The sequence below is a fragment of the Pseudomonas sp. EL_65y_Pfl2_R95 genome (genome assembly GCF_963971045.1).
In the GTDB taxonomy this organism is placed as follows: Bacteria; Pseudomonadota; Gammaproteobacteria; order Pseudomonadales; family Pseudomonadaceae; genus Aquipseudomonas.
The window spans coordinates 1200143-1256224 of the sequence record NZ_CAXAOV010000001.1 but is presented as its reverse complement, the minus strand read 5'-3'; the positions used below and the strand labels follow the sequence as shown (position 1 = coordinate 1256224).

The window sequence follows — 56082 nt, the reverse complement described above, 5'->3', positions numbered from 1 at the left end:
TGTGTTTTTGTCTAGCGCTAGGCTAATAGGTGCGCAACCGGTGCAAGGTGTAGCGAGAACTGTTCCGTCGACATTTCCAGGTGCTGAATTTTTGATGTTTAAAATAAATACAGCACTTTCTATATACAGCGGGTCATTAGTTGATTCTTCATTAGCCGCATGAGCTGGCAAAGCAGTAGTTGCTATTAGAAGAGCAATCAGCGCGATTAGCTTATTCATTCTGGGTCTTGCCCTTATTTAAGGTTGAAGAAAACAAAACCCTGAGTCTGGTCAGAGTAAGCACTGTCGGCGATTGTTGAGCGTGCTTTCATTTCATACTGTTGGCAGGTATACGAGTCGAATGAGTAACCTTCGCCAAAAGACGCGCAGTCGAGCTTACCCATGCTGCGTAGCTGATTAGCCTGTGTCAGGCCTGGAGCAGTGGTTAATGGAGCTAAAGTTTTGAACACTTTTAGACTCGGGAAACGCTGCCTTAACGTCGCGTCAGGTTCAGCTGCAGCGTTGGCTTGTGTTTCGTCAATTGCTGTTTGTAATTGCGTACGGTTGGCTTGGATACCGAAACTTGCCATCTGCGAGCGTATTTCCGTTTGCGCCAACTGAAAAGCGGTATTGCGAAACTGATTGCTGCTGGCCATGCGTTCTTCGTTGGTAGCAAAGCGCGCGGCCGTTATCCCTGCAATTGTCAGCACCACTAGAAAGATTAGGGCCACTAATAGGGTGGCTCCTTGCTGCTGTTCTAGAGACGGGTGATTAATTTTCATAGCGATATCTCTAGATGTTCTTCAGCTGGATAGTGGTGGTGAAGATTTGCCGGGCTAAACCGTCATCAGGGGCGATGGGAGGAGCATCCAGCAAGTAGAAGTTACGTACAGGTGGTCGTGGGTTAATGGTGTCAATGGATGTTGCCAACAGTGCGATACGCACTGACAGCACTTTGCCCCAGCTGGTTACTCGGTCCGCCGAGACAAATTGATTGACGCTGGTTGAGTCGCCAGCGGCATCGACTCCGTACAACACTTGCATATTTTCAACCCCATCGATCAGCCTTGAAGTCGGGCTGATGGGCTGGTTAGTAGTACGGTTGAAAGATCGACACGCTAGGGCAGGTGATGGATTGTTACCATCAGCCGCGGCAATAAAGTAAGTGTTAATAATGATTTGGTTGTCAGGGATTATCACCCCTGCGCAGTCACGTTTTGCCCCGTCGATTGATGGTGGTTCAAAGGTAAAGCTCACAGTGTCTGGGGCATTAGCCCCGCCGTTTGCTGAGCAGGCTGCACCGCTGTTCAACGCGCAATTGCGAGGTTCTATCGGGAAAGGTTTACCCAAGGGCGCACCTGGCGATACATAACCGGCAATCCGTGCACTCTGCGAGATAAACTCCAAGCCAAAGCGTCCGTTTTCTTGGAGTTTGGACATGGCGTCATTAACGGCGAGTGTTTGCCGGCTCGACAGGAATACTTGAATGACGCCCAGCAGCAGAATAATGCCCAGTGCCATGCCGATCATCAGCTCAACCAAGCTGAGGCCGGATTGCTTAGTTTTGGCAGTACGCTTTAGAGGAATTCTCATCTTTCTACCTGCACGGTGCCTGACATGTTTTCTGGAGTTGCACCGCTGGTATTTGTGGATCTGCTTTGCCAATTAGCGGTAATGGTAAAGACGTTGCCTGTCGCGGCTATGTCCAGTGGGGTGAGTCCCGCCGCAGCAGGCCCCAAGAAGTCTCGGCTGGTATAACGCCCGTCGGCAGCAGTGGCATTGGCTGCATAGGCTGTGGTTGCGCCGTATGTGCATTGCGCTTCCCAGCGATCGAATGTGGCCATTTGCGCCGCCGAGCAATTAGCGGCATTTACTTTGGCGCCCGATACAGGGTCAAAATAGTCACTGCAGCGTTGGGGCGGCAATGCTGCACAGTTGACGGCCGCGGTGTAAGCACTGACGGCAGCATCAGGGTTGGCACGCATGCGCTCAGCCAATTCCTGTACAACCCAAGTGGCTTGAGTACGAAAGCCACTGTCGCTCGAGCTCTGTAAGGCGCTGAGTTGCAGGGCGGCAAAACCCAGCAGGCCAACGGTGAATACCAAAAGCGTTACCAATGCTTCAATCAGCGATGTGCCGCTCTGAAAGCGTCTCATATCAGCAGTCATCATCACGTTCTACCTTTTTGTAAGAGGCCTTGCCGATTGCGCCTATATAGATGCAGCGTGCTTTAGTGCCTGTGGCTTCGAGTTTTGGGGAAGTGATTTTGAATGCCTGTGCGCTAACCCCAGAAAGCAGGGTGCCGTCACGGCGAAAGGTCAAACGGTTAGTTGACTGAAGATAGGGCGCCGTGATCTGTACATTGCTGTTAGCTGATTGAAAGTTACGAATCACCGTGGCACTGGTGCAGTTCACGATGTCGGCCGGGCCTACACACCAGCCGCTGCCCCACCCTGCCGCGCTATTGGTTGCAGGAATGACCACAACATTAGCGTTAAGCTTGGTAGCCTCGTTGCGGGCAAAGGCTAAAGAGTTAAGTAACTCACTGGATTGGCTGCTGACGCCTTGGGAAACAATGAATGTACTCATGTTCGGCGCCGCAATAGCGGCTACGACCGCAAGCACGGCAATCGTGACCAGAAGTTCTATGAGAGTGAAACCGCGTTGGCGTTGCATGTAAATCCCCTTTGCCGAGCGTGCAACTTAATCAGTCGCAATCATAGCTACAATCAGCAGCTTACTGACTGGCTGTTGCAAAGGGATGAGTGGTTTAGCACATAATTATTTTGTCGATTTAGACACCTTTTTGCTTTTGACTTTGCCGAGTCGGCTGACCACTACATGACGCATTTCCTCACTCTTGCGTACCCCAATACGAAAAGTCCCATTGCTGATTGATGTCAGGCCTCGACCGTTAAAATGCAGTGATTTTCCTGCACCCACTCCGCGCCAGTTAACGTCAATCTGTTCGGGAATGCTCAGCACTTTCATCAGGGTATCCTCAGGGTCTAGTTTTCGGTTGCCATCAAGGTCTTCAAATACACTGATTTCTTGGGTCCACACCTTAGTGCAATCGTTTGACTCATTGAGCGGGCACAGGGTTGTCCTTTTCCCGTTGGCGAGCGCTTGATAACGGGTGAACCGTATATAGTGGATCAGTTCAGAAGTGAATGAAGACAGTGCAGATGATCGCTTCATGCTTTGCAGGTTGGGCAGGCTCAGGCTCAACACAATGGTGACGATGGTCAGAATTATGAGCAGTTCAATTAAACTCAATCCATGTTGATTGTTATCGTGCATAGTGCAATTTCCCTGCGTTGGAATCTTGCCGTAGATTGTTCTGGGAGTTAAACGTGGTTGCTGTAATTGTCGGTGGTGGTGTCATGGGGCTTTTGTCGGCGCTGAATTTGGCAAAACACTCTGATGTGGTTTTGCTTGAGTCTGCGGCGGTGGGTACCGAGGCTTCCTGGGCGGGCGGCGGTATCGTTTCGCCGCTATACCCCTGGCGCTATAGCGATGCAGTGACGGCTCTAGCTCAGTGGTCGCAGGACTTCTATCCGAGGCTTGGCGAGCAGTTGCTAGCGGCAACTGGAATTGATCCTGAAGTGCATTCCACCGGATTGTATTGGCTGGATCTTGATGACGAAGATGCCGCTTTAGCCTGGGCAAGCTCACTCCAAAAAAACCTTAAGCCTGTAGATATCACTGCCGTTCACGCCGCAGTACCGGCTTTAGGGATGGGCTACCAGCGGGCGATTCATATGGCGGATGTCGCTAATGTGCGTAACCCCCGTTTGGTAAAGGCGTTGCGCGCCGCCTTGTTGCAACTGCCAAATGTCACCCTCAAAGAACACAGCCCGGTTACCGGTTTTATCCACAAGGATAAGCGTGTGATTGGCGTGCAAACGGCGGCTGGGGCGATCATGGGGGATCATGTCGTGCTCGCGGCTGGAGCTTGGAGTGGCGAGTTGTTAAAGCCGCTGGGTATCGAGTTGCCGGTGGAGCCGGTGAAAGGCCAGATGATTTTGTACAAGTGCGCTGAGGATTTTTTGCCGAGTATGGTGTTGGCAAAAGGGCGCTATGCGATCCCGCGCCGCGACGGCCATATTTTGATCGGCAGTACGCTGGAGCATGAAGGTTTTGATAAAACGCCAACCGATATAGCCTTGGCCAGCCTAACGGCCTCTGCGGAAGAACTTTTGCCTGCACTGGCCGATGCTGAAGTGGTCGGCCACTGGGCCGGTCTGCGTCCAAGCTCGCCCGAAGGTATTCCATTTATTGGTCCGGTACCCGGTTTTGATGGCCTTTGGCTTAACTGCGGGCATTACCGCAATGGCTTGGTCTTGGCGCCTGCGTCCTGCCAATTGCTGGCTGATTTGGTTCAATGTGACGTGCCTATAATCGACCCTGCGCCATACGCGCCAGAGGGGCGAATTTAACTGGCACTGCAAGGCGAGGCTTGTTGGCCGCGAATTAACGGCAAGGCTCTTGTAGGGCGTCTCAGCGCGAAGCTTGTCCACCACGATCGGCGTTAAACACCCCCCCCAATATTTGAGATCGCAATGGTGGATGGAAAGAGCGTCATCCACCCAACAAGTCAGGTGTTAGCGGCTCGACTGTTACCCTGTCGTTGCAACGGATGATGCCGCTTTGCAGCACTCGGGCGGTTATGCCGCCGTGACCGCGCATTGCTTGGAATGTGCCTTCACCCAGGCGTTCTTCTAAACGTGCGCATGGCTGGCACCAGCCGGTGGTTTCGAACAGCGCTTGGCCGATTCTGAAGCGCCGTCCTTTGAGGCTGAACAGGTTAATCCCGCTAATTGCGATATTGCGCCGCAATTCCTCGGGGCGAATTGGCTGTTCAGCTTCGCGGCTCAATAATGCGCTAACAACGGCCAGATGCTCCCATTGGATAAAGGTCACTTGCCGGGCATTGCGTGGTCCCGGGCGGCTGTGATCACCGGTCAGGCCCTCGTCCCGTCGCGCTTCCACCGCATCAAGCTCGATCATCGGCGCTCGAGACGCGGGGCGCACGCCAATCCAGCGCACTTGGCCCTGTTGGGGCACTGCTGCGAGAAGTGCTTTGAGCGGGCTGATTGGCGGGGTTGTCAGAGTCATATTTCGGTTTCCAGTGTGGGCAAGCTTTCGTCTGCGGAGATCACCATCTACGCCTAGGCATGTGACGCTCCTGTGGGTGGTCGACGCATTTTTCGGCCACCATTTTCGCAGACAGATTCGATTATTAATTGACCCTCGGTGGCCAAGCTTCGCGTTGACGCACCCTACAAGGGCCGCCGTCGAGGCCGCAAATATTCGACTTGTACGCATGGACCACATATGGAGTAACCGGGCGGGTGGATATTACGGTTACAGGCTCATGCCGGCATCAAAAATGACGCTGCGACCCAAAATGTTGCGTAAGAAATCCGGTGCATCGGCATGGGCAAAAATCACACGGGCGAAGGTGGGCGCAATCACTGAAAGCGAGCGCCAGCCTTGGCGCAAGAACTCCGTCGGTGGCGGGAAGTGACTGTTGAAGTCCAGCACCGAGCGTTTCAGATTGATATAGGCCAGTAAATCCAGCTCAGCCAAGTCGATATTACGCTCGCCGTAGTTGTGCGCTTTTTTGCTTAGGGTTGGCGCCAAGTGGGCGAGCATATCCTTGGCGGGGATGCGTTTGGGTTTGGCTTCGCGCCGTACGAGCTGGCTTAGGGAGAACGCCCGGCGACGGCGTTCGAGCTCCGCGCGCCATTCATCATTGAGCCGCCGACCTTCGTCAAGCACGAAGAACACCTCAAAATTGGCATCACGAAACAGCACGTCGGGTGGTTCGTTGCCGGGTGCGCTGAACTCTTCAATTCGGTGGCGCAGGTTAAAGGCTTGTAACAGGCGTTGGCAGACCCAGCGCTCACGTTCCCATTTACGCGCATTCGATAAAAAATCATTGGCTTGCTCCGCGTGGTCGGTGAGCAAACGTAAGAAGTCTGAGTCATCCATTGGCTTAGCTTAGCGCCAGGGCTGGGGAAATGGATATGCTTGGGCGACGATCAGCTTGAACTGTCGGACCGTTGCGCAGGGTGTAAACTGCCGGCTATCTGTCTGTTGTTGAGGTCTGGCGAGATGATTGGTGCAGAGCTACTCACAACTGGTAGCGCGCTGGTGGGCTGGTTGTTGTATGCGCCGGTGGTACTCTGGGCGATTGCCCGTGCGCCATGGGTAGCACTAATTAGCGATCTGCGCCGCCAGCATCTGGTGTTTGCCACAGCTTTGGCGCTGTTTGTGTTGTGGCTGGTGCGCCGTGATTTCGAATCAGGCTTGTCGTATCACTTTATTGGCATGACTGCGGTAACCCTGCTGCTCGACTGGCCGCTAGCGGTGTTGGTTGGCTTGCTGGCGCAGATAGGCTTGATGCTGCTGGGGCTGCAGGATTTACCGGCGCTTGGGGTGAACGGCATGCTACTGGTTGTGCTGCCGGTGGTGGTAACTGAACTCTGTGCGTTGCGGGTTGAGCGTGAGCAGCCTGACAATTTGTTCGTGTATATCTTCTTTTGCGGCTTCTTTCCGGCGGCATTGGCCACTCTGCTAGTGATCCTGTGCGCATTCGGCGTGCTGTGGCTTGACGGCGTGTTTGCGATGCCACCCTGGATAGAAGATTACGTTGGCTATCTATGGCTGGTGATATTCCCCGAGGCGTTTATCAACGGCTTGGTGGTGAGCGCGCTTGTGGTGTTCTACCCGGATTGGCTGGAAACCTTCAATCGCAGTCGCTACCTATCGGCGCCTTGGAAAAACGACAAAGACCCACCCGATTCGGGTGGCGTCCCGTAGGGTGGATGACGCTCTTTTCATCCACCATTTCCAAAGGAAAACTCGATCACCGTTTGACCCATGGTGGACAAGCTTCGCGTTGTCACACCCTACGAGGCCACCATTTTGTCGGCGGTTCGATATCAATGCGTGCGGGGAGGGATTTCTTCGGAGAACAGATCATCTTCCAGCTCGTTGCCGGGAATTGCATGTTCCTCTGATGCCCAGGCACCGAGATCAATCAGCTTGCAGCGCTCCGAGCAAAAAGGCCGGCTAGGGCTTTGCGGGCCCCATTCAACAGGCGCGGCGCAGGTTGGGCAGGCGACGAGAGTTGGTGTGGTCATGATTGGCCTCCACGTAAGGTCAGGTAAAAAGTATGCAGGCGCTCTACTTCACTGCGCAGCCATATAAGGTCGCGGTCATTCAGCAAGACGTCATCGGCAATCTTAAGCCGCTGCTGGCGCGTAGCTTGCGCGCCGAGAATCGCCTGCACTTGTGCGAGTGAGGTGTTGTCGCGCATCAGCGTGCGTTCGATCTGCAGCGTTTCCGGTGCATCGACCACCAAAACGCGCTGGGTTAACGCATGTTGGCCCGTCTCCACCAATAAAGGTGTGACCAAAATGGCGTAAGGCGAAGTGGCTTGCGCCAGGTACTGGCTGATCTCTTGATTGATTAGCGGGTGTAGCAACATCTCAAGCCAACGACGCTGCTCGGCATTCTCAAAGATCAGTTTGCGCAGTGCAGAGCGATCAAGTTGCCCGTCTTCCTGCAAGATGCCATCGCCAAAGTGTTCAGCGATCCGGGCTAGGGCAGGGCGGCCGGGTTCAACCACCCAACGCGACGCTTGGTCGGCATCGACCAAGTGCACGCCAAGGTCGATAAAGCACTGGGCTACCGCGCTTTTACCGCTGCCGATGCCGCCGGTAAGGCCCAAAATCCAAGGTTTCATGGGTGTGCAGGGGCTCTAATCAATCAAATAGGTCTGTGATTGTAGAGCAGCCGACTCATAACTTGCGACCCCTTGGAGGCCGCAAGAGATTTTGAGGCGCTTATTTAAGGCCAGCAAATTGCAGGTAGGTCCCGGTGATTTGATCACCCCAGATCAGCGCAATCCAGCCGGCGATAGCCAAGTAAGGGCCAAAGGGTATCGGCGTGCTGGTTTCGGCATTACGCAAGCGCAGCATAATCACGCCGAGCACGGCGCCAACCAAAGATGAAAGCAATATAGTCAGCGGTAGAATCTGCCAGCCTCCCCATGCGCCAAGCATTGCCAGCAGCTTAAAGTCGCCATAGCCCATACCTTCCTTGCCGGTGACCAGCTTGAACAGCCAAAACACCGTCCACAGACTTAAATAGCCAGCCACCGCTCCCCAGAGCGCATCATCCAGGCTGGTAAACAGGCCAAAGTGATTGGCGATCAAGCCCAGCCACAGGAGCGGCAGAACCAGTACATCGGGCAGCAACTGGTGATCGGCATCAATCAGGCTCATCGCCAGCAGGCCCCAGGTCAGCAGGAGCATCAATCCCGCTTGCAGGGTAAAACCGAAGTGCCAGGCAATAAAAAATGACAGCGCCCCGCAAGCCAGTTCAACTAAGGGGTAGCGCTTGCTGATTGCGCTTTTACAGCTGGAGCATTTGCCGCGTAAAGCCAAATAACTGACGACCGGGATATTCTCCCAAGGGCGAATCTCGTGCTTGCATGAGGGGCAAGTGGAGTTGGGGAAGAACAGGTTAAAGCTTTGCTGGCTGTCATCCTCTGGCAGTTCCAATGCTTCACGGGCCTGAGCTTGCCAGTCGCGCTGCATCATGATGGGCAGGCGATACACCAGCACATTTAAGAAGCTGCCAACCAGCAAGCCGATAACCAACGCGCATAAAGAAAAGGCCAGCGCTGAGCTGGCCAGAAAGTCGAGTGTTTGCATGAGTTAGACGACGTTGCCCAGCTGGAAAATTGGCAGGTACATGGCGATTACCAGGCCACCGACCAATACGCCCAGTACAGACATAATAATTGGTTCCATCAGGCTGGTAAGGCTGTCGACCATATTGTCGACTTCATCTTCGTAAAAGGTTGCTACCTTATCGAGCATCTCATCCAGTGAGCCAGACTCTTCACCAATTGCTGTCATTTGGATAGCCATTGTCGGAAATACATTTGTCGTGCGCATGGAGAAGTTAAGTTGCATGCCTGTGGAAACGTCAGCTTTGATTTTGTTAGTGGCTGTTTTGAAGACAATATTACCTGTTGCGCCTGCTACCGAGTCAAGAGCATCAACCAAGGGCACGCCCGCTGCAAATGTAGTCGATAAAGTTCGGGCGAACCTAGCGACAGCAGATTTATAGAGAATATCGCCCACAATTGGTAGTTTCAAAAATAGACGATCTAACCCATCACGAAATTTTTGAGATCTTTTATGGACCTCTTTAAATGCAAAGGCTATGGCGAATAAACCAACAAGAAATAATAACCACCACTTCTGCAGCACTTGTGAAAGGTTAATAACCATTTGCGTAAACGCTGGAAGCTCTGCACCAAAATTTGCAAATACAGATTCAAATTGCGGCACTACCTTGATTAGCAAGATGGCTGAGACAATTAGCGCAACTACTACAACGGCAATTGGATAGTTCATAGCCTTTTTGATTTTTGCTTTAAGTGCTTCTGTCTTTTCTTTATACGTTGCTACTCGATCAAGCAAATTCTCTAATGCGCCTGCTTGTTCGCCAGAATCAACAAGGTTGCAGTAGAGCTCATCGAAATATTGAGGCCTAGTTCTAAGTGCTGATGCAAAGCTATTACCCGCGGCTACCTGCTGTTTGATATCATCGACCAACTTGCGCATATTGGGGTTGTCAAACCCTTCACTTATAATATCGAACGACTGTAGTAACGGTACGCCCGCTTTCATCATGGTAGCCATCTGCCGAGTAAACAGGGCAATGTCCATGGGTTTTATTTTTTTGCCTCTGCCAAAAATTGAGGCAGATTTTTTGCGCACTTTGGTTGGGTTAATGCCTTGTTTGCGCAGTTGAGCTTTTACAAGTGCAGGGTTCTGGCCGTTAATTTCACCTTTTACCGTCGCGCCCCTTTTGTCCTTTCCTTCCCAGGCGAATACGCTGGTTTTTAATGCTTTTGCCGCCATGGTTAATCCTTGGTTACGCGGTTGACTTCCTCAAGGCTGGTGACGCCTTGCATCGCCTTCACCAGAGCTGAGGTGCGTAGATCATTAAAGCCGTCTTTGCGCATCTGCGCGGAAATGTCGATGGAGTTGCCTTCCTCCATGATAATCCGTTGCAGGTTAGGCGTGTTTTTAACCACTTCATATATTCCGACACGGCCTTTGTAACCGCCTTTGCAATTTTCACACCCCACAGGGCCAAAAATCTTGAAACTGCCAATTTTTGCCTCGGGGAAACCTTCTTCCAAAAGCGTCTCGCGTGGCACCTCCACTTCTTTCTTACAAATACCGCACAATTTGCGCGCCAAACGCTGGGCAATGATCAGATTGACCGAGGTGGCGATGTTAAATGAAGGTACGCCCATATTACGCAGGCGGGTCAAAGTTTCTGCAGCGCTATTGGTGTGCAGGGTGGACATCACCATATGTCCTGTTTGCGCGGCTTTAACCGCGATTGAGGCGGTATCAAGGTCTCGAATCTCCCCGACCATGATGATATCCGGGTCTTGACGCAGAAACGCACGTAGCGCCTGGGTAAAGTCCATACCCTGTTTTGGATTGACGTTGACCTGGTTAATGCCTTCTAAGTTGATTTCAACCGGGTCTTCCGCCGTGGAGATATTCACATCAGCGGTATTGAGGATATTCAGGCCGGTGTACAGGGATACGGTTTTGCCCGAGCCAGTCGGGCCGGTGACCAAGATCATTCCTTGCGGCTGTTTAAGGGCCGTCATATACAGGTCTTTTTGGTCTTCTTCGTAGCCGAGGGCATCAATGCCCATCTGCGCACTGGTGGGGTCGAGAATCCGCATAACGATTTTCTCGCCCCACAAGGTGGGCAGGGTGTTAACCCGAAAATCGATGGACTTGGTCTTGGAGATGCGCATTTTAATGCGGCCATCCTGCGGTTTGCGGCGCTCGGAAATATCCAGCGAGGCCATCACCTTTAAACGTGCGGAAATCCTTGGCGCGAGCTGAATGGGTGGACGCGCCACTTCATGCAAGATGCCGTCTGTGCGCAAACGCACGCGGTAAGTTTTCTCGTAGGGCTCAAAGTGCAAGTCAGACGAGCCGCCTTTGATGGCATCGAGTAGCATCTTATTAACGAAGCGGACCACGGGTGCGTCATCTGCATCCTGGCCGCCATCCCCTCCGCGAGGTTCATCTTCTACCGCCTCAACATCAAGACCATCCAAGTCGACATCGGCAAGGTCTTCCATGCCGCTGGTGCCAGAGTCAAAGAACTTATCAATGGCATCGCCGAGTTTATCGTCCTCAACCAAAATAGCTTCGGTATTAAGACCGGTGCTGAACTGGATATCGGTTACAGCTTGGTGGTTGGTGGGGTCGGAGACGCCAATAAACAGTTTATTGCCGCGCTTCCATAGCGGAATGATACGGTGTTGGCGCACCAGCTTTTCGCTGACGAGGTCCCGCGGCTGACTTTCTTTGTCAATGGAGCCAAGGTCAACAAATGACACGCCGAACTGATCAGAAGCCAGCTCTGCCAACGCCCGGCTTTTCACCAGTTTGTTTTGCACAAGGTAGGTGACCAGCGACATTTTATTACGCGTGGCTTGTTGCTGCGCTTGCTGGGCTGCTTTCTCATCGAGCAGTGCGGCGATGACCATTTGCTTGGCTAGGCCGGTGAGAGAGACGACGTCGTTCATTGCGACCTCCAAAAACTATGCCTGCGTTATAGCCTAGTTGAAGGGCAGAACCAAACTGACATTCTGAGGCTGACAAATTGCGTCACATGCTGTCGTTAATTCGGCCTAGATTGTTCGGGCGTTTGGTGTCCTCAGCATGATCGGCGCAGTTTTGAGAGTTGGCACGGTGACTGCATTGGTTTGGTTAGGTCGTTGGGCCTATTCATTTCTAGGAGAGTTACATGAAAGCTCAAAAAGGTTTTACTCTAATCGAACTGATGATCGTGGTTGCGATCATCGGTATCTTGGCTGCTGTAGCATTGCCTGCTTATCAAGACTACACCGTGCGCGCTCGTGTGACTGAAGGTCTGAATCTTGGCGGTGCGGCTAAAATTAACGTTGCTGACGTTTTGGCTTCGGGTAATCCACGTGCTGACGCCGATGGATATGCTCAAGGCTACAACGCACCAACAGCGACAAACAATACAACAAGTGTAGTTATCACTGAAGCTACAGGTATTGTTACAATCACTACCACAGCTAACGCTGGCAATGGTACGTTGACTCTTACTCCGAACGCTCCAATTGGTACTGCACTACCAGCTGGTACTGCTGCGTTTACTCCACCTGCTGACGCTGTTGCATGGCGCTGCATGGCGGCCGGTGCGGACGCTGCTGGTTATGCTGGTGCGGCTGCAGGCACTTTGCCCGCTCGTTTTGCACCAGCAGAATGTAAGTAATAGTCATAACGATTTAAAAGGAGCACTTCGGTGCTCTTTTTTTTAAAAGAATTTTTTATGTATTTATCAAAGCGATACAAGCCAGCAATAATTTTTAGCCTTAAGCATTTGTGCTGCAGTGTCAGCATTGCTCTGCTTTCTGCTTATTTGGTCTTCTATATTTGGTACCCGGCGCCTTACGATGTGCTTGCTGGTGGGCGTGAGCTTTTTTTGTTGGTGATTAGTGTTGATATTGTCGCTGGACCTTTATTGAGTTTGGTTGTTTATAATCCTGTGAAATCTAAAAAAGAGTTGTTTTGTGATATAGGTATCGTTGTTTTTTTACAGGTTCTAGCTTTGGCTTATGGTTTGTACTCAATGTCTCAAGCTCGGCCGGTATTCTTAGCTTATGAGGGGGATCGATTTCAGGTAGTGAGTGTTGCTGACATCGACTTGGATGCGATTGCAATGGCGCCAGCGGAGCTGAAGTCGCTGAGTTTTTCGGGCCCTAAATTAATAGGAGTTAAGCTGTTAGGGTCAACTGATAAAGGTTATGTGGAAAGTATTCAGTTGGCGATGGCTGGTCAGCCGCCATCATTCCGCCCTGAGCGCTGGGCAGAATATCAATCCCAATCGAGCAATGTGGTGAGGCATGCAAGGGCTCTTTCTGAGTTGATTAGCCATTATCCAGAAAGCCAAGCGCATATTGACGAGATGGTTAAAAAGTCAGGAGTTGCGCTTGATCAGTTAGGTTTTTATCCAGTGTTATCCTACAAGGCTGTGGGGTGGGTGATTGTAGTCGACCTAAAGTGGGGTAGGCCTGTTTTCTTCTTGGACTTAGATGGCTGGTTTTAATATTCGCAATGCCTCACAACCCCAACCGCATCGACAAATCCACTGCTTTAACATCCTTAGTCAACGCCCCAATAGACACATAGTCCACGCCGGTTTCGGCGATGGCTCTTAGTGTGGATTCGTTGACGCCGCCTGAGGCTTCGAGTTTGGCTTTGCCTTGGGTGAGGGCGACGGCTTGGCGCATGTCATCCAGCGACAGTTCGTCGAGCATGATGATGTCGGCCCCGGCGTCTAGTGCTTGTTGCAGTTCTTCCAAGCTTTCCACTTCGACTTCTACCGGTTTGCCCGGTGCGATCTTGTGCGCGGTTTTTACCGCTGCATCGATACTGCCGCAGGCGGCGATATGGTTTTCCTTAATAAGGAAGGCGTCGAACAGGCCGATGCGGTGGTTATGGCAGCCGCCGCAAGTTACCGCATACTTTTGCGCAAGGCGCAGGCCTGGCAGGGTTTTGCGGGTGTCGAGGATTTTGATCTGAGTGCCTTGCACCATGTCGGCGTAATGTTGGCTGCGCGTGGCTACCGCAGACAGGGTTTGCAAGAAATTCAGGGCGCTACGCTCGCCAGTCAACAGGGCGCGGGCGGGGCCTTCTAAATGGAAGAGCGCTTGGTTGGGCTCTACACGGTCACCGTCAGCCACTTGCCAGTGCACCGCGACGCGATCATCAATCTGACGGAACACCGCATCAACCCAGGCTGTGCCACAAATCACCGCGGCATCGCGACTGATGACCGTGGCGTGGGCCAAGCGTTCTGCGGGAATCAGTTGAGCGGTAATGTCACCGCTGCCCATGTCTTCGGCTAGTGCCCGGCGAACGTTGGCCTCAATTTCGGCAGTCAGGTCGGCGAGGATTAGGTTAGGCATGGTGCGCTCCATTTTCTGTGAGCGGCGATTATAAAGGCAGAAAACGCCACTGCGCAGCTATAAACAGATCGCTGATTGGGCTCGCTCGACTGCTGGCGCAATGCCTTAGAGTGAATTATTTGCAGGGACTTCAGTCTTAGAACCTAACCGTCGAACGTTTTATACCGCTCGTCAGTTGGGTAGGCCATGTGTGACCTGAGTCATGCCTGATGCTGTTGAAGGCTTGGTAAGTTGTGCTACATGGCTATAATACGACCATACATTAGATTATTGACGCCATTGAATTGACGTTCATTGGCATCAATCGATTGCATGCAGAGATAGCAGCCATGGAGGGCAATCTGCAGGAGACGGGCAAACATGACAACTGACGCTAAGGTGGTTCACCTTAATCCTCTGGCTGCGGAACAGGCTAACGCTGCTTCCGCGGCGAGGCTGCCTGCTGCCCTGGTTCAGTTGCGCGATAAAGCTGCTCAGCAGCTGAAGCAAGCCCTGCAAGCCCTGTTTGATAATGCCGACGACACGCTTTTCGAAATGGCCGACCGGGCCAGCAGCAATGGCGAGCAAAATGCGTTCTTCGAAGCCATGCGCGACTTGCGCCTGAAGCGAAAGAACGTCGAACGCGAGTTCCTTCAAGCTATTTTCGAGTCCTTTTCTACCCTCAATCAATATTCCATCGGCAAGCCGCCCGCCCTTGATAGCGTGTCGTTCGACAGCTTATCGCTGGTGCAGAATGATGAGCTTGAGGAGACCGTGGCTGTTGATGCAATGGTCGCCAAGGTTCTTAGCCGCGATAGCCAAGCGCTGGGCCACCTCACCACGCGTTTGAATGCATTGGTCAGCCGCAAGCTTGATGACAAGAGCAACCCCTTGGGGCCAGCCTCCTTGTGCGCCGATTTTTTGAGTGCATGTGCCAGCTTGGGAGTCGAGATCAGGGTTAAGCTGATCATTCTCAAGTTGTTTGAAAAATTTGTCCTGGTTGATCTTGATCAGCTGTATGCCGAAGCCAACCAGCAACTGGTCGCGGCAGGTGTTTTACCGGAATTGAAAACCGCACCGCTTCGTCGCCCATCGACTCATGGTCAGGCTGCAAGTCGCAGTACAATGGGTGAAGTCGGTCAGCAGCAGGCAAGCGCTCCCGGCGAATTTGCCGAGCAGGACGTGCAAGAGGTTTTTAGCGCTCTTCAAGATCTGCTTTCGCAAGCACGCGGTTCTATGGTGCATCGCCAAGCGCCTGTTGACGCCATGCCGATTACCAGTAATGACCTGATGCGCCTGCTGTCGCATATGCAGCAGCGCGCCCCAATGCAGGCCAACAACGACTTTGTGTTGCGCGACCAGCTTGATCAGTTGCTCAGCCGCGCCAGTGCCAAAAGTGGCAAGAAGCGGATCGTCGGTGAAGTTGATGAAGACGTCATCAATCTGGTGTCGATGCTCTTTGAATTTATTCTTGATGACCGCACCCTTCCGGATTCGCTAAAGGCGCTGATTGCGCGCCTGCAGATCCCGATGCTCAAGGTTGCGGTGCTCGACAAGACCTTTTTCAGCCGCGGCAGCCATCCTGCGCGCCGTCTGTTGAATGAGATTGCGGCGGCATCCTTGGGTTGGGGCGACCAGGACACCGCGCAGCGCGATAACTTATTCCAGAAGATTGAGCAGATAGTGCAGCGCCTGCTTAACGACTTCGTTGATGATCCGCAGATTTTCGCCGAATTGCTCAGCGACTTTATGGCGTTCACCGTTGATGAGCGTCGCCGCAGCGAACTGCTTGAGCAGCGCACCCGTGATGCCGAAGAAGGCAGTGCCCGTTCAGAACTTGCGCGCAAGCAAGTCGAGCAGGCGCTGAATGAGCGCTTGTTAGGTAAAAAGCTGCCTGAAGTGGTTGTGCGTTTACTGCAGGAAGGTTGGAGCAATGTACTGACATTGACCTGCCTCAAGCATGGCACCCAGTCAGAGGAGTGGGCTGCTGCGCTGGCGACCATGGATGATTTGATCTGGAGCGTGGAGCCTCATGCTGATCCGGAGGCGCGCTTGCGCTTGCTGGAGTTGGTGCCAGGCTTGCTTAAGGCGTTGCGCGAAGGCATGACCAGCGCGGCGTTCGATCCATTTGCTACCAGTGAGTTTTTCAGCCAGCTCGAGATGCTGCATGTTCACGCGTTCCAACGCTTCAAGCGGATCATGGCTGAGCCGGCTCTGACTGCGAACAAGGAACAGAACCAAGCCTTGCTTGATGCCGGGATCGAAGTGCCGTTGCTGGAAGTGCCGCCCATTGATGAGCCAGAAGTGGCACCGATGGTCGAAGTGGTTGAAGAGATCGTGCTCTTGGCTCCGGGCGAGACTGAAGTGCCACAAGCCGAAATCGCCCTGCCTGATGACGATGAAATGCTGCCTAAAGTTGACGCCTTGCGTGTCGGCAGTTGGGTTGAGTTCCTCGAGGATGACGAGCACAAACTGCGCTGTAAGCTGGCGGCGATCATTAAACCGACTGGCAAATTTATCTTCGTTAACCGTACCGGTATGAAAGTGCTGGAGAAAACCCGCATGGCCCTGGCCATCGAGTTCCGCCGCAATGCCATCCGTTTGCTCGACGACGCCCTGTTGTTTGACCGGGCGCTTGAGTCGGTTATCGGTAACCTGCGCCGCCTAAAGAACAGCTGATTCGTTAGTCCTTGTGTAAACGAACGCCCAGCCACGTGCTGGGCGTTTTGTTGTGTGGGGCATTTTATTGACGGCCATCAATGCACGCCTGGGACTGACGCTCTGGTCCGCTGAATGACGCTCTGCGGTCAGGAATATCTGATATTTTTGCGTGGCCCTTCGGGTGAATGACGCGCTTTTCATCCACCATTGCGGTCCCGGATATTCGGGTTGTTGGCGCGGGCGATGGTGGACAAGCTTCGCGTTGTCGCACCCTACAAAGGCCTATCACCGGCTGGGTGGGCGACGTCGGGTCGGGTGGATAACGCGCTTTTCATCCACCATTGAGGTCTCGAACATTCGATTAATCGTCGAGCCTAGGCTTTGACCCATCTATAGGATATGCACTTCGCGTTGCCACCCCTGCGTGATGGCTCTAGAGTAGGCACCTGTGAAGAGGACTCTGTATGCAACTGGACGCCCACACCGGTTGGTTTCAAGGCATTCGCCATTGCCCATCGCCTAATTGCAATGAACGGCCTGCCGGTGAGATCTCGCTGCTGGTGATGCACAATATAAGCCTGCCACCGGGCGAGTTTGGCGGTGGCAATGTGCATGCTTTTTTTCAGAACCAACTCGATGCTGACAAACACCCATACTTCGCTGAAATTGCTGCGCTGACGGTATCCGCGCATTTTTTGATCGAACGTGATGGGGTGATTACCCAATTTGTTTCCTGCCTGAACCGGGCCTGGCACGCTGGCGTATCCTGTTTTGACGGGCGCGAGAACTGCAATGATTTTTCCTTGGGCATCGAGCTTGAAGGCACCGATGAATTGCCGTTTAGCGATGCGCAATATCATGCATTGAAAGCGCTCACTTTGGCCTTGCAACGTGGCTATCCACAGATCACTCTTGAGCGTATGCGTGGCCACAGTGATATTGCACCTGGACGCAAAACCGATCCGGGACCGGCATTTGACTGGCAGCGTTTGCGCGCGAGCTTGACTGAATAATAGAGGCTTATATGAATTTTCTGGTGTTGCTGTTGGTGCTCTGGGTTGAGAAGTTCTCGGCCTGGCGCAGTGCCATTCAGCAGGACGGTCCTTGGCTGCGCCTGTTAGCCAAAGTTGAACGCAGCGAGCACTACCTGGCAACGCCTTGGTTTGCGCTTATTGGGCTGTTGGCAGTGCCGTTGGCGGTTTTGGCGCTGGTGCTTATTGTCTTGGCGCCAGTGGCTTATGGTTGGCTGGCGCTGCCCGTGCATTTATTGATTGTGGTTTACAGCCTGGGTCGTGGCGACTTGCTGGCTGCTTTAGGGCCATTTCGTGACAGCTGGCGACGGAGCGACAGTGAGTCGGCCTATCTGGTGGCGGGTCGCGACCTCGGGATTGATGCGCAAGATGCTGAAAGCTTGCTGACCAATGTGCAGCAGTACCTGGTCTGGCAGGCGTATCAAAGTTTCTTTGCGGTGATTTTCTGGTATGCCTTGCTCGGTCCATTGGCGGCATTGGCGTATCGCTTACTAGCCCTGATTGAAGAGCACTCGCAGCAACCGGCTCTGCAGTCGCGAGCTGGGCAGTTGCGCCACGGCTTTGATTGGTTGCCGGTGCGCGTGCTCTGCGTGAGTTTCGGTTTGGTGGGTAACTTCGTTGGGGTCAGCCGGGCACTGCTGCACGAATTGCTTAGCTGGGATATCAGCGCTGCGCGGTTGGTTGCCAATGTTGCCAGGGCCGCGGGTGAGGTGCCTGCGCCAGTTATAGGTGAAGTAGGGGTTAATACCCTCGATGATCTTTGGCAATTGCTCGTGCGTTGCGCGATTCTTTGGTATGCCGTGTTTGCATTGTGGACGCTGTTTTTATAGGTTGCACGGGTGTGGCAGCGTGGAGCATGTCGGCCGGGTGGCATAAATCGCCGGGTTGCGTTGGTTGGTAATGGTGGATGAGAAGAGCGTCATCCACCCTGCGCGTGGGCCGTATTGCAGGCTGGTTTTGCTTAATCGATACCCAGCTTCTTCAGTCGATAGCGCATTGAGCGAAAGCTCAAGCCGAGCCGTTGCGCGGCGGCGGTGCGGTTCCAGCGGGTTTCTTCGAGGGCTTGAACGATCAGTTTGCGCTCGATGTCTTCCAGATAATCTTCCAGATTATCGATCTGCGCCAAGCTCGCTTCACCTTGCTCTGACACTGAGCCCGCATCGGCGAGGCGTAAATCTCCGGCGGTGATTTGATCGTCCTCGCACAAGGTGTAGGCGCGCTCAAGCATGTTTTCAAGCTCGCGAACGTTGCCGGGGAAGCGGTAACTTTTGAGCTTTTCCAAAGCATCTGCTTGTAGGGTTGCCGCTGTTGACCCACTCCCGTTGGACAGACGTTTGAGCATGACATCGGCGAGCTCTGCGATGTCTTCACGGCGCTCGCGCAGCGACGGAACCCTGAGTTCGATCACGTTCAGGCGGTAGAATAAATCTTGACGGAAGCGCTCGGCAGCCACTTCGGCACCGAGGTCTTTGTGGGTTGCACAGAGGATGCGCACATCAACCACCGCTTCATGTTGGCCACCAACAGTGCGCACCGCTTTTTCCTGAATGGCCCGAAGCAGTTTGACCTGCATGGCCAGTGGCAAGTCGGCCACCTCGTCGAGAAACAAGGTACCGCCATTTGCCGCCTGGAACAGCCCTTGTTTGTCTTCCACAGCGCCCGTGAAACTGCCTTTTTTGTGGCCGAAGAACTCGCTTTCCATCAGCTCCGACGGGATTGCGCCGCAGTTCACAGGAACAAAAGGCTGCTCACTGCGCGGGCCTTGTTCGTGAATAAGCCGGGCGACAAGTTCTTTTCCGCTCCCTGACTCGCCGCTGATGTAGACCGGGGCCTGGCTGCGCGCCAGCTTATGGATCTGCTTACGCAGGGTGCGCATCGGCGGTGAGTCACCCAGCAAGCGGCTGTCTACCGGGACTTCTTTGCCGTCAGCTGCCTTAATTCGCAGCGCCGTGCTAACCAGCTCGCGCAGGCGGCCGAGGTCGACTGGTTTGGTCAAAAAGTCGAAGGCGCCGGATTTGAGCGCATTAATGGCGGTGTCGAGGCTGCCGTAGGCGGTAATCATCGCGACGGGCATTTGTGGGTGCCGTTGGGCAATGTATTGCACCAGGTCCATGCCGGTGCCATCCGGAAGCCGCATGTCAGTCAGGCACAGGTCGAAGGGTTCTTTGGTCAGCCATTCGCGGGCTTCTTTAACATTGCGGGCGCAGCGAGTATCGAGCTTCATCCTGCCCAGGGTAATTTCCAGAAGTTCGCGAATATCCGGTTCATCGTCGACGATCAGGGCTCTCTGGCGGGTCATTGTAAGCTCAGTTTGCTGGCGTGGGCGAAGGTAATGCGAAAGCAACTGCCGCCTTCTTCGCGGGGTTTATAGTCAAGGTGTGCCTGGTTGCTTTCACAGAGTTCACGTGAAATATACAGGCCCAGACCGGTGCCCTTGGCTTCGGTGGTGAAGAAGGGCTCAAATATATTCTGATTCTGTTCTGGGCTGACGCCGGGGCCGTCATCAAGAATCTCCAGCACCGGAAGGTCCCGCTCAGTCTCGCGGAACAGTTGCAGCCAAACCTGTCCATGCGTGTGCTTTTGCGCGCTGTAGCGCAAGCCGTTCTCGACTAGATTAGTCAGCACCTGAGTCAGTTGGTTGGGATCCATGCGGGTTTGGATGGTACCGACCTGGGTATCCAAGTGCAGTTTTTGACTGGCAGGCATCGTGCTGCGGAACTCGCTGGCAAAGCGGTGCAGCCAGTATTTGAGGTCAAGCAGTTGCGGTTCTGACTGGCGTCTGCGCGAAAGCTGTAGAACGTTTTCAATCACCAGATTCATGCGCCGCGAGTGATCGTGAATGATTTGCGCCAAGCGCTGGTCGGGCGGCGGGAGGTCTTCCGACTCCTGGAGTAATTGCGCCGCGTGGCTGATGGCGCCGAGCGGGTTGCGGATCTCGTGAGCAATACCCGCCGTAAGGCGGCCGAGAGAGGCGAGCTTGAGCTGCTGGGCTTGCTGGGCTATCTGCGAAATATCATCCAGAAACACCAAGATATGGCGTTGCTGGCCGCGCTGCAGAGCAACGAAGCTTGGCTGCACTATCGGTCCGTCGGGGAATGCTTGGAGGCTGGCAGGACGCATAGCGGGATTTTGTCGCCACTGCTGCAAACGCTTAACCAGCTCGGGTGTATGGGGGTCAAGAATCTTGCCCGCCAAGCCGTCACTGCCGAGCAAGGTCAGTGCGCCGTGGTTGGCCAGCAATACTCGGTGCATGCTGTCCAACACAAGGATACCCGTGCGCATTCGTTCGATAATCAGGGCATTCAGGGTTTCCAGGCTGGCAACGTCCGCCGCCCGCTCGCTGGCCAATTTCTCGCTGTCATACAGGCGCCGGGTTATGCCTTGAACGAACAGGGCTGCCGCGAAGCACAGTACACCGAGGGCGCCAGCCTGAATATATTGGCTGGCAGCGGCGGGGCGACTGAGGCTCAGGTAGAACGTCAGGTAGATCAAGCCGACAGCCGCGGTGGCGGCAATGAAAATACCGATACGCCCGCGCAATAAGATGTTGGAGATCGCCACTGCAACGATCAGCAGGTTGCCTATGCCGCTGGGTGTCCCGCCTGCAGCGTAAAACAGGCATGACAACAGGATGACGTCGACCAACGCTAGGCTCACAACCTGCAGAGAGCGCTTTGGCTGTTGCACCGCGAGTGTGACCAGCACGTTGAATATCAGGTAGAACCAGCTGATGTTACGGAACATGGTGGCGTGGGTCATGTCCAGCAGCTCTGTGTCCATGTCGCTTGAAATCAGCAGGACCAGCAGCAGGCCGATGATCAGCCTATACAGGTGATACAGCTTAAGAATTCGCCTGCCTTGGGCGCCGCCTAGCGCCAGAATGTCATTGACCACCTTGATCGGGGCCTTGTCTTAAGTGCGCGGTGCTGCAAAACCATTGCGCGCCATTCTCCAGCGCGTGTTCGCGGGGAAGGTGTACCCCGCAGTTGGCGCAGCGCACCATAGGTTTCGGTTTGGCTGGCGCTTGCTGTTTGGCGCTGTGCTTGGCTTGAGTGAAACGCCGCCACAGCCAGAAAGCCGTTGCGATGATTGCCAGGAGAAATAGCAGGCGAAATAGGCCCATAACAGACTCTTCTTGGTTAATGGCAGCAGTTTAACCAAGCGCGAGCCTGCGGCACAGTCGTTATGTCACGCTTCTGCTGGGTTGCTACGCCCCAACGGCGGTCGACGCCTTTTTCGGCCACCATTTTGGTCACGCAGAGTCGGATAACTGGTCGATTGCTGTTGGCCAAGCTTCGCGTTGACACACACTACGGAGGTCATTGTTTGTGGTCGTGCCAGGTGCGCAATAAAAAAGGGAGGCCATATTGGCCTCCCTTCGGATCACGCACTGTTTAGGGCGCGATCAATCAAACAGGCCAAAGGTCATGTAGCTGAACCATGAGCGGTCTTCTTTGCCTTCGGCTGTATCGAGTTGTTGATCCACGTCTTTGAGCTCATCCGGAATTTCGTCTTCAGCTTCTTCGTATTGACGGATAACGTCTTGGCTGGCGCGTGTTTCGCCCGGCGGCAATGGTGCATCGTTTTCGATCAGGCCCAATGTTGCCTTGCTCAGCCAACTGCGGTCATCGTCTTCCTGACGCAGGGGCACGAATTTGCCATCTTCCAGGCTGGAGTTGTCTGGGTAGTTGAGCTTAAGGGTTTCCAAACTGCTGTCAGCCAGTTCGTTCAGGGTCAGGTGCTGGTAAGACTCAACCATCACGGCTAAGCCGTCACCGACAGAGGGGGTTTCCTGGAAGTTTTCCACGACGTAGCGGCCACGGTTGGCGGCGGCGACGTAAGCCTGACGGCTCATATAATAGTGGGCGACGTGAATTTCGTAGGCCGCCAGCAGATTGCGCAGGTAAATCATGCGCTGCTTGGCATCTGGCGAATAACGGCTGTTCGGGTAGCGGCTGGTCAGCTGAGCAAACTCATTGTAGGAGTCTCGTGCAGCACCTGGGTCACGCTTGGTCATGTCCAGCGGCAGAAAGCGGGCGAGCAAGCCACGGTCCTGATCAAAAGATGCTAAACCTTTCATGTAATAGGCGTAGTCAACGTTTGCGTGCTGTGGGTGCAGGCGGATAAAACGCTCGGCAGCAGAGCGTGCAGCTTCTGGCTCAGCATTTTTGTAGTAGGCGTAGATCAATTCCAGCTGTGCCTGTTCGGCATAGCGGCCAAACGGATAGCGCGACTCCAGGCTCTTAAGCTTGGTCACGGCGCTGGTATAGCTATTATTGTCGAGATCCGTCTGGGCCTGCTGGTACAGCTCAGACTCACTGAGGTTCTCATCCACGGTGTCGTTGGATGAGCAGGCAGCCGTAACGGCGAGAATGGCGATCAGCAGCAGGTGTTTCACTTGCATGGCGGCTAGCGTCCCTGTGACGGCGGCTGTCTTGAACAAAGCCGTCCTGTTATGATGGGCGCCCCTGGCACTCCCGGGGGCAAAGACGCCGTATTTAACCACAAGCGCGTAGCTGAAACCAAAGGCTATGCCCCCGCCGTTGCAGAGCATGTCATCTATAAATAAGCAGTCCATACAATTAAGTGCCGAAGTACCGACCGATTTAGGCGGTCAGCGCCTTGACCAAATCGCCGCGCAACTCTTTGCGGAGCACTCGCGTTCGCGCCTGACTGCGTGGATTAAAGAGGGCTTGCTCACGGTCGATGGCAAGGTTATTCGTCCACGCGATATCGTTCACGGTGGCGCCCAGCTTGAGCTTAATGCTGAGCAAGAGGCCCAAGGTGAGTGGGTTGCACAGGATATAGCTCTGGATATCGTCTACGAGGATGACGATATTCTGGTGATCAACAAACCTGCGGGTTTGGTGGTGCATCCGGCTGCCGGCCATGCCGATGGCACCCTGTTAAATGCTTTGTTGCACCATGTTCCAGACATTATCAATGTGCCGCGTGCCGGTATTGTTCACCGGTTGGACAAGGACACGACGGGCTTGATGGTGGTGGCAAAAAATATTCAGGCGCAGACGCAATTGGTCGACCAAATGCAAAAGCGTACCGTTAGTCGCATTTATGAGTGCGTCGTCATCGGGGTGATTACCGCAGGCGGCAAGATCGATGCGCCAATTGGTCGCAGTTCGTCACAGCGTCAACGCATGACAGTGACCGACGGCGGCAAGCAAGCGATCAGCCACTATCGGGTACTTGAGCGATTCCGTTCGCACACCCATGCCCGGGTCAAGCTGGAAACCGGGCGTACTCACCAGATTCGTGTGCACATGAGTCATGTCGGCTTTCCGCTGATTGGCGATCCTGTCTACGCCGGGCGCTTCCGCATTCCGCCTGCGGCAAGCCCGACCCTGGTACAAAGCCTGAAAGAGTTTCCTCGCCAAGCCCTGCATGCGCGCTTTCTCGAACTGGATCACCCGGTAACAGGTAAGCGTATGAAGTGGGAGTCGCCGCTGCCAGACGATTTAATCTGGTTGCTGACGCTGCTGCGCCAGGACCGTGAGGCGTTCATCGGGTGAAACGGGTTGCTCATGATTGGTTGATTCCTGACTGGCCGGCACCTGTGCGGGTCAATGCCTGTGTGACAACTCGCAACGGCGGGATCAGCGCAGAACCCTTTGCCAGCCTCAATCTGGGCATGCATGTTGATGATGACCCGGTTGCGGTAGCGAAAAATCGCCAGCGCTTGATGAGCCAGGTCGGTTGTCAGCCGGCGTGGTTGAGCCAGGTGCATGGGGTTGTGGTGGCGCAAGCCGATACCAGTCGTGTGGTCGAGGCTGATGCCAGCTGGACTGAAACGCCCGGTGTGGCCTGCACTGTGATGACCGCCGACTGTCTGCCTGTACTGTTTTGCGACCTTGCCGGTACCCGCGTGGCGGCAGCGCATGCAGGGTGGCGCGGCTTGGCCAGCGGAGTGCTTGAGGCAACTTTGGATACGCTCGGCTTTGATCCGGCTGAAACCCTCATCTGGTTGGGGCCGGCAATTGGCCCCGATGCCTTTGAAGTGGGTCCGGAAGTGCGTGAAGCCTTTGTCAGCCAGCATCCGCAAGCGATTGAGGCCTTTGTTGCAAGCCGCAATGCCGGGCGCTTTATGGCTGATATTTATCAGTTGGCACGTATTCGTCTGGCCGCACGGGGCGTGACTGCGGTTTATGGCGGCGGGTTTTGTACCTTCAGCGACCCACGCTTCTACTCCTACCGCCAAGCTGCGCGCACTGGCCGGTTTGGCTCACTGGTCTGGCTGGCCGACTAGGGATCGATTGAAAAAGGTAGCGAGCGCAGGGAGTACAAGGCGAAAGTATGCGAAAAAGCGCAGTTTAGTTGCCCTAAATGAGCATTTTTAGCAGCCTTTAAACGCAGTAATCTCCAGCGCAGTAGTTTTTCAGCGACTCCCTAAGGTATTTGTCAGGTTGACTTGAAAAACACCCTTGACAGCCTCATCTATTATTCATCTCAGCAGGTTTGTTAAAAAACTACTCGAGCATTCCAGCAGTTGCGGGATGCTTGTGCGGTTGTCCGAGAGCAACTGAGTCCGATTTTTCAGTGCTCATCAGCGCAATTCACAGCGCGGCCTGCTTTTTAAAGGAAGGATGACGCCATGCGAATAGATCGTTTAACCAGTAAATTACAACTCGCGCTGTCCGATGCCCAATCATTGGCCGTGGGCCTTGACCATGCCTCAATCGAGCCGCTGCACTTGATGCAAGCGTTGCTTGAGCAGCAGGGCGGTTCGATCAAGCCGTTGCTGATGCAGGTTGGCTTTGACGTAAATAGTCTGCGTCAAGCTCTGAGCAAAGAGCTTGATCACCTTGGTAAAATTCAAAATCCTACGGGCGACGTAAATATGTCGCAGGACCTGGCGCGCCTGCTCAATCAGGCTGACCGCCTGTCGCAGCAGAAGGGTGACCAGTTTATCTCCAGCGAGCTGGTGCTGCTGGCTGCGCTGGATGACACCACCAAGCTCGGCAAGTTATTGCTCGGCCAGGGCGTGAGTAAAAAAGCCTTGGAAAACGCGGTGAATAACCTGCGCGGCGGTGATGCGGTGAATGACCCTAATATTGAAGAGTCCCGCCAGGCGTTGGATAAATATACGGTCGACCTGACCAAGCGCGCCGAAGAAGGCAAGCTTGACCCGGTTATTGGTCGTGACGATGAAATCCGCAGGACCATTCAAGTCCTGCAGCGCCGGACGAAGAACAATCCGGTGCTGATTGGTGAGCCAGGGGTGGGTAAAACTGCCATCGCCGAAGGTCTGGCCCAACGCATCATCAACGGTGAAGTGCCGGATGGCCTGAAAGACAAACGCCTGCTATCGCTGGATATGGGCGCCTTGATTGCCGGTGCCAAATTCCGCGGTGAGTTTGAGGAGCGCCTGAAAGCCGTGCTCAACGAGCTTTCCAAGCAGGAAGGCCGGGTGATTCTGTTTATTGACGAATTGCACACCATGGTCGGTGCCGGTAAAGCCGAGGGTTCGATGGATGCGGGCAACATGCTTAAGCCATCGCTGGCCCGTGGCGAGCTGCATTGCGTCGGTGCGACCACGCTTGATGAATATCGCCAGTACATTGAAAAAGATGCTGCGCTTGAGCGTCGCTTCCAAAAAGTGCTGGTCGATGAGCCGAGCGAAGAAGACACCATCGCAATTTTGCGTGGCTTGAAAGAGCGCTATGAGGTGCACCACCGCGTAGCGATTACCGATAGCGCCATTATTGCGGCGGCTAAACTGAGCCATCGCTACATCACTGATCGGCAGTTGCCGGACAAGGCCATTGACCTGATCGACGAAGCGGCCAGCCGCATTCGTATGGAAATTGACTCCAAGCCCGAAGTGCTTGATCGCCTCGAGCGGCGTTTGATTCAGCTTAAGGTTGAACGCGAAGCGCTGAAGAAAGAGGACGATGAAGCCACGCTCAAGCGTTTGGAAAAGCTGAAGGACGACATCGCGCGTCTGGAGCGTGAATATGCTGACCTGGAAGAAATCTGGAAGTCAGAAAAGGCAGAGGTTCAGGGTTCTGCGCAGATTCAGCAGAAAATTGAACAGGCTCGCCAAGAGCTCGATGCGGCCCGGCGCAAGAGTGATCTTGAAGCCATGGCCAAACTGCAATACAGCGTCATCCCGGATCTTGAGCGCAGCCTGCAAATGGTTGATCAGCACGGCAAGACCGAGAACCAGTTATTGCGCAGCAAGGTGACTGAGGAAGAAATCGCCGAAGTAGTGTCGAAGTGGACTGGCATACCGGTGTCGAAAATGCTCGAAGGTGAGCGCGACAAGCTGCTCAAAATGGAAGATCTACTGCATCAGCGGGTGATCGGCCAGAATGAGGCGGTGGTTGCGGTTTCCAACGCCGTGCGGCGTTCGCGGGCAGGTTTGTCTGACCCGAATCGGCCTAGTGGCTCGTTCTTGTTCCTCGGTCCGACCGGCGTGGGTAAGACCGAGCTGTGTAAAGCCTTGGCGGAGTTCTTGTTCGATACCGAAGAGGCCATGGTACGCATCGATATGTCCGAGTTTATGGAGAAGCACTCTGTTGCTCGTTTGATTGGTGCACCGCCAGGCTATGTCGGTTACGAAGAGGGCGGCTACCTAACTGAAGCCGTGCGTCGCAAGCCCTACTCGGTGATTCTGCTCGATGAAGTTGAGAAGGCGCATCCGGACGTGTTCAACGTGCTGTTGCAGGTGCTTGAAGATGGTCGGCTGACCGATAGCCATGGCCGTACCGTGGACTTCAAAAACACGGTGGTGGTGATGACCTCCAACCTGGGCTCGGCGCAGATTCAAGAGCTAGTCGGTGATCGTGAAGCGCAACACGCGGCGGTAATGGATGCCGTTACGTCGCACTTCCGCCCCGAGTTCATCAACCGTATCGATGAAGTGGTGGTGTTTGAACCCTTGGCGCGTGAGCAAATTGCTGGCATCGCCAAGATTCAACTGAGCCGCTTGCATGAGCGTCTGGCTGAGCGTGAGCTGAGCCTTGAGTTGAGTGATGAGGCGCTGGATAAGCTCATCGCCGTGGGTTACGACCCAGTCTACGGTGCGCGGCCGCTTAAGCGTGCAGTGCAGCGCTGGATTGAAAACCCTCTGGCGCAGCTGATTTTGTCTGGCAAGTTTGCCCCGGGCACTAAAGTGACCGGTACTGTTGTCGACGATCAGATCAGCTTCAGCTAATACGGCGAGTGGATCGCGTCACCTGAAAGCCCTGCATTTGCAGGGCTTTTTTTTGGGTTTTTGTGACGCCTTTTTTGCCACCATCGACGCCCGGACGGGTAACGCCTCGTAGGGTGGTGACGCTTTTTTCATCCACCATTATGGTCTCGAATATTCGCGGTGTTTGGCGCCGATCACGGTGGACAAGCTTCGCGTTGTCACACCCGAAAACATACCCTACAAGTGCTTGAGCAGGGTTTCGAGCAGCGCCGCCTGATCGTCGGCGATATCAATGATATGAAAGCCGGCCCAACAATGCTGGCCATCGGCGCCGGGGCGGCTCCATAGGCAGTCAGCGCCGAGCTGGACTTCGCCAATGCCCTCAATCAATTGCTCGCTGACGATCCGGCATTCAATTACGGCATCGGCCAACAGCGGTGTGTCACTGAATAACATGAAGCCCTCGCTGGACAGGTCGACGACCCGGCCAAGGCGTTGTCCTGAATGTAAGTCGAAGACTTCCAGCTGCAGTTCGGTGTTTAGCCGATTGTGCTGACGACGATCCTCCATGTGGGCTCCTTAGGTTGGTTCGGCTGCGCGCCCGGTAAAGCGCTGCAGCACACGGTAAATTGAATTCAAAGCGCGATCGACCAGGGGCGCGCTGCGCTCTATTGGGGCTATCCGGGCGAGACCTTGCTCCATTTCTTTGGCAAGAGTCGCTAGAGGCTTGATCGCGGCGCGCTGTCCACTGTGATCAACAAACATATAATTACGGGTTGTCGGGCTAAACCACGAAAGCTTGAGGCGCTGCGTCTGCCCGTCGGTGACAAATTCAAACCAGGTGTCGAAATCGACTTGGCTAAGCTCTTTGGCCAGTGCCTGCGCCCGTGGCGAGAGCCCGGAGGGGGGCAAGATGTGATTGGCAAGTTCAGCGTCTTCGCCGAGCATCGCGCCCAGCTGACTTTCTGGTAGCTGTGGGCTGAGCTTGGCCGCGACTTGAAGTTGATTGGCTTGCACGGCGTGCTGGCAGGTTACCAAGTCTTGAAGCAGGCGGCGGATGCCGTCTTCGTGGTAGCCACCGAGCAGCTGCAGTCCCTTGCTCAGGTCTTCAAGCATGGTCACACGAATGTTTTGCAAGCGGCTTGCACCGGCTTCATCCAGCAGTGTGCCGCTCCACGCCAATTGCTCGGCAATCTCACAGGAGCGCAACCATTCCTTGCTCGAGTCGCCATTGCGCAGGAGAACGAAGACCAGAACGTCGGCCCAGGTCAGCTCAAGAAAGTTGCGGATAATTGCCGGCGGCTGGCGGTCGTTGAGCGCTGAGCTTATAACTGCAACGGCTTGCTGGCGAGCTCCGAGCAGTTTGTCGCGACCTTTGGCTGCCTCTACCGCACGGCGCTCACGCAAATCGACTTTATGCTTGAGGGTGGCGGCAAATTCATTGAATTCTTCGAGAAGGTTGTCGAAGAGCAGTAGGTCACCGGTGAAACCATGGATGACACGCTCGACGACCCAGTGCATTTTGGCCAAGAGGCCGCGTTCATCGCCTTCAGTGCCATACAGCACCCCAGCCTGCGCCATGCTGTTTAGCAGTTTTCGGGCTGGATGACGGTGTTGGGTAAACAGCGCTTTATCTTGCAGCGCCACTTTAAGGTAGGGCGTGTGTAGGTGTGAAAGCGCTGTTTTGCAATTGTCCGGCAGGTTGTCGTCATCCAGGATGAAGTCAAACAGCATGCCGACCAAGTCAATGATGTCGGCTTCCTGGTCTGCGACTTTTTGCTGCCCCGGTATCTCACTGTGCCCTTCAAGCTGGCTTTGCAAATCTGCCTTCAGGCCATCAACTTGCTGAGGCTGATGCAGGCGTTGGGCAAAATCATCAGCGGATTGGCGCTGCATGCGATTCAGTGCGTCGATCAGTTCGTTGGCGCTGTAGGTCCGCGTGGCATTGGCGGGTGCAAAGCTGCTGATACTGCGGGTGCTGCCTTGCAGTGGCGTGCTTGGGCTGCGTCTGCGATGTTCATTGAGCAGCGAAGCCAGGCTGCTAAGCAGTGCTGTTGGGTCGCTTGGCGCTGGCGTATCTGCGCCGGGCGGTGGGGCGTAACCCTGTTCGGCGCCCGACATGCTCCAGCCAGTACCGCTAGGCGTAATGGCTTGCTCTGAATAATGCGCCTCTGAAGCGTGTTTGTGGGTGGCGACGGTGTCTGCGCTGCGGCCGTCGACAGTTTTACGCGCCGGGTTGCTGTTGCGCGGCGTTGTGTACTTTAGGTTGGGCAGGATGTCGGCATCGATCAGGCGCTTGTTCAGCCCCTCGTAGACGCTGTCGAGGCTGTTCATTACATGCTGATCAAATAAGGTATAGAGAATGACCTTGATCCGCAGCGGAAAAGGGCAGGGTTGCAAGGCTTCGGTAAAGGCCAGGGCAATCATCTGCGGGCCAAACGGATTATTATCTTCCAGCAGCTTTACGCCGTTGTTGAGCAGCGCCAAGCGTTGCTCCAGGCCAAATAGTGGCTGAGCACAGCGTGCCTTTACCCGGTTAACCATATTGGTAACCTGCAGGCTTTCTTCATATTCTTCGTTTTGCAGAAGGCTCAGCGCATCGGCCTTCATATCGCTGATCGCTTCAGCAGGCTTGAGCTTGCCTTCGAGAAAGTCGGAAAAGTTCTGCGCTATTTTTTGATGGTACAGGCGCTCGATCTGCGGGCGCTGCTTGCGTATTTCACGCATGTTGTCAAAAAACAGGGTTTGCACCTGATTGTTTTCAGCTTTTTCAGCGCATTCAAACAATGCATCGTCCACTTGGCCAAACACACCGGTGAGGTGCTCGGCCAGCCGGTTCATCACTAATTGTCTGCAGCTCTGCACCAGTTCGCCGAAGCGCGGTTGAATGCCGCGGCTGGCGAGCGTGTGTCCTGAAATGGGGCGAACCTTCGGTGGGCCTGGATTGCTCATGTACTTTCCTAGTAAAAGTGCTTCCAGCCATTGCATCCAGCGTCGGCTTTATTAGTAGAAGATATAGCAGTCACTGGGCGTCGTGCAAAGCATTGTCATAAAAGCAAAAAAGGGGGTTGACAGTCCGGCCGTAAACCGTAAAATGGCGCGCCTCAGATACGGGAAAGGACTTAAGTCTAGACGCTTATTTGAGGCTTGAAGGTATGTAGTTCCGCGATAGCTCAGTCGGTAGAGCAAATGACTGTTAATCATTGGGTCCCAGGTTCGAGTCCTGGTCGCGGAGCCAAACTTTCAATATCGGGGTATAGCGCAGTCCGGTAGCGCGCCTGCTTTGGGAGCAGGATGTCGGGAGTTCGAATCCCCCTACCCCGACCATTTTTGGGTCGTTAGCTCAGTTGGTAGAGCAGTTGGCTTTTAACCAATTGGTCGTAGGTTCGAATCCCACACGACCCACCATTTTCGCTCTTGCTGTTGATAAGAGTTGAATCTTAGGAGCAGAGTCATTCGCTCTGTTCCATTGAAAAAGGCGCCTATAAGGCGCTTTTTTTATGCCTGAATTTTGCTGCGACCCCGGGCGCGGCGAATTTCAGCGAGTTTGTCCTGCGCATCTGACGGGACGTCAGCGACTTGATCGCCCGCTGTGCCCATTAAGTTTTTTGCCGGGTTTCCGTGGGTGTGCCGAACTCAGTATTTTTCCGCCTCGGGCTTATTTACCGACTCTTTACTCAGCCTTGACCCCGTTTTGACCGGGCTTTCGCCATCCTAAAGCTCAGACAGACCAATAAGGTGAAGGCGATGAGTAAGCGATTGAAGTGGGTCGAAATTGGCGTGCTGGTTATGTTGGGGCTTTCACCCTTGGTGCAGGCGTCACCCAAGCACGAGCAGCCACACCGCGATAAGCACTCAGTGGTTAAGGTGGTAAAGGTTGAAAGGCGAGCGCCCGGGCTTTCGCATCTGCCCGCCGCGCATCAGCGCGTGCGCTATAACCATGCCGACTACTATGTGGCGAACGGTCGCTGGTACCGGCCAACCGCAGGCCGTTATGCCTTGGTTGCGCCGCCTTATGGTGTAACGGTCAGGCAACTGCCTCGCGGCGCGCGTCAGGTTTGGGTGCGCGGGGTGAAGTATCACCAGGTTGCCGACAGCTATTACCAGTGGCACGGCAGGCAGGGCTATTACCAGGTTGTTCGTTTGCCACGGGGTTGATTATGGCTGCACGGTTGCCGGCTGGTTGGGCAACACTTCTGGCGGGTCGGCGTGTACCAGTACTTCGGCTCGCGGGTACTTCTTGCGGATTGCATCTTCGACTTGTTCACACAGTGCATGGGCGGCAGATAACGTCAGGTCGCCGGGCAACTCAGCATGCAATTGCACAAACCAGCGGGTGCCGGAAACCCTTGTGCGCAGGTCATGGGCACCCAGTACGCCTGGTACCGCGCAGGCGAGGGCGTGCATCTGTTCGCTAACCTCAGGTGAGAGTTCTTTGTCCATCAGCACGGCAGCAGCTTCGCGGGCAATGCTGATTGCACTCCAGAGAATGTAGAAGGCAATGCCGATGGCAAAAATCGCATCGACATGCAGCCAGCCAAAACTGGCCAGAAACAATGCCAGCAAAATGCTGCTGTTGAGCATCAAGTCTGAGCGGTAGTGCAATGAGTCGGCGTGAATGGCGGTTGATCCGGTGACGCGCACCACATGCCGTTGAAACAGCAGCAGTGCGACTGTAACCGCCAGAGAAACCAGCATTACCGCGATACCCAAGCCTTCGCTGGTCAAGGGTTGTGGGTTGATAAAGCGTTCAACGCCTTGCACGCCGACCAGCACGGCACTGGCACCGATAAACAGCGCCTGACCCAGCCCTGCCAGCGCCTCGGCCTTGCCATGGCCATAGCGGTGATCATCATCGGCCGGGCGCAGCGCGTAATGCACCGCAATCAGGTTCAGCAACGAAGCTGCGCCATCGAGCAGTGAGTCCGTCAGGCCAGCGAGCAGGCTGACCGACCCGCTTAGCCACCAGGCAAGTGCTTTGGCCAACGCCAGCGTCAACGCCACTACCAACGCCGCAGAAGAAGCTTGGCGCATCAGTCGAGCGTGCTGCGGCAGTATGCTCATAGTTACCTGTCAGGGCGATGGGTGGCTTTGCGTCTTCGGTGTCATGCCGCCGGACGCAAGCCATAGGCGGCCAACTGTTGGAGATCGCCGCGGTGTTCAATCACTCGTGGGTCATCCAAAGGCAGATTATTGCCGGTTTTCTGCATGATCAACGCTTTCAGTTTAGCGCGATCAACCTGACCTTGGCTGTCGACCAGATTTTTTAAATCCTGGGGATCAACCTGGGCGGTTCTGCCGCCCGGCAAGTAGATAGCGCCGGTCGCAAAATCCACACCGAGGGCAATTAACCCCGGCAGTACATAAAATAGAATTCCGATGGCGTCCAGCGCGACAATTACCGGGTCGACATGGCCTTCAATCTGACCGCGACGATCAGGGTAGAACAGCGTGCCGCAAGCACTCAATTGGGTCAGTAAGCTGGCGCTGAGTACGCCGCCAAGAATGCGGGTTGAAAGGCGCATTTGAAGTTCTCCTGATTGAAGGGGGCGCAACTATAGCAAGGCGTTGACGGCAAAGCTCCGGGTTTAATTGGGCCTTTATTAATGACTGTGCAAGGCGCGATCAGTTCGCCGGTATAATCGCTGTTCGCACTGGAGAACCCATGAATTCGCTGCCCATTGACTCGTTATTACCTGCCCTTCGTGACGCCTTGATTGCGCGCAATGAGGTGGTGCTTGAGGCGCCGCCGGGCGCGGGTAAAACTACACGGGTGCCTTTGGCGTTACTGGATCAGCCGTGGCTCGTGGACCAGCGGATTATCATGCTTGAACCACGGCGATTGGCAGCCCGCGCTGCTGCTGAGCGCTTGGCCAGCGAGCTGGGCGAGAGGGTCGGTGAAACCGTAGGTTATCGTATTCGCCTCGACAGTAAAGTCGGCCCGAATACCCGGATTGAAGTGGTCACCGAAGGGATCCTCGCCCGTCGTTTGCAAGATGATCCCGCCCTCGAAGGCGTGGGGCTGGTGATTTTCGATGAATTCCATGAGCGCAGCCTGGATGCTGATTTAGCCCTGGCGCTGACGCTTAACGGCCGGGCGATGTTTCGCGCAGCGGACTCCGGCGAGCCGCCGTTAAAAGTGCTGTTAATGTCGGCAACCCTTGAAGGCCAGCGCTTGGCGCAGTTGCTCGATGATGCACCGGTGCTGACCAGCGAAGGGCGCATGTTCCCAGTGGATATCCGCTGGGGCCCGCCGCAGCAGCCCGGGGAGTGGCTTGAACCCCGAGTCGTGCAAACCGTTTTGCAGGCGCTGGCGGATGAGTCAGGCAGTTTGCTGGTGTTTTTGCCGGGCCAAGCCGAAATTCGCCGCGTCAATGAGCAGCTGGCTGAAGCCTTGGCCGGGCGCCCTGATGTATTGCTCTGTCCGCTGCATGGCGAGTTGGAATTGAATGCTCAGCGAGCGGCGATAGAGCCCGCACAGGCAGGCAAACGCAAGGTTGTGCTAGCCACCAATATTGCAGAAACCAGTTTGACCATCGACGGCGTGTGCGTAGTGGTTGATGCTGGTTTGGCGCGGGTGCCGAGGTTTGATCCGGGCAGCTCAATGACCCGTTTGGACACCCAGCGCATTTCTCGCGCTTCTGCCACGCAACGCGCTGGGCGAGCGGGGCGCTTGCAGCCCGGCGCATGTTATCGGCTTTGGTCGCAGTCTCAACATGAGCAGCTTTCAGCTTACAGCGCTGCAGAAATCTTGCAGGCTGATCTCGCCGGTTTGGCCTTGCAGCTGGCGCGCTGGGGTGTCACTCCAGATGAGCTCGCTTGGCTCGATCCGCCGCCAACTGCTGCCTTCAGTCAGGCCCAGGATCTGCTCCGGCGTTTGGACGCGCTGGACCTGAAGGCTGGTTTGACCGCCCATGGTCAGGCAATGGCCGAGTTACCCACCCATCCTCGTATTGGCCATTTGTTGTTGCGGGGGCAAGCGCTAGGCTTGGCCGACTTGGCCTGTGATCTGGCGGCGCTGTTAGGTGAGCGCGATATTTTGCGCGGTGCCGGCGCCGACATGCACAGTCGTATCGCCCTGATGGCTGGCGAAAGTAGAACGGCCCGCGGTAGCCAAGGTGCAGTCCAGCGCGCGAAACAACTATCCCGCCAGTTTATGGGGTATCTCAAACGTAACGCACCGAGCGCAGCGGTGGCCGATCCAGAGCATCCGCAGTGGCTGGGCGCGCTATTGGCCTGTGCCTATCCGGACCGAATCGCGCAGCAGCGCCGCGCGGGTGGCGCTGAATATCGACTGGCCAATGGTCGCGCCGCCTTGTTCAGCGAGGCCGATGCCTTGATGAAGCACGAATGGATAGTGGTGGCCGACTTGGGCAGCCGCCAGGGTCAACGAGAAGAGCGCATCTATTTGGCTGCTGATCTTGATCCAGCATTATTTGATGGCGCGTTGGCCGAAATGGTCAGCACCTTGGACGTGCTCGACTGGGATGAGCGTGAAGGCGTACTGCGTGCCGAGCGTCAGCGCAAAGTTGGCGAACTGGTGTTGTCTCGTCAGGCCTTGCCGGGACTGGATGAACTAGCGCGGATCAACGCCCTTGTCGGGTTGGTTCGGCGCAAAGGCTTGGAGCTACTGCCGTGGAAACCCGAACACCGGCAATGGCAGGCACGGGTCATGATGCTGCGTGATCTCGACCTGCAAGAGCAGAGCACTAGCGACTGGCCGGATGTATCAGACAAAGCGCTGCTGGCCAATCTCGAACACTGGTTGGCGCCGTATCTGGGCAAGGTAAACCGCCTCAGCCATTTCGCTACGCTTGATTTGCACAGCATGCTGCAAAGCCAGTTGGCTTGGCCGTTACCACAACGCCTTGATGAGCTGGCGCCAAAGAGTCTCGCGGTGCCGTCCGGCTCGCGCATCGGTCTTGATTACTCAGAATCTCCGCCGGTATTGGCGGTGCGCCTGCAAGAGTTGTTTGGCTTGGAGCAAACCCCGCGAATCGCGGGCGGGCGCCAAGGCATCAAATTGCATCTGTTGTCGCCGGCGCGCCGCCCGGTTCAGGTCACCCAAGACCTCGCAAGCTTTTGGGCAAACACTTACCTGGAGGTAAAAAAAGACCTCAAGGGCCGCTACCCAAAACATTATTGGCCGGATGATCCCCTGATCGCAGAACCTACCGCTCGCGCCAAACCGCGTAAGTAATCTGCTTTGGGTTAAATCTCATAGTTGAGCGGGGCCTCTCAGGTCGCTTGTCGTTGCGTGAGCTGCTTGTAGTTGCATGAAGAGATCGTAGGTTTTCGCCAACACACATCCGTCGATATTCCCGCATAAATTTCCGCAGATAACATTGAGTGGATGACCATTTTGCTTCGCTGGGAGTCATACGATGATTATCTCGAAAACATTCCTTGATCCGGTACTGCCGGAAAATCTGCCTGATTCGATCATTCAAGCGGCGGATCAATTGCCGCGTCAGGCAGCGTTTCTTGCTGGTCGACTCGCCGATGAAACATCTAAGCAACTGGCGGGCTTGTTGCGGATCACCAATACCTACTATTCGAATTTGATAGAAGGGCATCGAACTGAGATTGCTGACCTTCAAGCTGCTCGCATGGCTCCGAAATGGGAAAGCAAGGCGCTCAAAGAACTCGCCGTGCAACACATGACGCAGCAGGAGGTGATGGAACGACTGCTGCGCATGCGGCCCGCAGATAGTTTCTCCGCTATGTTCGAGCCTGACTTGATATCGACCGCTATTAATTGAGTTTGTTGAAGTGGCTCAGGTTTATATGCAAGGAGCCTCTTCAGGCGCAACCTGCTGGTTTTCGGCTGGGCAGCAGTTGCGTGTTCGTTCAATCCATCGTCAGCACAATCTTGCCGATATGGTCGCCGTCTTCCATGCGTTGGTGGGCCTTTGCCGCGTCGGTGAATGGGTACACCTTGTCGATGATCGGGGTGACGCGGCCGGCGGCAAGTGCGGGCCAAACCAGTTGGCGTAGCTGCTGGGCGATTAAGGCTTTTTCAGGGCCAGAACGCGGGCGCAGGAGTGAGCCGGTGACCACTGCGCGCTTGCCGAGAATCGCCATCAGATTCGCGTCTTTGGCCTTGCCGCCGCCGAGGAAGCCAATCATCACCAGGCGGCCGTCCATCGCCAGCGAGCTGACATTATCGTTGAAGTAAGAGCCGCCCATGATGTCGAGGATGACATCGACGCCCTGATCGTCTGTCTTTTGTTTAATCACCTGAGCAAAGTCTTGCTCGCGGTAGTTGATCGGCTCTGCGCCGAGCTTGCGAATCGCCTCGCACTTTTCTTCGCTGCCTGCGGTGGCAAAGGCTTCGATGCCGAACTCGCGGCAGAGCATCAGTGCGGTGGTGCCGATACCGCTGGTGCCGCCATGAATCAGTGCCCGTTGGCCTTTTGCCGCCGCGCCGAGGGTAAATACATTGGCCCATACCGTGAAGAAGGTTTCCGGAATCGCAGCGGCCTGCGTCCAGTCCAGGCCATCAGGGATAGGCAGGGTTTGCCCGGCTGGCGCTACGCAGTACTGCGCATAGCCTCCGCCATTGGTCAGTGCGCAGACCTTGTCGCCGAGCTTAAAGTCAGTGACCTCTGCACCCAGGGCAACAACTTCACCCGCCACTTCCAGACCCGGGTAGGGGCTCATGCCCGGTTTCATCGGGTAATTGCCAGAGCGCTGAAGTACGTCGGGGCGATTAACTCCGGCGGCGTGTACCTTGATCAGTACCTCGCCCGCCTCAGGTGTAGGCACAGCCGTTTGCAAGGGCTGCAAAACCTCAGGCCCGCCGGGCTCAGTGATCTCAATCAGGGTCATTTCAGATGGAAGAGTCATGATGAAGTGCCTCCGCAGCAAAGTTGAGTCGTATCGTGTGTGCGACTGATAAAAGCCATGACGGGTTCCAAAATCAATGCAAGGGCAATTGCCCCGGAAGCGATGAGGAACATCAATGCATGGTGTCCGCCACTGGCATTGAAGATGGCCGAGTAAGCAAAGCCCGCGAGGGCCTGAAAGGTGGCGAATGAAACGGTGGCGCGACTCCAGGTGACTTGCTGTTGCTGGTGGTCGCCAACCAACTCATGGATACGTGCCAAGGCCAGCGGCACAATGCCCGGCGGGAATGAGCCGAGAATCACTGCCAACACGGCCAGTGCGGCAAACGAGTTGGACACCGATAACAGGATCAGGGTGATTGCCTGCACTGCCAATACCCAGCGAATACTCAAACTCGCACCGAGTTTATCGGCGAGAAAACCATAGCTCACCGGGCCAACAATTGCGCCAATGCCGTATATGACCCAGATCAACGCGCCAACGTGAGCTCCGGCGCTCAAGCCTCTCGCTACGTAGTCGACCAGGAACACCATCGCTGGGACCAAGCCGGCCGCCATCAGGGCGTATTGGGCAAAGAGCAGGTAGACACGCCGGTCGATGGGTTTATTCACCACGGCATGCTGTTCTGTTGTCGCTTCAGTCTGTTTGCTTGCTGGCCAAGCAGACCAGCTGGCAGCCGTGAGCACTAAAGCCAGTGCGCCCAAGCCGAACCAAGTGTTCTGCAACCCAAGGCTTAATAGGGGCGGCACCAGGGTGCCCGAGCAAGCGATGCCAATACCGGCGCCCAGAAAAATCGCGCCACTGGCCAGCCCTCTGCGGGCAGCAGGTACCTGAGGCAGGATAGTCGCGGCGACCACTACCATAATCGCACCGCCAGCAATCCCTGAGAGGAGTCGCCAGCCAAAGAACCAGGCGATCGACAGCGGCAATCCACAGGCAAAGAATGACAGGGCCACCGTCAGCATCATCAAGCGCAAGCTGTGGTTATTGCCCAATAGCTTGGCCAGTGGCCGGCCGGCCAAGGCGCCAATCAGGTAGCCCACCAGATTGGCAGCACTGAGGTAGATCACATCATCGGCGCTGAACCAGTGTGCTTCTATTAGCGGTGGAATCAGTGGCGTATAGGCAAAACGCGCTAAACCGATGCCAACCAAGCTGGCACAGAGGCCCGCAAATATGGGCAACCAAATCCCACTGCGCTGATTGGCGATGCCAGGCGAGGTGCTAAGCATTTGAAATATCCTGAAAGGTTTTCTTGGTGCCAAGCATACCGAGTATTTGTGATGCAATAATGCTGCAATTTCACTCGGCTATAATGCATATTTGCATCAGTTGCTGGCTCATTTTCAGTGGGCCAGGCTGTGTTCAATCTGCTGCTTATAACTGGAGTGGCACTGGGTGAAGTGGCTATGAATTGGGATGATGCACGGGTGTTTCTGGCGGTATGCCGTGAATCGACTTTGCGGGGTGCGGCCCGGGTGCTGGGGGTTGATCAGGCGACTGTCGGTCGTCGGCTTAACACGCTTGAAAACGCGCTGGGTGCGACGCTGTTCTTGCGCACCTCAGAAGGTTATGTGCTGACCACGGTCGGTGAGGGTGCCTTGCCGGCGGTCGAAAGCATGGAGCGTGCTGCCCTGAAACTGGAGCGCCAAGCGCTTGGACTTGATGACCGGCTGATTGGCAATGTTAAGGTCAGTACCACCGATTCCTTGGCGATCGATTTCTTGATCCCGGCGATTGCTCGTGTCCATGAGCGCCATCCGGGTGTGCAGATTCAGCTGGACGCTTCGTCACAATTGATCAGCCTGTCCAAACGTGAAGCCGATATTGCGGTGCGCAACACGCGCCCAGACAACCCAGATCTGATTGCCAGGCGCATTGCGCGTTGGCCCGTCGGGCTGTTTGCGTCTGAGGCCTACGTTGAACGCAATGGCGTGCCCGAGCGGGGTAGTGCGTTTGAAGGCCACGATTTGGTGGTGTATGGGCCTTATTTGCTGAGCAATAAAGAGCTGACGCTGGTGGCTGAACCGCTGACGCGTGGGCGGATTGTTTGCAATGTCAGCTCCAGTTACCTGATGCGCCGTTCAATCGCCGCAGGTATCGGGTTAGGCGAGCTGCCGGTGAGATCAGGCGGGGCTGATGGTTTGGTCAGGCTGTGGCCTGAAGTGACGCGGCCACAGCCTTATGATGTATGGCTGGTGACGCACGCAGACTTGCGCCACACCGCCAGAGTTCGGGCGGTGATTGATGAGATTGTTGCGGTGTTTGCGGCTGAAAATTTTTGACCTTTGCCTGTGCCAATTCAATCTGGGCTATGCGCTACTATTGAGGGGTTGGCCGGTAAACGTAATTTGTGACCCGCTCACCTATCTAAAGATCGTCGACAAAACTTACACTTTGATGCTGCAGAGTATGGATTAACGCGTCTTAGTGGCGCGAACACCACAACCATTAAGGGCGTTCAATGCACCGCAAGGTATTCGCCAGCAAAGTGTTTGATCGAAAAGTCGTGCTGATTACCGGTGGCTGTGCAGGTATTGGCCGTGCGTTGGCCATGCGTGCTGCGCAGGGTGGCGCGCGACTGGTGATTCTTGATCTGCAGCAAGCGTCGCTCGATAGCCTGGTGCAGCACCTTGAAGATCATCACAATGTTGAAGCCCTGGGCATCTGTTGTGATGTTGCCGATGCGCAAGCGGTCGAGCATGCCGTGGCGCTGGCGGTTGAACGCTTTGGCGGTATCGATGTGCTGGTCAATAATGCCGGTATTACCCATCGCAGCAATTTTGCCGACACCGAATTGGGGGTGTTTCAGCGGGTCATGGCAGTGAATTATTTTGGCGCGGTGCATTGCACCAAGGCGGCGTTGCCCAGCCTGATTGCCCGTGGCGGGCAGGTCATCGTGCTCAGCTCTTTGTCGGGTTTCGCGCCACTGCTTTATCGCAGCGCCTATAACGCCAGCAAACATGCGCTGCATGGTTTATTCGAGACCTTGCGCTCAGAACTGAAGGGCTCTGGAGTCAATGTAATGCTGGTTTGCCCCGGCTTTACGGCAACCGATCTGCGTAAAAATGCCTTGGTCGGTGATGGTTCTGTTGCGCCGCAGCCGCCATTGGCGATTGGCAAGGTTGCGTCTGCACAGGATGTTGCCGAGGCAATCTATCAAGGCGCGTTAAAACGTAAGCGGCTACTGGTCCTGTCCAACGTTAACTGGCGTGCACGCCTGCTCGCGCGTTTTTTTCCGCGCCTGTTCGAACGGGTCCTGTTGCCACGTCTTTCAGGGTTAAGACCGCAACGTTCGGGGGGGCAACAGTGAGAGTGGCCGGGCTGCTGCTCGGTATGCTGTTAAGTGCTCAAGTGGCTGGCGAGTCGTTGTCGCTCAGAGTAATGACTGATGTCTGGCCGCCGTTTCGGATGTTGACCAACAACGGCACGCTATATGGTTTGGATATTGATTTACTGCATGAAATTGCACAGCGTAGCGGTTATAAGGTCGTGGTTGAGCGGGCACCTTGGGCGCGGGGCCTGGCAGCGTTGCAGTCGGGGCGTGCGGACATGATGACCGGGTTAGCGAAAACTGCTGAACGCGAGCAATACATCAGCTATTTAGAGCCCGCTTATTATGCCTGCGCACCGCGAATTTACGTGGCGCCGCAGACGGCACCATCACTCACCCATTACCAGCAGCTTGCCGGAAAGCGGATTGGTTACGTACTCGACTCTGCGTACTTCGAGCCGTTCGACAGTGACAAAAAACTCGACAAAATCGCGGTCAATAATGAGTCGCAGCTTCTGGGGATGTTAGTCCGTGGGCGTATACAGGCTTTTGTCGGCACTGATTGTCAGGTCGATCATGTATTGCGCGACCCGAGCATGGCCAAGCGCATTGCCAAGGCGGCTTACAAGCCCGACTCGCAGACCAAGTTGTATCTGGGGTTCAGTCGTGTGGGCGATCATGCTGAAGCAATGCAACGGATCGGTGAAGTGCTGAAACAGTTGCGCGAGGAAGGTTGGATAGCGCGCCGCGCCGAACACTACGGCCTGGAACAACCGAGCCTTCGCGAGTACCGCGCGCCTTAGCTTAGCCTTCTGTGGGCTGCGGTTTATGCAGCATAAACACGCGAAACAGCACAACGCTGGCAAATAGCTGCAAGAAGTTGTCGGCGCTATTGAGCAGTATCTCGATAAGTCCGCCGACGTTATCGCCTTGAGTAGATTGCAGCCAACCACTGAGCAGCCACAGCGGCACCATTACAATCAGTACGCAGGCTGCGATCTGCCAGAAGTAGCCGCGTGTCATCTCGAAGCTCTCATGCAGTGCTTTGATCGGGCTAAGGCCGCGCAGCACCAGCAAGTACTCAGCAAACGCCAGTTTGATCATGAACCACAGGCCGGGAAGGATGAACAGAGAGGCGCCAAGGGCAATCACCAAGGTGCTGATTGCTGTTAGCAGGGCAAACGTTGGCCACATGCGCAGGCTGGCGGCGAGCAGGTTTCGCGCCTGCGGCGATTCGTTACGGCTGCGCGCATCGAGAAACAAAATCAACGCGCCGGTGTATAGCGGGTAAAACAGCAGGCCGAGCATGATGCCGTACACCATCTCGTTTTCAGGCCCGGCGATAGTGCTGATCCACTGATGGATAAAGGCCTCAAGCAGAATCAGCGGCAGGCACAGTTTGGCGATGCTCAGCAGGTTAGTGCTAAAGAAAAACCAGGAGTCGCGCAGGATCGCAGGGATATTCATCGTTGCCTTGGTCACGTGGTAAAGGTCGTCACTTTAGCCGATCTGAGTTATTCAGCCCAAGCGCGATGTGCAGGTTAATCTAACGCATGCTGTAACCCTGTATGACCCGACTCAAGGCTGGGCCGCGAAACGTTTAACCAGCTCGCTGCAGCCAATCACCTCGGCATATTCATCGCGCAGATTAGCCATGGCCATGTTGTGCACATCGTCGGCACGGCGTGACTGACCGGCAAAGTCGGTTTTATCAAAGGTGTAGCAGGCATCATGGATCACCAGGGTCTTGAAACCCAGGTTGCTGGCGCTGCGGGCCGTGGCTTCAACCGAGTTTTCACTGGCCACCCCGACGATCACCAGTTGCTCAATGCCCCGTACATGCAGCCAACGCTCAAGGGCCGAATGGCAAAAAGCGTCGGTGACATTCTTTTCCAGCACGTATTCCCCTGCTTGGGGCTCAAATGCGGGTTGGAACAACGCACCGCTCTGACCCGGTGCAAATACCGATTCGGCTTGCCGGGAAATATGGCGAATATGCACCAATGGCCAGCCCATAGCGCGCCAATGTTGATGCAATGCGGCGATTTTCTGTTCGGCACCGGGGTTATTACGCGGCGCGCTGACCCGCGCAATGCCTTGCTGCATATCGATGGTCAGCAGTGCGGTGGGCGGGTTTATTTGGTTTGCGGTGGGCATGGTTCACCTATCTCTGGTGGCGGCTTCAGGCTGTGGTTTGTGCCAACGATTGGTCGGCTGGCGGTTGGTTTTATCGGGTTGCCGGCCTTTTTTCTGCGTCATTACGACGGTGCTGGCATACTGGCCACCGACTTTATCGTGCATGTTGTTGCTCGTCTGCCGCCAACCGAGGAAATCCGGTGAAAAAAATCGCCCTATTCGCCGATGTACAAAACCTCTACTACACCGTGCGCCAAGGCTATGGTTGTCACTTCAATTATTCAGCGTTGTGGGCTGAGGTCAGCAAGCGCGGCGAGATTGTCGAAGCCTACGCCTATGCGATTGATCGCGGCGATCCGAAACAACAGCAGTTTCAGCAGATATTGCGCAACCTGGGCTTTACCGTAAAGCTCAAACCCTATATTCAGCGCAGCGATGGTTCGGCCAAGGGTGACTGGGATGTGGGCATTACCATCGATATCATGGACGCCGCGCCACGGGTTGATGAAGTCGTGCTGGCCTCGGGTGATGGCGACTTTGCCATCTTGCTCGATAAAATTCGCGCCAGCCATGGTGTCGAGGCGATCGCCTATGGCGTGCCAGAGCTCACCGCCCAGGCCCTGATGCGCGCCGCCAGCATTTATGTGCCGATTGAAGGCGCTTTGCTGCTCAAGTAGCCGCGCCCTTTTTTAGTCGCTCAATCGAGCGATTGTCATAGCCAAGCCTCAGGATTTTTTACGTGGAACAGATTGCTGTCATCGACTTTGAAACCACCGGCATGTCGCCGGCGCAACAAGCCCGCGCCACTGAGATTGGCGTTGCAATCGTGCAGGATGGGCAGATCGTTGCGCGTTATCAAAGCCTGATGAACAGTGGGGCCTGGGTGCCGCCTTTTATTCAGCAGCTCACTGGCATCAGCAACGCCATGCTGCGTGATGCACCGCCTGCAGCGCAGGTGATGAACGAAGTTGCCGACTTTGTCGGTGACATTCCCCTGATGGCGCACAACGCCGCATTCGACCAGAAATTCTGGGACGCCGAGTTAGCCCTTGTTCGGCGTAAGCGGGTGCAACCTTTTGCCTGCTCCTTGCTGTTGTCGCGGCGCCTGTTGCCCCAGGCGCCAAGCCACAAACTGGGTAATCTCAATCGCTGGGCGCAGCTTCCCTCTACTGGCCAAGCGCACCGTGCCTTGGCTGATGCGGAAATGGCGGCGAACCTCACCTGTTTTATGACGGCCTTGCTGCGTGAGCGCCATGGTATTGCCGCAGTTTCCCATGAGCTGTTTTGCACGTTGCAGAAAATCCCTGCAGCAAAAATGGCTTTCGCCTTGGAACGTCTGCGTCAGGCTTGAATCTGAGCCTTAAGCGGCTGCTCGTGGCGCCCCTGTTACATTGCTGCGCCTGCTAAACTAGGCCGCATTACTTTTCGCGTCACTTCACCAGGTTATTCACCATGACTTTTGCCTCGCTCAATTTGATTGAGCCGCTGTTGCGCACCCTCGACGGCCTTGATTACCAAACCCCGACGCCGGTGCAGGCGCAAGCCATACCGCCGATACTGCAAGGGCGTGACTTGATGGCCGCCGCGCAAACCGGTACTGGCAAGACTGCAGGCTTTGCCTTGCCGCTGTTGCAGCGCTTGATGATGGAGGGCCCCAGTGTTGCCAGCAATTGCATACGGGCGCTGGTGCTGGTGCCGACGCGTGAACTGGCCGAGCAGGTGCAGCAGAGCTTTCAGACCTATGGCCAGCACCTGCCGCTGCGCAGCTACGCGGTGTATGGCGGCGTCAGTATCAACCCGCAGATGATGAAGCTGCGCAAAGGCCTCGACGTGCTGGTGGCAACGCCGGGGCGTTTGCTGGATTTGTACCGGCAGAACGCGGTCAAGTTCAATCAGGTGCAGGTGCTGGTGCTTGACGAAGCCGACCGTATGCTTGACTTGGGCTTTGCCCGCGAGCTCGATGATCTGTTCAGTGCCTTGCCGAAAAAGCGCCAAACCCTGCTGTTCTCTGCAACCTTTTCCGATGCAATCCGCGCCATGGCCGGCGAGATGTTGCGCGATCCGCTAAGTATCGAGGTCAGCCCGCGCAATGCCGCGGCCAAGTCGGTCAAGCAGTGGCTGGTGACTGTGGATAAAAAGCGCAAGGCCGAGTTGTTTTTGCACCTGTATAAAAGCAAGGGCTGGCAGCAGGTGTTGGTGTTCGTCAAGACCCGTAAGGGGGTTGATGAACTTGAAGCCGAATTGCAACGCCATGGCATCAGCGCTGATGCAATTCATGGCGATAAGCCGCAGCCCACTCGCTTGCGCGCCTTGCAGCGTTTCAAGCAAGGTGAAATCAAGGTGCTGGTGGCCACCGATGTGGCGGCGCGCGGTTTGGATATCGATGACATGCCCTTGGTGGTCAACTTTGACCTGCCGATTGTTGCCGAAGACTATGTCCACCGGATCGGGCGTACCGGTCGGGCCGGGGCAACTGGGCAGGCAGTGTCCTTGGTGTGCGCCGATGAAGTGCAGCTTCTGGCGGCTATCGAAAGCATGACCCAACAACTCTTGCAGCGGGTAGATGAACCGGACTTTATTCCCGACCACCGCGTGCCGCAGACTATTGCCGGCGGCGCGGTGATCAAAAAGCCGAAGAAAGCCAAAAAACCAAAAGTGGTCGGCGGCAATAAGGGCGGCAGCCTGGGCCGTTGGCTTGAAAGTGATGAGCCAGCGGAACCCCCGATCAAAGCAATCCGCAAGGTGCCAAGCTTTGGTGGTAAACCGGTTAAGCGCGGTAAGTAAGCCCATTGTTGCGGTTCTTTGCGTGGTTTTGTAGGGTGGATGACGCCTTTTTCATCCACCATTGCGGTCTTGGATATTCGGCCTGTATGCGCGAGCTACGGTGGACAAGCTTCGCGTTGACACACCCTACAAAGGCCGCCGTTGGCGGTCATCGTGTGCGCTGGCTGATGCTCCCGTAGGTGGGTCGCGTTTTATTCGCTGTTTTTGACTGATCAGGAGCTTCACAATGAGCCAGAACAAAGCCAAATTCTCGACTCAGGTGATCCACGCCGGCGACCAGTCGAGCTATGCCGATAACGCTATTTTTCCGGCGATCGTCACCGCCAGTTCGTTTGTGCAGCGCGGCCTCGATGAGTCCAGCGAGTACGCCTACAGCCGCGTCAGCAACCCAACGCGGCATGCCTTCGAGACCTGCATCGCCCAGCTTGAAGGTGGCAGTGGCGCAGTGGCCTGCGCCTCCGGCATGGCGGCAACATCCACGGTATTCGAGTTGCTGGAAAAAGATGCGCACGTCATTGTTATGGCGGGCGTCTACGGCGGTACTTTCCGCTTGCTTAATGACTACCGCAGCCGCAGTTCTGGCTTCACCGTCAGCTATGTCGACCTCAACGACCTTGAAGCGCTGGCGGCCAGCCGTACGGAAAACACTCAGCTGATCTGGATTGAAACGCCCACCAACCCGATTCTGCAGTTGGTCGATATCGCTCCCGTGGCAGCGTTCGCCCGTGAGCACGGGATTCTGACCTGCGTCGACAACACCTTTTGCTCGCCCTGGAATCAGCGCCCGATTGAATTTGGCATTGATCTGGTGATGCACTCGACCAGCAAATACATCGGTGGCCATTCCGACCTGATTGGCGGCGCGGTGGTGGCGGCGAATGAGGATCTGTTCAAGCGTTTGCGTCATATCAGCATGGCCGTTGGTGCGGTGCAGGGCCCGTTCGATTGCTACTTGGCCTTGCGCGGGTTAAAGACGCTGGATGTGCGCATGGATAGGCAAACCAGCAATGCGCTGCGGGTGGCCGAGTTTCTTAGCGGTCATCCGCAGGTTGAGGCGGTGTTTTATCCGGGGCTGCCCAGCCATCCACAATACGCCCTTGGCCAACGGCAGATGCGCAGCGGTGGCGCGGTGGTGTCGTTGCGCTTGAAGGCAGATCGCTCAGGCACCGCACGCTTTATCGAGCAGTTGTCGATCTTCGTTTTGGCTGACTCGCTGGGTGGGGTTGAAAGCATGATCAATCATTCCTACAGCATGTCGCATTGCTCGCTCAGTCATGAACAGAAAGCGGCGTTTGGTATCAGCGAAAACCTGTTGCGGCTGTCGATCGGTATCGAGCATGCCGATGACTTGATCGCCGATTTGCAACGGGGTTTTGCTGCCGTTTTAGCCACCAAGGAAGGCGTTTAAATGACCGATTACGGAATCTGGTCGATCATGCCGCCGCTGCTGACGATTTTTTTAGCCGTCTTTACCCGCCAAGTCATCCTGTCGTTAGTCGCCGGCGTCATTGCCGGTTTTCTGGTGCTTTCGGACTTTAATCTTGGCACTGCACTGGCCAGTTCTGCGCAAGGCCTGGTGGATGTATTTAAGTCAGACGGTGCAGTTAAAACCTTGCTCTTTGGTTTGATGGTCGGCGCCATTATCCATTTGGCGCGCATCACCGGCGGCATGGCCAGTCTGGTCAAGTTGCTGACGGATCGCGAGCGGGTGGTCAAGGGGCCAATCAGCACGCAACTGCTGGGTATGGCCATCGCTACCCTGATCTTTATCGAAAGTAATCTGTCGTTGTTGACAGCGGGTACCGTGACCAGCGGGCTGGCCAGCAAGTACCGGGTTTCACGCGAGCAAATGGCCTATGTGATTCAAGGCGCCGGGCTTAGCGTGTGGTCGTCGATTCTGTTCAACGGCTGGGGCGCGGCGATGATGGGTGTTATCGCCTTGCAGGTGGGTAAGGGCTTTGTCAGTGGCGAGCCATTCACTATTCTTGCCCATTCGATGCTCTACAACGCCTACGCCTGGGCTTCGATTGGCTTTGTCCTACTGAGCATTTTCACCCGGTTTTCCTTCCCCGGTATGCGCCGGGCCAACGAGCGTGCCGCGCAAGGCATCGAATTACGCGAAGGTGCGATCCCGCTGATGGCTGAGTTTGATGAAGACTCGGTGCGTGAGCCAAGTACTCACAGCGTCTGGAACCTGCTGCTGCCGCTGCTTGCGATGATTATCAGCGTGCCCATTGGTTTATATATCACCGGTGATGGTCAATTGAGCAAGGGCTCTGGCTCGACGGCGGTGCTTTGGGGTGTGCTCTGCGGGCAGTTGGTGGGAGCAGTGCAGTATCTGTTGATCAAGCGGATTCTCACGGTCGATGAGTATTTTCGCGAGCTGTTGGCGGGCTATCAATCCATGGTGCCTTTGACTGTGGTCATGACCCTGGCGTTTCTGATCGGCAACATCAGTGGTGATCTCAACGTCGGTGGCTATCTGGCGCAACACATTAATGACTATGTGCCGGCCGGGCTGTCTGCAGCCTTCGTGTTTGTGGTGGCGTGCGGCATTTCGCTGTCGACCGGCACGTCCTGGGGCACCTTCGCGATTATGATTCCGATCGGTATTCAGATCGCCGCGGCAACCGGTGTTGATCCTTATCCACTGATAGGTGCGGCGATTTCCGGCTCCATTTTTGGTGACTCTATTTCGCCGATCAGCGACACCGGCATCGTCACCTCAATGGCCACCCGCAACGACCATATTGACCACATCAACACCCAATTGCCCTACGGGTTAGCCGCCGGTGCAGTGGCATTGTTGTTCTTTATTGGTGTTGGGCTTTTATAGAGGTTGGGGATAAAGGGTGCGCTCAGCGGCGCAACCATTCGAGCATGCCCAAACCGGCTTGCCGACCACTGGCGAAGCAGGCCGTTAGCAGGTAACCGCCGGTGGGGGCTTCCCAGTCGAGCATCTCGCCAGCGCAGAACGTGCCGGGCAGTTTGTTGAGCATTAGCTGTGGGTCAAGCTCGGTAAAAGGCACGCCCCCAGCGGTGCTGATAGCTTCATCAAGCGGTCGCGGTTTAACCAAGGTAATTGGCAGGGCTTTAATCGCCTGCGCTAGTTGTGCAGGCTGTTGAAAGACTTCAGGCGCTGCTAGCTCACGTAGCAGGCCCGCTTTTACCCCATCGATATTGACTTGCCGGTGCAGGTGCTTGGCCATGGAGTGGGAACCGCGTGGCTTGCTCAGGGCTTTTTCCAGACTGTTGATATCGCTGTGCGGCAGCAGATCGAGGTAGACCGTGGCGCTGCCATGCTGATTGATCTGCTCGCGAATCTGCGCGGACAATGCATAAACCAAGCTGCCTTCAATGCCCTTGGCCGTCAGTACAAACTCGCCTTGGCGCGGGGCTTGATCTGGCAAATTCAGGCTGACGTTCTTTAGCGGTGCCCCGGCGAATTTATCCTGCAGAAATTGACTCCAGCCCGCGACTTCAAAGCCGCAATTGCTCGCCTGCAGCGCCGTGATTTGTACGCCGCGGATTTGCAGCAGATCGACCCAGGCGCCGTCTGATCCCAAACGCGCCCAGCTGGCGCCGCCGAGGGCCAGCAGGGTTGCATCAGGCGCGAGTTGGAACTCACCCTCGCTATTGCTTATGCGCAGTTGTCCGTCTGCTGTCCAACCCAGCCAGCGGTGGCGCGTGTGAATGCTGACGTTGTGCTCACGCAGGCGTTTGAGCCACGCGCGCAGCAACGGCGCTGCTTTCATATCGGTCGGAAAGACCCGACCCGAGGTGCCGACAAAGGTCTCAATGCCCAGCCCATGAATCCAGCTGCGCAAGGCATCGGCATCAAAGGCAGTGAGTAACTGGCCGATCTCAGCACTGCGCTCGGCGTACCGCTGGATAAACGCAGGTTTGGCTTCCGAGTGGGTAATGTTCATACCGCCGACGCCGGCCAGCAGGAACTTGCGGCCCACCGAGGGCATGGCATCAAACAGCTCAACCTTGACCCCGGCCATGGCCAATACTTCAGCTGCCATCAACCCCGCCGGGCCGCCCCCGATGATGGCGACATTTTGGCTGGGATTAGCGGAGTTGGGCGTCATCGGGGCTTTGCTCGGTCAAATCGAAGAGGGGAATGACCGGCATTCTACACCAGCGACTCAGCCCAGACGCGGCTGGCGCTGTGATGCAAGATGCCGTGACGTGCAGCCAGTGCCTTGCGGTCTTTGCTGTAGCCGCCACCAATCACGCCCATTACTGGAATATCGCGACCCACGCAGTGACGCAGCACTGCTTCATCGCGGGCTGCCACGCCCTGGTCGGTAAGCTTCAGATAACCCAAAGCATCATCTTTATGCACATCAACCCCGGCGTCATAAAGCACGATGTCCGGCTGATACAAGGGCAGCAGGTAATTCAGCGCATCATCAACCACGCGCAGGTAATCGCTGTCTCCCATGCCCATCGGCAATGGAATGTCCCAGTCACTGTCGGCTTTGCGCGCCGGGAAGTTTTTTTCACAGTGCAACGACACAGTAATCGCCTCCGGCGTGTCGGCCAGCAGGCGCGCGGTGCCATCGCCTTGATGCACGTCGCAATCAAAGATCAGCACACGTTGAACTTTGCCGGCTGCGAGCAGGTATTGGCTGATGACGGCAAGGTCGTTGAAGATGCAGAAACCGGCCGGGTGATCATAGTGGGCGTGGTGCGTACCGCCAGCTAAATGGCAGGCCATGCCATGCTTGAGGGCCAGTTCAGCGGTCAGAATTGAACCGCCGACCGCGCGGACTGTGCGCTGCGCCAATGCCATACTCCAAGGCAAGCCCAACCTGCGTTGGTCGGCATGGGGCAGCTCACCACTCATATAGCGTTCGATGTAATCCGGACAATGGGCCAGGGCCAATATTTCATTGGGGCATAGCTCTGGGCGCAGCAGTTCGCTGTCGCTGACCACGCCGCTTTCGATCAGGTGATCATGCAGCAGGCGGAATTTTTCCATGGGGAAGCGATGTTCCACAGGAAACTCCGGGCTGTAGTCGGGGTGATAGACCAGCGGTAGACGCATACAATGACTCTTTAAATGGGGTGCGTGCGATCCGGGAGTATGGCGCTGCAGCGCACGACGACTCAAGTGGAGTAGTAATGAGCGAGCTGATTCAACTGCACACGCAACGCTTGATCCTGCGCCCTTGGCGCGAGGATGATCTGCCGGCGTTTGCGGCCATGAATGCCAACCCGGCTGTGATGCGCCACTTTCCCGGGTGCATGAGTTCGGCTGAAAGTGATGCCCTGGCGCAGCGGATAATCCAGCACTTTGATGAGCAGGGATTTGGTCAATGGGTGGTTGAGCGCGCCGATCAACCGGGCCTTGTCGGTGTTGTTGGCTTGCAGCATGTCAGCTTTGAAGCGGCCTTCACGCCGGCAATTGAAATCGGCTGGCGGCTGGATTCGGGCCATTGGCGTCAAGGTTATGCATTGGAGGCGGCGCAAGCCGCGCTGAACTGCGCATTTACCCAGCTTGAACTGGAGCAGATTGTCGCCTTTACCGTGCCGGCGAATACGCCGTCGCAAGCATTGATGAAGCGTTTGCACATGCAGCGCGACCCGTCGGCTGATTTTGAACACCCGCGCCTGGCTGTTGGGCATCCATTGCGCCAGCATGTGCTTTACCAACTCACCCGTGAAAAGTGGCAGCAAAATAATGAGTGATCTCGTCAGGGCTTATCATCAGCTCAGCAAACACCAGCCGGGCAACTTTGCCCCCGGTCCTGGTCAGCTCGACTGGGCGACGCAACCGGCGCCGTTTCGCCGTTATAACGCGTCGCGTCTGATCGAGTTGTGGCATCGCCCGCTTGAGGAGTCACCGGCTTATGACAGCGCCTATGCTGAGATTGAAAAACCATCGGCACAGCTGGATCTGGCCAGCATCTCTCAGTTTTTCTATGACAGCTTGGCGGTGTCCGCATGGAAACAAGCGGGCGCCACGCGCTGGGCGTTGCGAGTCAATCCTTCATCAGGCAATTTGCACCCAACTGAAGCTTACGTATTAATTCCGGCGGGTGCGCTTGAACCCACCGCCTTACTCGCGCATTACGCCCCCGACGCTCACGCTCTCGAAGTGCGCAACGAGTTGCCCGCGCCGTTAGCCGAGCAGTTGAGCAATGCGTTGCCCACTGGTGGGTTTCTGCTGGGTTTGAGCAGTATTGCCTGGCGTGAGGCATGGAAATACGGTGAGCGCGCCTACCGGTATTGCAATCACGACCTTGGCCATGCCTTGGCGGCGCTGGCGATTGCGGCAAATGTACAAGGCTGGCAAGTGCGCATGCTGCATGGCGTCGCAGAAGAGCAACTGGATGCGGTCTTGGGGCTCAACCGCCAAGGTTTTGCCGAAGCCGAGCATGCCGATTGTTTATTGTGGGTGGGGCCTGCGCAAACGGCTGAATTCCCGCTGCCCGCAACACTCGTTAGTGATTTGAGTGCCCTTGAGCTCAACGGCACGCCGAATCGGTTGTCACGCCACTACCGGGAGTGGCCAGAGTTGCCGCGCGTGCAGGCGTGGTGTCGGGCCCCTGCGCGGAACAGGCAAAATTGGCAGGCCGGGGCCGGGCGCATGCGCGCGGATAATCCCGGGTTGCCCCTGCGGCCCATTCTGCAGCGCAGGCGCAGTGCGCAATCCATGGACGGCAAAACCGGTATCCATGCCGAGTTATTATTCGCTTGGTTGCGCCGCCTGATGCCGGCTAATTCGCCTGTGCCTTTCGCGCTTACGGGTGAGCCCGCTCAGGTAGACTTAGTGGTTTTTGTTCATCGCGTGCAAGGTTTACAACCGGGGCTGTATTGGTTGGCGCGAGTAACAGGCGAGCCGGAATCTGGCTTGCGTGGAGATTTTAGCTGGCAACGGGTGAGTGATGAGTTGCCGCTTTACCGCTTGCTGGAAGGCGACGCCCGTGAACTGGCCGCGTTTTTGTCTTGCTCGCAAGACATCGCCAGCGATGGGTGTGTGGCCATGGCCATGCTTGCGCGTTTCGATACTGCGCTTGAAGCTGGGCCATGGCGCTATCCTCGCTTATATTGGGAGTGTGGCCAAATAGGCCAGGTGTTGTATTTAGAGGCAGAGGCTGCGGGGCTGTCCGCAACGGGCATCGGCTGTTATTTCGACGATGCCGTGCATGAATTACTGGGCTTGGCCGACACACGCTGGCAAAGTCTCTACCATTTCACCTTGGGTAAGGCTGTTTGGGATGAGCGATTGACCGCGCAGCCAGCCTACCCAAGGTTACGATTACCGGTCGCAACAGGCGCTGAGGAACAGTTTGATGAGTAAAGTTTTAGATGATCTGGTAGCGCTGCTAAGCCTCGAAACCATTGAAGAAAACCTATTTCGCGGTGTCAGCCAGGATCTGGGATTTCGTCAGCTGTATGGTGGCCAGGTGCTCGGTCAGTGCATCTCTGCCGCGAGCAAGACCATGGATGATGCGCGCCATGTGCACTCGATGCATGGCTACTTCCTGCGCCCAGGTGATCCAACCTTGCCGATTGTTTATCAGGTCGATCGGGTGCGTGATGGCGGCAGCTTCAGCACGCGCCGGGTCACGGCAATTCAGAAGGGCCAGCCCATTTTCACCTGCAGCGCTTCGTTTCAGGCGGATGAGTCGGGCTATAGCCATCAGATCGAAATGCCGGATATTCCGGGGCCTGAAGCGTTGAAGTCCGAGACCGAGCTGGCGCGCGAAGTGGCGCACCTGCTGCCCGAGCGCATGCGCGAGCGAGCGCTGAGCGATAAGCCTATCGATATCCGTCCGGTCACCATCGGCAATCCGTTTGATCCAGAAGTGACCGAGCCGGCTAAGTATGTGTGGTTCAAGGCTGACGGCACTCTGCCGGAGAGCCCCGCACTGCATAAGTACATTCTTGGCTATGCTTCTGACTTCAATTTGCTCACCACCTCGATGCTGCCGCACGGGGTTTCGGTGTGGCAAAAATTTATGCAGGTGGCGAGCCTTGACCATTCGTTGTGGTTCCACTGCAACCTGCGCATGGATGATTGGCTGCTTTACGCCATGGACAGCCCATGGGCGGGTAATGCCCGTGGTTTCGCTCGCGGCAGTATCTTCAACCGACAGGGCAAGCTGGTGGCCTCGGTGGCTCAGGAAGGTTTGATTCGGGTGCGTGAAGATTGGAAATGAGTCTAGCCAACGCCCGCCATTGGGTATTCGACATGGACGGCACGCTGACCCTGGCCGTGCACGATTTCGAGGCAATCAAGCGCGCCCTTGAGATTCCGCTTGAACAGGATATTTTGCATCACCTTGGTGCTTTACCCGCTGAGGAAGCGCACGCCAAGCACGCTTGGTTGCTGGAGCATGAGCGCGAACTGGCGCTCAACGCACAGCCTGCACCCGGTGCGGTTGAATTGCTGCGAGAACTCTCGGGACGTGGTGTTCAGCTCGGCATATTGACCCGCAATGCCCATGAACTGGCGCTGTTGACCTTGCAGGCCATCGGCGTTGGCGACTGTTTCGCCAGTGCTGATGTGATTGGCCGTGGTGAAGCCCGTCCCAAGCCCGACCCCGATGGATTGCTGCGTTTAGCCCAGCGCTGGCACGTGGCGCCAACTCAGTTGGTGATGGTGGGCGATTATCACTTTGACCTGCAGTGCGCTCGCGCTGCTGGCGCCTATAGCGTACTGGTCAACCTTCCGGCAAACCCTTGGCCAGCGTTGGTGGATCATTTTGCGCTGGATTGCACTGCGCTGCTCAGCCAGCTTGAGGAACGTTAATTTTGGCAATGAGACTGCGCAAAGCTGAGCAAGCCGACGCGTCGGCCATTAGCGCTGTGATTATCCGCGCGATCAGCCAAACCAATGCCAAGGATTATCCGCCGGAGTTTATTGCCGCGCTGCCCGAGCATTTTTCGCCTGCTCAAATTGCCAACCGTCTTGCCACACGCGATACCTATGTCGCGCTGGACGCTGAGCGGGTTATTGCCACCGCCAGTTTGGACGGCGCCACCGTGCGCTCGGTGTTTGTTTTGCCGCAGTATCAAGGGAGTGGTGTCGGCTTGGCATTGATGAAACATATCGAAGCCTTGGCGCGGGAGCGCGACATCGTCAGTTTGAGCGTGCCATCGTCGATTACCGCCGTAGGCTTTTATCAGCGCTTGGGCTACCAGACAGTTCGTGAGGTTTACGAGGGCGTTGAGAGGATAATCGTCATGACCAAGGCAATCTAATACTCCGATGACGCTCTGGTAGGGTGGATGACGCTTTTTTCACCCACCATTTCCACCGGCAAATTCGATTGTTAATTGGCCCTCGGTGGCCATCATCTTGGCCGCAAAAATTCGACTATTGGCTGGGCTCTAGGGCTTTAATGATCGGGCAATCAGGGCGGTGATCGCCGTGACAGCTATCGCTAAGCTCTTGCAAGGTGTCGCGCAGGCCCGTTAGCTCGACAATCTTTTGATTGAGCTGGTCAATATGCTCCGCCGCCAGCTTCTTTACATCGGCGCTGGCGCGATCACGGTCTTGCCACAGGGTCAGCAGTTTAGCCACCTCGTTTAGCGAGAATCCCAAGTCCCTTGAGCGCTTTATAAAGGTCAGCCGATGCAAATCCTTTGCGTTGTAAACGCGGTAGCCACTGTCACTGCGCCCAGCTTCGGGCAGCAAATCGATTGACTCGTAATAGCGAATCATCTTCGCGCTAAGCCCGGTTTTTTTCGCCGCTTGGCCAATATTCACCGCAGTCTCCAGTTAGTCATCAGGGCTTCCAGCGTTTTAACAGCAGTGCATTGGCCACAACGCTAACACTGGACAACGCCATTGCCGCACCCGCGACCATTGGGTTGAGGTAACCAAGCGCCGCTAAGGGTATGCCGACCATATTGTAGGCAAAGGCCCAAAATAGGTTCTGGCGAATTTTGTTAAAGGTGCGGTCGCTGATGTCCAGCGCTGCCGCAACCAAGCGCGGGTCGCCACGCATAAGCGTGATGCCGGCTGCATGCATGGCAACGTCTGTGCCGCCACCCATGACGATGCCTACATCAGCCGAGGCGAGCGCGGGTGCATCGTTAATGCCGTCGCCGACCATGGCGACAACGCCGTGGCGCTTCAGATCATTGATGATCGCGGCTTTGTCTGCTGGCAATACATTGGCATGGGTTGAGTCGATGGCCAGTT

Annotated in this window: 58 protein-coding genes and 3 tRNA genes (2 of these 61 only partly in view); 30 read left to right on the top strand and 31 right to left on the bottom strand. The window is 55.7% G+C overall.

Translation table 11 applies throughout. The features are described 5' to 3' along the window. The 6 genes from AACY09_RS06000 to AACY09_RS05975 form a co-directional block, all read right to left on the bottom strand. A protein-coding gene (locus AACY09_RS06000) for a hypothetical protein (protein WP_339486626.1) crosses the window boundary here: on the bottom strand, positions 1-219 show its 5' portion. 129 nt of this gene lie to the left of the window's left edge; only the first 219 of its 348 coding nucleotides appear in the window; it begins with the start codon at positions 217-219; its stop codon lies off the left edge, out of view. A 14-nt stretch (positions 220-233) separates the two neighbouring features. Then, a complete protein-coding gene (locus AACY09_RS05995) occupies positions 234-761 on the bottom strand; it encodes a pilus assembly PilX family protein (RefSeq protein ID WP_339486625.1) in 528 nt (175 codons plus the stop codon). A gap of 10 nt (positions 762-771) precedes the next feature. Further along, positions 772-1572 (bottom strand): PilW family protein, encoded by an 801-nt coding sequence (locus AACY09_RS05990; protein ID WP_339486624.1) that lies wholly within the window; start codon positions 1570-1572, stop codon positions 772-774. Beyond that, positions 1569-2135, bottom strand: a complete 567-nt coding sequence (gene pilV / locus AACY09_RS05985; protein WP_339486623.1) for a type IV pilus modification protein PilV — start codon at positions 2133-2135, stop codon at positions 1569-1571. Before pilV ends, AACY09_RS05990 begins: the two co-directional genes overlap by 4 nt. Position 2136: 1 nt before the next feature. Then, on the bottom strand, positions 2137-2655 hold the full coding sequence (locus tag AACY09_RS05980) for a GspH/FimT family pseudopilin (RefSeq protein WP_339486622.1): 519 nt from the start codon (positions 2653-2655) through the stop codon (positions 2137-2139). A gap of 105 nt (positions 2656-2760) precedes the next feature. After that, positions 2761-3279: a GspH/FimT family protein gene (locus AACY09_RS05975; RefSeq protein ID WP_339486621.1), complete on the bottom strand. Its 519-nt coding sequence runs from the start codon at positions 3277-3279 to the stop codon at positions 2761-2763. 53 nt (positions 3280-3332) lie between these two features. Between AACY09_RS05975 and thiO the strand changes: the two genes are divergently transcribed. Further along, positions 3333-4418: a glycine oxidase ThiO gene (gene thiO / locus AACY09_RS05970; protein ID WP_339486620.1), complete on the top strand. Its 1086-nt coding sequence runs from the start codon at positions 3333-3335 to the stop codon at positions 4416-4418. Positions 4419-4560: 142 nt separating this feature from the next. Here the strand turns inward: thiO and AACY09_RS05965 are convergent, their stop codons facing one another. Both AACY09_RS05965 and AACY09_RS05960 read right to left on the bottom strand, forming a co-directional pair. Continuing rightward, a complete protein-coding gene (locus AACY09_RS05965) occupies positions 4561-5076 on the bottom strand; it encodes an MOSC domain-containing protein (RefSeq protein ID WP_339487088.1) in 516 nt (171 codons plus the stop codon). A gap of 270 nt (positions 5077-5346) precedes the next feature. Continuing rightward, a complete protein-coding gene (locus AACY09_RS05960) occupies positions 5347-5976 on the bottom strand; it encodes a DUF1780 domain-containing protein (protein WP_339486619.1) in 630 nt (209 codons plus the stop codon). Positions 5977-6099: 123 nt separating this feature from the next. On the opposite strand from AACY09_RS05960, the gene AACY09_RS05955 reads away from it, so the two are divergent. Then, the gene (locus AACY09_RS05955; RefSeq protein ID WP_339486618.1) at positions 6100-6807 is read left to right on the top strand and encodes an energy-coupling factor ABC transporter permease; all 708 of its coding nucleotides are present in this window, start codon (positions 6100-6102) and stop codon (positions 6805-6807) included. Positions 6808-6929: 122 nt separating this feature from the next. Here AACY09_RS05955 and yacG read toward each other — a convergent pair whose 3' ends face one another. The 5 genes from yacG to pilB form a co-directional block, all read right to left on the bottom strand. Beyond that, positions 6930-7130 carry a DNA gyrase inhibitor YacG gene (gene yacG, locus AACY09_RS05950; protein ID WP_339486617.1) on the bottom strand — a complete coding sequence of 67 codons (201 nt, stop codon included), beginning with the start codon at positions 7128-7130 and terminating at the stop codon, positions 6930-6932. Further along, a complete protein-coding gene (gene coaE / locus AACY09_RS05945) occupies positions 7127-7735 on the bottom strand; it encodes a dephospho-CoA kinase (RefSeq protein WP_339486616.1) in 609 nt (202 codons plus the stop codon). The genes yacG and coaE overlap by 4 nt, the downstream gene beginning before the upstream one ends. 100 nt (positions 7736-7835) lie before the next feature. Further along, positions 7836-8708 carry a prepilin peptidase gene (locus AACY09_RS05940; RefSeq protein ID WP_339486615.1) on the bottom strand — a complete coding sequence of 291 codons (873 nt, stop codon included), beginning with the start codon at positions 8706-8708 and terminating at the stop codon, positions 7836-7838. Positions 8709-8711: 3 nt separating this feature from the next. Then, positions 8712-9929 (bottom strand): type II secretion system F family protein, encoded by a 1218-nt coding sequence (locus tag AACY09_RS05935; RefSeq protein ID WP_339486614.1) that lies wholly within the window; start codon positions 9927-9929, stop codon positions 8712-8714. A 2-nt stretch (positions 9930-9931) separates the two neighbouring features. After that, positions 9932-11635 carry a type IV-A pilus assembly ATPase PilB gene (gene pilB / locus AACY09_RS05930; RefSeq protein WP_339486613.1) on the bottom strand — a complete coding sequence of 568 codons (1704 nt, stop codon included), beginning with the start codon at positions 11633-11635 and terminating at the stop codon, positions 9932-9934. 221 nt (positions 11636-11856) lie between these two features. On the opposite strand from pilB, the gene AACY09_RS05925 reads away from it, so the two are divergent. Both AACY09_RS05925 and tfpZ read left to right on the top strand, forming a co-directional pair. After that, positions 11857-12354 (top strand): pilin, encoded by a 498-nt coding sequence (locus tag AACY09_RS05925; RefSeq protein WP_339486612.1) that lies wholly within the window; start codon positions 11857-11859, stop codon positions 12352-12354. Positions 12355-12384: 30 nt separating this feature from the next. Beyond that, positions 12385-13188, top strand: a complete 804-nt coding sequence (tfpZ, locus tag AACY09_RS05920; protein WP_339486611.1) for a TfpX/TfpZ family type IV pilin accessory protein — start codon at positions 12385-12387, stop codon at positions 13186-13188. 13 nt (positions 13189-13201) lie between these two features. Here the strand turns inward: tfpZ and nadC are convergent, their stop codons facing one another. Beyond that, positions 13202-14050 carry a carboxylating nicotinate-nucleotide diphosphorylase gene (gene nadC / locus AACY09_RS05915; protein WP_339486610.1) on the bottom strand — a complete coding sequence of 283 codons (849 nt, stop codon included), beginning with the start codon at positions 14048-14050 and terminating at the stop codon, positions 13202-13204. A 360-nt stretch (positions 14051-14410) separates the two neighbouring features. Between nadC and AACY09_RS05910 the strand changes: the two genes are divergently transcribed. From AACY09_RS05910 to ampE, 3 genes are all read left to right on the top strand, one after another. After that, positions 14411-16708 (top strand): DUF1631 domain-containing protein, encoded by a 2298-nt coding sequence (locus AACY09_RS05910; protein ID WP_339486609.1) that lies wholly within the window; start codon positions 14411-14413, stop codon positions 16706-16708. Positions 16709-17154: 446 nt separating this feature from the next. Then, on the top strand, positions 17155-17703 hold the full coding sequence (gene ampD / locus AACY09_RS05905) for a 1,6-anhydro-N-acetylmuramyl-L-alanine amidase AmpD (protein ID WP_339486608.1): 549 nt from the start codon (positions 17155-17157) through the stop codon (positions 17701-17703). 11 nt (positions 17704-17714) lie between these two features. Continuing rightward, a complete protein-coding gene (ampE, locus tag AACY09_RS05900; RefSeq protein WP_339486607.1) occupies positions 17715-18551 on the top strand; it encodes a regulatory signaling modulator protein AmpE in 837 nt (278 codons plus the stop codon). Between the two features lie 131 nt (positions 18552-18682). Here ampE and AACY09_RS05895 read toward each other — a convergent pair whose 3' ends face one another. The 4 genes from AACY09_RS05895 to AACY09_RS05880 all read right to left on the bottom strand — a co-directional run bounded on the left by AACY09_RS05895 (position 18683) and on the right by AACY09_RS05880 (position 23125). Then, positions 18683-20020 (bottom strand): sigma-54-dependent transcriptional regulator, encoded by a 1338-nt coding sequence (locus AACY09_RS05895; protein ID WP_339486606.1) that lies wholly within the window; start codon positions 20018-20020, stop codon positions 18683-18685. Beyond that, complete coding sequence (locus tag AACY09_RS05890) at positions 20017-21615, bottom strand: sensor histidine kinase (protein WP_339486605.1); 1599 nt, start codon at positions 21613-21615, stop codon at positions 20017-20019. Before AACY09_RS05890 ends, AACY09_RS05895 begins: the two co-directional genes overlap by 4 nt. Then, on the bottom strand, positions 21605-21844 hold the full coding sequence (locus AACY09_RS05885) for a PP0621 family protein (protein WP_339486604.1): 240 nt from the start codon (positions 21842-21844) through the stop codon (positions 21605-21607). Before AACY09_RS05885 ends, AACY09_RS05890 begins: the two co-directional genes overlap by 11 nt. Before the next feature lie 282 nt (positions 21845-22126). Next, positions 22127-23125, bottom strand: a complete 999-nt coding sequence (locus AACY09_RS05880) for an outer membrane protein assembly factor BamD (RefSeq protein WP_339486603.1) — start codon at positions 23123-23125, stop codon at positions 22127-22129. 148 nt (positions 23126-23273) lie between these two features. On the opposite strand from AACY09_RS05880, the gene rluD reads away from it, so the two are divergent. From rluD to clpB, 3 genes are all read left to right on the top strand, one after another. After that, positions 23274-24248 (top strand): 23S rRNA pseudouridine(1911/1915/1917) synthase RluD, encoded by a 975-nt coding sequence (gene rluD, locus AACY09_RS05875; RefSeq protein ID WP_339486602.1) that lies wholly within the window; start codon positions 23274-23276, stop codon positions 24246-24248. Then, positions 24245-24982, top strand: coding sequence for a peptidoglycan editing factor PgeF (gene pgeF, locus AACY09_RS05870; protein ID WP_339486601.1), 738 nt, complete (start codon positions 24245-24247; stop codon positions 24980-24982). The genes rluD and pgeF overlap by 4 nt, the downstream gene beginning before the upstream one ends. A 345-nt stretch (positions 24983-25327) precedes the next feature. Beyond that, the gene (gene clpB, locus AACY09_RS05865; RefSeq protein WP_339486600.1) at positions 25328-27892 is read left to right on the top strand and encodes an ATP-dependent chaperone ClpB; all 2565 of its coding nucleotides are present in this window, start codon (positions 25328-25330) and stop codon (positions 27890-27892) included. Here clpB and AACY09_RS05860 read toward each other — a convergent pair. The 3 genes from AACY09_RS05860 to AACY09_RS05850 all read right to left on the bottom strand — a co-directional run bounded on the left by AACY09_RS05860 (position 27885) and on the right by AACY09_RS05850 (position 30823). Then, on the bottom strand, positions 27885-28031 hold the full coding sequence (locus tag AACY09_RS05860; protein WP_339486599.1) for a hypothetical protein: 147 nt from the start codon (positions 28029-28031) through the stop codon (positions 27885-27887). The genes clpB and AACY09_RS05860 overlap by 8 nt on opposite strands. Before the next feature lie 77 nt (positions 28032-28108). After that, on the bottom strand, positions 28109-28441 hold the full coding sequence (locus AACY09_RS05855; RefSeq protein ID WP_339486598.1) for a PilZ domain-containing protein: 333 nt from the start codon (positions 28439-28441) through the stop codon (positions 28109-28111). Between the two features lie 9 nt (positions 28442-28450). Then, a complete protein-coding gene (locus tag AACY09_RS05850; RefSeq protein WP_339486597.1) occupies positions 28451-30823 on the bottom strand; it encodes a DUF1631 domain-containing protein in 2373 nt (790 codons plus the stop codon). A gap of 210 nt (positions 30824-31033) precedes the next feature. On the opposite strand from AACY09_RS05850, the gene AACY09_RS05845 reads away from it, so the two are divergent. From AACY09_RS05845 to AACY09_RS05830, 4 genes are all read left to right on the top strand, one after another. Beyond that, positions 31034-31109: transfer RNA gene (locus AACY09_RS05845), tRNA-Asn, on the top strand. 12 nt (positions 31110-31121) lie between these two features. Then, a tRNA-Pro gene (locus AACY09_RS05840) sits at positions 31122-31198 on the top strand. Between the two features lie 5 nt (positions 31199-31203). Beyond that, positions 31204-31279, top strand: a tRNA-Lys gene (locus tag AACY09_RS05835). Positions 31280-31618: 339 nt separating this feature from the next. Next, a complete protein-coding gene (locus AACY09_RS05830; RefSeq protein ID WP_339486596.1) occupies positions 31619-32029 on the top strand; it encodes a DUF6515 family protein in 411 nt (136 codons plus the stop codon). Here the strand turns inward: AACY09_RS05830 and AACY09_RS05825 are convergent, their stop codons facing one another. After that, a complete protein-coding gene (locus AACY09_RS05825; RefSeq protein WP_339486595.1) occupies positions 32030-32935 on the bottom strand; it encodes a cation diffusion facilitator family transporter in 906 nt (301 codons plus the stop codon). A gap of 41 nt (positions 32936-32976) precedes the next feature. After that, positions 32977-33396 (bottom strand): polyribonucleotide nucleotidyltransferase, encoded by a 420-nt coding sequence (locus tag AACY09_RS05820; RefSeq protein WP_339486594.1) that lies wholly within the window; start codon positions 33394-33396, stop codon positions 32977-32979. 140 nt (positions 33397-33536) lie between these two features. On the opposite strand from AACY09_RS05820, the gene hrpB reads away from it, so the two are divergent. Continuing rightward, on the top strand, positions 33537-36071 hold the full coding sequence (gene hrpB / locus AACY09_RS05815) for an ATP-dependent helicase HrpB (RefSeq protein WP_339486593.1): 2535 nt from the start codon (positions 33537-33539) through the stop codon (positions 36069-36071). A 184-nt stretch (positions 36072-36255) separates the two neighbouring features. Continuing rightward, a complete protein-coding gene (locus tag AACY09_RS05810; RefSeq protein WP_339486592.1) occupies positions 36256-36633 on the top strand; it encodes a hypothetical protein in 378 nt (125 codons plus the stop codon). An 88-nt stretch (positions 36634-36721) separates the two neighbouring features. Here the strand turns inward: AACY09_RS05810 and AACY09_RS05805 are convergent, their stop codons facing one another. Continuing rightward, on the bottom strand, positions 36722-37720 hold the full coding sequence (locus AACY09_RS05805; RefSeq protein WP_339486591.1) for an NAD(P)H-quinone oxidoreductase: 999 nt from the start codon (positions 37718-37720) through the stop codon (positions 36722-36724). Further along, entirely contained in the window at positions 37717-38952 is a 1236-nt protein-coding gene (locus tag AACY09_RS05800; RefSeq protein WP_339486590.1) for a YbfB/YjiJ family MFS transporter, read from the bottom strand. The genes AACY09_RS05805 and AACY09_RS05800 overlap by 4 nt, the downstream gene beginning before the upstream one ends. A gap of 177 nt (positions 38953-39129) precedes the next feature. Between AACY09_RS05800 and AACY09_RS05795 the strand changes: the two genes are divergently transcribed. The 3 genes from AACY09_RS05795 to AACY09_RS05785 all read left to right on the top strand — a co-directional run bounded on the left by AACY09_RS05795 (position 39130) and on the right by AACY09_RS05785 (position 41797). Further along, positions 39130-40005 carry a LysR family transcriptional regulator gene (locus AACY09_RS05795; RefSeq protein ID WP_339486589.1) on the top strand — a complete coding sequence of 292 codons (876 nt, stop codon included), beginning with the start codon at positions 39130-39132 and terminating at the stop codon, positions 40003-40005. A 179-nt stretch (positions 40006-40184) separates the two neighbouring features. Continuing rightward, positions 40185-41033, top strand: a complete 849-nt coding sequence (locus AACY09_RS05790; RefSeq protein WP_339486588.1) for an SDR family oxidoreductase — start codon at positions 40185-40187, stop codon at positions 41031-41033. After that, the gene (locus AACY09_RS05785; protein ID WP_339486587.1) at positions 41030-41797 is read left to right on the top strand and encodes a substrate-binding periplasmic protein; all 768 of its coding nucleotides are present in this window, start codon (positions 41030-41032) and stop codon (positions 41795-41797) included. Before AACY09_RS05790 ends, AACY09_RS05785 begins: the two co-directional genes overlap by 4 nt. Position 41798: 1 nt before the next feature. On the opposite strand, the gene AACY09_RS05780 is transcribed toward AACY09_RS05785, so the two are convergent. Both AACY09_RS05780 and AACY09_RS05775 read right to left on the bottom strand, forming a co-directional pair. Then, positions 41799-42461 (bottom strand): YciC family protein, encoded by a 663-nt coding sequence (locus tag AACY09_RS05780; RefSeq protein WP_339487087.1) that lies wholly within the window; start codon positions 42459-42461, stop codon positions 41799-41801. Between the two features lie 111 nt (positions 42462-42572). Beyond that, positions 42573-43151 (bottom strand): cysteine hydrolase family protein, encoded by a 579-nt coding sequence (locus AACY09_RS05775; protein ID WP_339486586.1) that lies wholly within the window; start codon positions 43149-43151, stop codon positions 42573-42575. A gap of 39 nt (positions 43152-43190) precedes the next feature. Between AACY09_RS05775 and AACY09_RS05770 the strand changes: the two genes are divergently transcribed. The 6 genes from AACY09_RS05770 to AACY09_RS05745 all read left to right on the top strand — a co-directional run bounded on the left by AACY09_RS05770 (position 43191) and on the right by AACY09_RS05745 (position 48750). Continuing rightward, positions 43191-43334 carry a hypothetical protein gene (locus AACY09_RS05770; RefSeq protein ID WP_339486585.1) on the top strand — a complete coding sequence of 48 codons (144 nt, stop codon included), beginning with the start codon at positions 43191-43193 and terminating at the stop codon, positions 43332-43334. Further along, positions 43331-43807, top strand: coding sequence for an NYN domain-containing protein (locus AACY09_RS05765; protein ID WP_339486584.1), 477 nt, complete (start codon positions 43331-43333; stop codon positions 43805-43807). The genes AACY09_RS05770 and AACY09_RS05765 overlap by 4 nt, the downstream gene beginning before the upstream one ends. Positions 43808-43869: 62 nt before the next feature. Next, a complete protein-coding gene (locus tag AACY09_RS05760; RefSeq protein WP_339486583.1) occupies positions 43870-44481 on the top strand; it encodes a 3'-5' exonuclease in 612 nt (203 codons plus the stop codon). 101 nt (positions 44482-44582) lie between these two features. Beyond that, complete coding sequence (locus AACY09_RS05755) at positions 44583-45914, top strand: DEAD/DEAH box helicase (RefSeq protein WP_339486582.1); 1332 nt, start codon at positions 44583-44585, stop codon at positions 45912-45914. Positions 45915-46140: 226 nt separating this feature from the next. Next, positions 46141-47322 carry a trans-sulfuration enzyme family protein gene (locus AACY09_RS05750; RefSeq protein ID WP_339486581.1) on the top strand — a complete coding sequence of 394 codons (1182 nt, stop codon included), beginning with the start codon at positions 46141-46143 and terminating at the stop codon, positions 47320-47322. Next, entirely contained in the window at positions 47323-48750 is a 1428-nt protein-coding gene (locus tag AACY09_RS05745; protein ID WP_339486580.1) for a Na+/H+ antiporter NhaC family protein, read from the top strand. 22 nt (positions 48751-48772) lie between these two features. Here the strand turns inward: AACY09_RS05745 and AACY09_RS05740 are convergent, their stop codons facing one another. Beyond that, on the bottom strand, positions 48773-50008 hold the full coding sequence (locus AACY09_RS05740) for a TIGR03862 family flavoprotein (RefSeq protein WP_339486579.1): 1236 nt from the start codon (positions 50006-50008) through the stop codon (positions 48773-48775). A gap of 44 nt (positions 50009-50052) precedes the next feature. After that, positions 50053-50970, bottom strand: coding sequence for a histone deacetylase family protein (locus tag AACY09_RS05735; RefSeq protein WP_339486578.1), 918 nt, complete (start codon positions 50968-50970; stop codon positions 50053-50055). Positions 50971-51047: 77 nt separating this feature from the next. Between AACY09_RS05735 and AACY09_RS05730 the strand changes: the two genes are divergently transcribed. The 5 genes from AACY09_RS05730 to AACY09_RS05710 are packed head-to-tail and all read left to right on the top strand — an operon-like array spanning position 51048 to position 55136. Next, on the top strand, positions 51048-51614 hold the full coding sequence (locus tag AACY09_RS05730; protein ID WP_339486577.1) for a GNAT family N-acetyltransferase: 567 nt from the start codon (positions 51048-51050) through the stop codon (positions 51612-51614). Beyond that, the gene (locus tag AACY09_RS05725) at positions 51607-53229 is read left to right on the top strand and encodes a SagB/ThcOx family dehydrogenase (protein WP_339486576.1); all 1623 of its coding nucleotides are present in this window, start codon (positions 51607-51609) and stop codon (positions 53227-53229) included. Before AACY09_RS05730 ends, AACY09_RS05725 begins: the two co-directional genes overlap by 8 nt. Beyond that, positions 53222-54091 (top strand): acyl-CoA thioesterase II, encoded by an 870-nt coding sequence (gene tesB, locus AACY09_RS05720; RefSeq protein WP_339486575.1) that lies wholly within the window; start codon positions 53222-53224, stop codon positions 54089-54091. Before AACY09_RS05725 ends, tesB begins: the two co-directional genes overlap by 8 nt. Next, complete coding sequence (locus AACY09_RS05715) at positions 54088-54684, top strand: HAD family hydrolase (RefSeq protein ID WP_339486574.1); 597 nt, start codon at positions 54088-54090, stop codon at positions 54682-54684. Before tesB ends, AACY09_RS05715 begins: the two co-directional genes overlap by 4 nt. An 8-nt stretch (positions 54685-54692) precedes the next feature. Then, positions 54693-55136, top strand: a complete 444-nt coding sequence (locus AACY09_RS05710; protein ID WP_339486573.1) for a GNAT family N-acetyltransferase — start codon at positions 54693-54695, stop codon at positions 55134-55136. Positions 55137-55251: 115 nt separating this feature from the next. Here the strand turns inward: AACY09_RS05710 and cueR are convergent, their stop codons facing one another. Next, entirely contained in the window at positions 55252-55644 is a 393-nt protein-coding gene (gene cueR / locus AACY09_RS05705) for a Cu(I)-responsive transcriptional regulator (RefSeq protein WP_339486572.1), read from the bottom strand. Between the two features lie 19 nt (positions 55645-55663). After that, a protein-coding gene (locus AACY09_RS05700; RefSeq protein ID WP_339486570.1) for a heavy metal translocating P-type ATPase crosses the window boundary here: on the bottom strand, positions 55664-56082 show its 3' end. 1957 nt of this gene lie beyond the right edge of the window; 419 of the gene's 2376 nt are visible here — the last part of the coding sequence; its start codon lies beyond the right edge, outside the window; its stop codon occupies positions 55664-55666.

Coding starts and splice junctions, on each gene's coding strand:
- AACY09_RS05995 (WP_339486625.1), bottom strand. CDS start 761: ATGAAAATTAATCACCCGTCTCTAGAACAGCAGCAAGGAGCCACCCTA.
- AACY09_RS05990 (WP_339486624.1), bottom strand. CDS start 1,572: ATGAGAATTCCTCTAAAGCGTACTGCCAAAACTAAGCAATCCGGCCTC.
- pilV (WP_339486623.1), bottom strand. CDS start 2,135: ATGAGACGCTTTCAGAGCGGCACATCGCTGATTGAAGCATTGGTAACG.
- AACY09_RS05980 (WP_339486622.1), bottom strand. CDS start 2,655: ATGCAACGCCAACGCGGTTTCACTCTCATAGAACTTCTGGTCACGATT.
- AACY09_RS05975 (WP_339486621.1), bottom strand. CDS start 3,279: ATGCACGATAACAATCAACATGGATTGAGTTTAATTGAACTGCTCATA.
- AACY09_RS05960 (WP_339486619.1), bottom strand. CDS start 5,976: ATGGATGACTCAGACTTCTTACGTTTGCTCACCGACCACGCGGAGCAA.
- AACY09_RS05955 (WP_339486618.1), top strand. CDS start 6,100: ATGATTGGTGCAGAGCTACTCACAACTGGTAGCGCGCTGGTGGGCTGG.
- yacG (WP_339486617.1), bottom strand. CDS start 7,130: ATGACCACACCAACTCTCGTCGCCTGCCCAACCTGCGCCGCGCCTGTT.
- coaE (WP_339486616.1), bottom strand. CDS start 7,735: ATGAAACCTTGGATTTTGGGCCTTACCGGCGGCATCGGCAGCGGTAAA.
- AACY09_RS05940 (WP_339486615.1), bottom strand. CDS start 8,708: ATGCAAACACTCGACTTTCTGGCCAGCTCAGCGCTGGCCTTTTCTTTA.
- AACY09_RS05935 (WP_339486614.1), bottom strand. CDS start 9,929: ATGGCGGCAAAAGCATTAAAAACCAGCGTATTCGCCTGGGAAGGAAAG.
- pilB (WP_339486613.1), bottom strand. CDS start 11,635: ATGAACGACGTCGTCTCTCTCACCGGCCTAGCCAAGCAAATGGTCATC.
- AACY09_RS05925 (WP_339486612.1), top strand. CDS start 11,857: ATGAAAGCTCAAAAAGGTTTTACTCTAATCGAACTGATGATCGTGGTT.
- nadC (WP_339486610.1), bottom strand. CDS start 14,050: ATGCCTAACCTAATCCTCGCCGACCTGACTGCCGAAATTGAGGCCAAC.
- AACY09_RS05910 (WP_339486609.1), top strand. CDS start 14,411: ATGACAACTGACGCTAAGGTGGTTCACCTTAATCCTCTGGCTGCGGAA.
- ampD (WP_339486608.1), top strand. CDS start 17,155: ATGCAACTGGACGCCCACACCGGTTGGTTTCAAGGCATTCGCCATTGC.
- ampE (WP_339486607.1), top strand. CDS start 17,715: ATGAATTTTCTGGTGTTGCTGTTGGTGCTCTGGGTTGAGAAGTTCTCG.
- AACY09_RS05895 (WP_339486606.1), bottom strand. CDS start 20,020: ATGACCCGCCAGAGAGCCCTGATCGTCGACGATGAACCGGATATTCGC.
- AACY09_RS05885 (WP_339486604.1), bottom strand. CDS start 21,844: ATGGGCCTATTTCGCCTGCTATTTCTCCTGGCAATCATCGCAACGGCT.
- AACY09_RS05880 (WP_339486603.1), bottom strand. CDS start 23,125: ATGCAAGTGAAACACCTGCTGCTGATCGCCATTCTCGCCGTTACGGCT.
- rluD (WP_339486602.1), top strand. CDS start 23,274: ATGTCATCTATAAATAAGCAGTCCATACAATTAAGTGCCGAAGTACCG.
- clpB (WP_339486600.1), top strand. CDS start 25,328: ATGCGAATAGATCGTTTAACCAGTAAATTACAACTCGCGCTGTCCGAT.
- AACY09_RS05860 (WP_339486599.1), bottom strand. CDS start 28,031: ATGGTGGATGAAAAAAGCGTCACCACCCTACGAGGCGTTACCCGTCCG.
- AACY09_RS05855 (WP_339486598.1), bottom strand. CDS start 28,441: ATGGAGGATCGTCGTCAGCACAATCGGCTAAACACCGAACTGCAGCTG.
- AACY09_RS05850 (WP_339486597.1), bottom strand. CDS start 30,823: ATGAGCAATCCAGGCCCACCGAAGGTTCGCCCCATTTCAGGACACACG.
- AACY09_RS05830 (WP_339486596.1), top strand. CDS start 31,619: ATGAGTAAGCGATTGAAGTGGGTCGAAATTGGCGTGCTGGTTATGTTG.
- AACY09_RS05825 (WP_339486595.1), bottom strand. CDS start 32,935: ATGAGCATACTGCCGCAGCACGCTCGACTGATGCGCCAAGCTTCTTCT.
- AACY09_RS05820 (WP_339486594.1), bottom strand. CDS start 33,396: ATGCGCCTTTCAACCCGCATTCTTGGCGGCGTACTCAGCGCCAGCTTA.
- hrpB (WP_339486593.1), top strand. CDS start 33,537: ATGAATTCGCTGCCCATTGACTCGTTATTACCTGCCCTTCGTGACGCC.
- AACY09_RS05810 (WP_339486592.1), top strand. CDS start 36,256: ATGATTATCTCGAAAACATTCCTTGATCCGGTACTGCCGGAAAATCTG.
- AACY09_RS05805 (WP_339486591.1), bottom strand. CDS start 37,720: ATGACTCTTCCATCTGAAATGACCCTGATTGAGATCACTGAGCCCGGC.
- AACY09_RS05800 (WP_339486590.1), bottom strand. CDS start 38,952: ATGCTTAGCACCTCGCCTGGCATCGCCAATCAGCGCAGTGGGATTTGG.
- AACY09_RS05795 (WP_339486589.1), top strand. CDS start 39,130: ATGAATTGGGATGATGCACGGGTGTTTCTGGCGGTATGCCGTGAATCG.
- AACY09_RS05790 (WP_339486588.1), top strand. CDS start 40,185: ATGCACCGCAAGGTATTCGCCAGCAAAGTGTTTGATCGAAAAGTCGTG.
- AACY09_RS05780 (WP_339487087.1), bottom strand. CDS start 42,461: ATGAATATCCCTGCGATCCTGCGCGACTCCTGGTTTTTCTTTAGCACT.
- AACY09_RS05775 (WP_339486586.1), bottom strand. CDS start 43,151: ATGCCCACCGCAAACCAAATAAACCCGCCCACCGCACTGCTGACCATC.
- AACY09_RS05755 (WP_339486582.1), top strand. CDS start 44,583: ATGACTTTTGCCTCGCTCAATTTGATTGAGCCGCTGTTGCGCACCCTC.
- AACY09_RS05750 (WP_339486581.1), top strand. CDS start 46,141: ATGAGCCAGAACAAAGCCAAATTCTCGACTCAGGTGATCCACGCCGGC.
- AACY09_RS05745 (WP_339486580.1), top strand. CDS start 47,323: ATGACCGATTACGGAATCTGGTCGATCATGCCGCCGCTGCTGACGATT.
- AACY09_RS05740 (WP_339486579.1), bottom strand. CDS start 50,008: ATGACGCCCAACTCCGCTAATCCCAGCCAAAATGTCGCCATCATCGGG.
- AACY09_RS05735 (WP_339486578.1), bottom strand. CDS start 50,970: ATGCGTCTACCGCTGGTCTATCACCCCGACTACAGCCCGGAGTTTCCT.
- AACY09_RS05730 (WP_339486577.1), top strand. CDS start 51,048: ATGAGCGAGCTGATTCAACTGCACACGCAACGCTTGATCCTGCGCCCT.
- AACY09_RS05725 (WP_339486576.1), top strand. CDS start 51,607: ATGAGTGATCTCGTCAGGGCTTATCATCAGCTCAGCAAACACCAGCCG.
- tesB (WP_339486575.1), top strand. CDS start 53,222: ATGAGTAAAGTTTTAGATGATCTGGTAGCGCTGCTAAGCCTCGAAACC.
- AACY09_RS05715 (WP_339486574.1), top strand. CDS start 54,088: ATGAGTCTAGCCAACGCCCGCCATTGGGTATTCGACATGGACGGCACG.
- AACY09_RS05710 (WP_339486573.1), top strand. CDS start 54,693: ATGAGACTGCGCAAAGCTGAGCAAGCCGACGCGTCGGCCATTAGCGCT.